At 64.6% G+C, this 54843-nt stretch carries 60 protein-coding genes (1 of these 60 cut by a window edge); 22 read left to right on the forward strand and 38 right to left on the reverse strand.

Annotated features, from left to right (window positions below; all coding sequences use genetic code 11):
* Nucleotides 1-187: pyridoxine 5'-phosphate oxidase C-terminal domain-containing protein (locus Q0L57_RS03160; RefSeq protein ID WP_296737788.1), on the forward strand; the 187-nt coding region annotated here is incomplete at its 5' end.
* Between the two features lie 21 nt (nucleotides 188-208).
* Here the strand turns inward: Q0L57_RS03160 and Q0L57_RS03165 are convergent.
* The 5 genes from Q0L57_RS03165 to Q0L57_RS03185 all read right to left on the reverse strand — a co-directional run bounded on the left by Q0L57_RS03165 (nucleotide 209) and on the right by Q0L57_RS03185 (nucleotide 4486).
* Nucleotides 209-778 (reverse strand): hypothetical protein, encoded by a 570-nt coding sequence (locus Q0L57_RS03165; protein ID WP_296737790.1) that lies wholly within the window; start codon nucleotides 776-778, stop codon nucleotides 209-211.
* A 10-nt stretch (nucleotides 779-788) separates the two neighbouring features.
* Nucleotides 789-1367, reverse strand: a complete 579-nt coding sequence (locus Q0L57_RS03170; RefSeq protein WP_296737791.1) for a hypothetical protein — start codon at nucleotides 1365-1367, stop codon at nucleotides 789-791.
* Nucleotides 1364-1957 carry a hypothetical protein gene (locus Q0L57_RS03175; protein ID WP_296737793.1) on the reverse strand — a complete coding sequence of 198 codons (594 nt, stop codon included), beginning with the start codon at nucleotides 1955-1957 and terminating at the stop codon, nucleotides 1364-1366. Before Q0L57_RS03175 ends, Q0L57_RS03170 begins: the two co-directional genes overlap by 4 nt.
* Nucleotides 1950-3272: a hypothetical protein gene (locus Q0L57_RS03180; protein ID WP_296737794.1), complete on the reverse strand. Its 1323-nt coding sequence runs from the start codon at nucleotides 3270-3272 to the stop codon at nucleotides 1950-1952. The genes Q0L57_RS03175 and Q0L57_RS03180 overlap by 8 nt, the downstream gene beginning before the upstream one ends.
* A gap of 182 nt (nucleotides 3273-3454) precedes the next feature.
* On the reverse strand, nucleotides 3455-4486 hold the full coding sequence (locus tag Q0L57_RS03185; protein ID WP_296737796.1) for a LacI family DNA-binding transcriptional regulator: 1032 nt from the start codon (nucleotides 4484-4486) through the stop codon (nucleotides 3455-3457).
* A gap of 95 nt (nucleotides 4487-4581) precedes the next feature.
* On the opposite strand from Q0L57_RS03185, the gene Q0L57_RS03190 reads away from it, so the two are divergent.
* On the forward strand, nucleotides 4582-5775 hold the full coding sequence (locus Q0L57_RS03190) for a phytanoyl-CoA dioxygenase family protein (protein ID WP_296737797.1): 1194 nt from the start codon (nucleotides 4582-4584) through the stop codon (nucleotides 5773-5775).
* A 58-nt stretch (nucleotides 5776-5833) separates the two neighbouring features.
* Here Q0L57_RS03190 and Q0L57_RS03195 read toward each other — a convergent pair whose 3' ends face one another.
* A complete protein-coding gene (locus tag Q0L57_RS03195; protein ID WP_296737799.1) occupies nucleotides 5834-6586 on the reverse strand; it encodes a crotonase/enoyl-CoA hydratase family protein in 753 nt (250 codons plus the stop codon).
* A gap of 26 nt (nucleotides 6587-6612) precedes the next feature.
* Nucleotides 6613-8382, reverse strand: a complete 1770-nt coding sequence (locus Q0L57_RS03200; protein ID WP_296737800.1) for an acyl-CoA dehydrogenase — start codon at nucleotides 8380-8382, stop codon at nucleotides 6613-6615.
* A 196-nt stretch (nucleotides 8383-8578) separates the two neighbouring features.
* Between Q0L57_RS03200 and Q0L57_RS03205 the strand changes: the two genes are divergently transcribed.
* Together Q0L57_RS03205 and Q0L57_RS03210 are read left to right on the forward strand one after the other, a co-directional pair.
* Entirely contained in the window at nucleotides 8579-8815 is a 237-nt protein-coding gene (locus tag Q0L57_RS03205; RefSeq protein WP_296737802.1) for a hypothetical protein, read from the forward strand.
* A gap of 78 nt (nucleotides 8816-8893) precedes the next feature.
* Nucleotides 8894-10051: a glycoside hydrolase family 25 protein gene (locus tag Q0L57_RS03210; protein ID WP_296737804.1), complete on the forward strand. Its 1158-nt coding sequence runs from the start codon at nucleotides 8894-8896 to the stop codon at nucleotides 10049-10051.
* Nucleotides 10052-10094: 43 nt separating this feature from the next.
* On the opposite strand, the gene purD is transcribed toward Q0L57_RS03210, so the two are convergent.
* The gene (gene purD, locus Q0L57_RS03215) at nucleotides 10095-11369 is read right to left on the reverse strand and encodes a phosphoribosylamine--glycine ligase (RefSeq protein ID WP_296737806.1); all 1275 of its coding nucleotides are present in this window, start codon (nucleotides 11367-11369) and stop codon (nucleotides 10095-10097) included.
* A 467-nt stretch (nucleotides 11370-11836) separates the two neighbouring features.
* Here purD and ubiA point away from each other — a divergent pair, with 467 nt between their 5' ends.
* On the forward strand, nucleotides 11837-12820 hold the full coding sequence (gene ubiA, locus Q0L57_RS03225; protein WP_296737807.1) for a 4-hydroxybenzoate octaprenyltransferase: 984 nt from the start codon (nucleotides 11837-11839) through the stop codon (nucleotides 12818-12820).
* A 36-nt stretch (nucleotides 12821-12856) separates the two neighbouring features.
* Here ubiA and Q0L57_RS03230 read toward each other — a convergent pair whose 3' ends face one another.
* From Q0L57_RS03230 to Q0L57_RS03240, 3 genes are all read right to left on the reverse strand, one after another.
* Nucleotides 12857-13423, reverse strand: coding sequence for a DUF6101 family protein (locus tag Q0L57_RS03230; protein WP_296737809.1), 567 nt, complete (start codon nucleotides 13421-13423; stop codon nucleotides 12857-12859).
* A 186-nt stretch (nucleotides 13424-13609) separates the two neighbouring features.
* On the reverse strand, nucleotides 13610-15043 hold the full coding sequence (locus Q0L57_RS03235) for an FAD-binding oxidoreductase (RefSeq protein ID WP_296737810.1): 1434 nt from the start codon (nucleotides 15041-15043) through the stop codon (nucleotides 13610-13612).
* Between the two features lie 80 nt (nucleotides 15044-15123).
* Nucleotides 15124-16086, reverse strand: coding sequence for an L-threonylcarbamoyladenylate synthase (locus Q0L57_RS03240; RefSeq protein WP_296737811.1), 963 nt, complete (start codon nucleotides 16084-16086; stop codon nucleotides 15124-15126).
* A gap of 169 nt (nucleotides 16087-16255) precedes the next feature.
* Between Q0L57_RS03240 and Q0L57_RS03245 the strand changes: the two genes are divergently transcribed.
* Complete coding sequence (locus Q0L57_RS03245; protein ID WP_296737813.1) at nucleotides 16256-16768, forward strand: hypothetical protein; 513 nt, start codon at nucleotides 16256-16258, stop codon at nucleotides 16766-16768.
* Nucleotides 16769-16943: 175 nt separating this feature from the next.
* On the opposite strand, the gene Q0L57_RS03250 is transcribed toward Q0L57_RS03245, so the two are convergent.
* Together Q0L57_RS03250 and glyS are read right to left on the reverse strand one after the other, a co-directional pair.
* Entirely contained in the window at nucleotides 16944-17255 is a 312-nt protein-coding gene (locus tag Q0L57_RS03250; RefSeq protein ID WP_296737814.1) for an ATPase, read from the reverse strand.
* 266 nt (nucleotides 17256-17521) lie between these two features.
* Nucleotides 17522-19675, reverse strand: coding sequence for a glycine--tRNA ligase subunit beta (gene glyS / locus Q0L57_RS03255; RefSeq protein WP_296737816.1), 2154 nt, complete (start codon nucleotides 19673-19675; stop codon nucleotides 17522-17524).
* A gap of 218 nt (nucleotides 19676-19893) precedes the next feature.
* On the opposite strand from glyS, the gene Q0L57_RS03260 reads away from it, so the two are divergent.
* The gene (locus Q0L57_RS03260) at nucleotides 19894-20073 is read left to right on the forward strand and encodes a hypothetical protein (RefSeq protein ID WP_296737817.1); all 180 of its coding nucleotides are present in this window, start codon (nucleotides 19894-19896) and stop codon (nucleotides 20071-20073) included.
* Here the strand turns inward: Q0L57_RS03260 and Q0L57_RS03265 are convergent.
* Nucleotides 20070-21014, reverse strand: a complete 945-nt coding sequence (locus tag Q0L57_RS03265) for a glycine--tRNA ligase subunit alpha (RefSeq protein WP_296737819.1) — start codon at nucleotides 21012-21014, stop codon at nucleotides 20070-20072. The genes Q0L57_RS03260 and Q0L57_RS03265 overlap by 4 nt on opposite strands.
* A gap of 170 nt (nucleotides 21015-21184) precedes the next feature.
* Here Q0L57_RS03265 and Q0L57_RS03270 point away from each other — a divergent pair, with 170 nt between their 5' ends.
* Nucleotides 21185-21646, forward strand: coding sequence for a GNAT family N-acetyltransferase (locus Q0L57_RS03270; RefSeq protein WP_296737820.1), 462 nt, complete (start codon nucleotides 21185-21187; stop codon nucleotides 21644-21646).
* A 58-nt stretch (nucleotides 21647-21704) separates the two neighbouring features.
* Here the strand turns inward: Q0L57_RS03270 and Q0L57_RS03275 are convergent, their stop codons facing one another.
* The 5 genes from Q0L57_RS03275 to Q0L57_RS03295 all read right to left on the reverse strand — a co-directional run bounded on the left by Q0L57_RS03275 (nucleotide 21705) and on the right by Q0L57_RS03295 (nucleotide 26626).
* Complete coding sequence (locus Q0L57_RS03275; RefSeq protein WP_296737822.1) at nucleotides 21705-23480, reverse strand: tetratricopeptide repeat protein; 1776 nt, start codon at nucleotides 23478-23480, stop codon at nucleotides 21705-21707.
* Between the two features lie 192 nt (nucleotides 23481-23672).
* The gene (locus tag Q0L57_RS03280) at nucleotides 23673-24089 is read right to left on the reverse strand and encodes a DUF1284 domain-containing protein (RefSeq protein WP_296737823.1); all 417 of its coding nucleotides are present in this window, start codon (nucleotides 24087-24089) and stop codon (nucleotides 23673-23675) included.
* Nucleotides 24086-24670 (reverse strand): biotin transporter BioY, encoded by a 585-nt coding sequence (locus tag Q0L57_RS03285; protein ID WP_296737826.1) that lies wholly within the window; start codon nucleotides 24668-24670, stop codon nucleotides 24086-24088. Before Q0L57_RS03285 ends, Q0L57_RS03280 begins: the two co-directional genes overlap by 4 nt.
* A 181-nt stretch (nucleotides 24671-24851) precedes the next feature.
* Nucleotides 24852-25517 (reverse strand): GntR family transcriptional regulator, encoded by a 666-nt coding sequence (locus tag Q0L57_RS03290; protein ID WP_296737828.1) that lies wholly within the window; start codon nucleotides 25515-25517, stop codon nucleotides 24852-24854.
* A 95-nt stretch (nucleotides 25518-25612) separates the two neighbouring features.
* Nucleotides 25613-26626 (reverse strand): polyprenyl synthetase family protein, encoded by a 1014-nt coding sequence (locus Q0L57_RS03295; protein WP_296737830.1) that lies wholly within the window; start codon nucleotides 26624-26626, stop codon nucleotides 25613-25615.
* 162 nt (nucleotides 26627-26788) lie between these two features.
* Between Q0L57_RS03295 and Q0L57_RS03300 the strand changes: the two genes are divergently transcribed.
* The 7 genes from Q0L57_RS03300 to Q0L57_RS03330 all read left to right on the forward strand — a co-directional run bounded on the left by Q0L57_RS03300 (nucleotide 26789) and on the right by Q0L57_RS03330 (nucleotide 31080).
* Nucleotides 26789-27013, forward strand: coding sequence for a DUF2007 domain-containing protein (locus tag Q0L57_RS03300; protein WP_296737832.1), 225 nt, complete (start codon nucleotides 26789-26791; stop codon nucleotides 27011-27013).
* Nucleotides 27013-27807: a methyltransferase gene (locus Q0L57_RS03305; protein WP_296737834.1), complete on the forward strand. Its 795-nt coding sequence runs from the start codon at nucleotides 27013-27015 to the stop codon at nucleotides 27805-27807. Before Q0L57_RS03300 ends, Q0L57_RS03305 begins: the two co-directional genes overlap by 1 nt.
* A gap of 111 nt (nucleotides 27808-27918) precedes the next feature.
* Entirely contained in the window at nucleotides 27919-28776 is an 858-nt protein-coding gene (locus Q0L57_RS03310) for a S49 family peptidase (RefSeq protein ID WP_296737835.1), read from the forward strand.
* Nucleotides 28777-28859: 83 nt separating this feature from the next.
* Nucleotides 28860-29045: a membrane protein gene (locus Q0L57_RS03315; RefSeq protein ID WP_042641435.1), complete on the forward strand. Its 186-nt coding sequence runs from the start codon at nucleotides 28860-28862 to the stop codon at nucleotides 29043-29045.
* A gap of 26 nt (nucleotides 29046-29071) precedes the next feature.
* Nucleotides 29072-29953 carry a 4-(cytidine 5'-diphospho)-2-C-methyl-D-erythritol kinase gene (locus Q0L57_RS03320; RefSeq protein WP_296737948.1) on the forward strand — a complete coding sequence of 294 codons (882 nt, stop codon included), beginning with the start codon at nucleotides 29072-29074 and terminating at the stop codon, nucleotides 29951-29953.
* Nucleotide 29954: 1 nt separating this feature from the next.
* On the forward strand, nucleotides 29955-30512 hold the full coding sequence (moaB, locus tag Q0L57_RS03325; RefSeq protein WP_296737837.1) for a molybdenum cofactor biosynthesis protein B: 558 nt from the start codon (nucleotides 29955-29957) through the stop codon (nucleotides 30510-30512).
* 142 nt (nucleotides 30513-30654) lie between these two features.
* Complete coding sequence (locus tag Q0L57_RS03330; RefSeq protein ID WP_296737839.1) at nucleotides 30655-31080, forward strand: hypothetical protein; 426 nt, start codon at nucleotides 30655-30657, stop codon at nucleotides 31078-31080.
* Between the two features lie 11 nt (nucleotides 31081-31091).
* On the opposite strand, the gene Q0L57_RS03335 is transcribed toward Q0L57_RS03330, so the two are convergent.
* Both Q0L57_RS03335 and Q0L57_RS03340 read right to left on the reverse strand, forming a co-directional pair.
* Entirely contained in the window at nucleotides 31092-32066 is a 975-nt protein-coding gene (locus tag Q0L57_RS03335; RefSeq protein WP_296737841.1) for a hypothetical protein, read from the reverse strand.
* A 170-nt stretch (nucleotides 32067-32236) separates the two neighbouring features.
* A complete protein-coding gene (locus Q0L57_RS03340; protein WP_296737843.1) occupies nucleotides 32237-32740 on the reverse strand; it encodes a glycosyltransferase in 504 nt (167 codons plus the stop codon).
* 149 nt (nucleotides 32741-32889) lie between these two features.
* Between Q0L57_RS03340 and Q0L57_RS03345 the strand changes: the two genes are divergently transcribed.
* A complete protein-coding gene (locus tag Q0L57_RS03345) occupies nucleotides 32890-34044 on the forward strand; it encodes a PA0069 family radical SAM protein (protein ID WP_296737845.1) in 1155 nt (384 codons plus the stop codon).
* Between the two features lie 156 nt (nucleotides 34045-34200).
* Nucleotides 34201-34896: a ribonuclease HII gene (locus Q0L57_RS03350; RefSeq protein ID WP_296737847.1), complete on the forward strand. Its 696-nt coding sequence runs from the start codon at nucleotides 34201-34203 to the stop codon at nucleotides 34894-34896.
* Between the two features lie 127 nt (nucleotides 34897-35023).
* Here the strand turns inward: Q0L57_RS03350 and Q0L57_RS03355 are convergent, their stop codons facing one another.
* The 7 genes from Q0L57_RS03355 to Q0L57_RS03385 form a co-directional block, all read right to left on the reverse strand.
* Nucleotides 35024-35515 (reverse strand): F0F1 ATP synthase subunit B, encoded by a 492-nt coding sequence (locus tag Q0L57_RS03355; RefSeq protein WP_296737849.1) that lies wholly within the window; start codon nucleotides 35513-35515, stop codon nucleotides 35024-35026.
* Nucleotides 35516-35526: 11 nt separating this feature from the next.
* A complete protein-coding gene (locus Q0L57_RS03360; protein ID WP_296737851.1) occupies nucleotides 35527-36105 on the reverse strand; it encodes a F0F1 ATP synthase subunit B in 579 nt (192 codons plus the stop codon).
* Between the two features lie 61 nt (nucleotides 36106-36166).
* Nucleotides 36167-36391: a F0F1 ATP synthase subunit C gene (locus tag Q0L57_RS03365; RefSeq protein WP_027164582.1), complete on the reverse strand. Its 225-nt coding sequence runs from the start codon at nucleotides 36389-36391 to the stop codon at nucleotides 36167-36169.
* Nucleotides 36392-36469: 78 nt separating this feature from the next.
* A complete protein-coding gene (locus Q0L57_RS03370) occupies nucleotides 36470-37231 on the reverse strand; it encodes a F0F1 ATP synthase subunit A (protein ID WP_296737907.1) in 762 nt (253 codons plus the stop codon).
* A gap of 68 nt (nucleotides 37232-37299) precedes the next feature.
* The gene (locus tag Q0L57_RS03375; RefSeq protein WP_296737910.1) at nucleotides 37300-37692 is read right to left on the reverse strand and encodes an AtpZ/AtpI family protein; all 393 of its coding nucleotides are present in this window, start codon (nucleotides 37690-37692) and stop codon (nucleotides 37300-37302) included.
* 265 nt (nucleotides 37693-37957) lie between these two features.
* Entirely contained in the window at nucleotides 37958-39139 is a 1182-nt protein-coding gene (locus Q0L57_RS03380; protein WP_296737912.1) for a cell wall hydrolase, read from the reverse strand.
* 138 nt (nucleotides 39140-39277) lie between these two features.
* On the reverse strand, nucleotides 39278-40552 hold the full coding sequence (locus Q0L57_RS03385; RefSeq protein ID WP_366940861.1) for an MFS transporter: 1275 nt from the start codon (nucleotides 40550-40552) through the stop codon (nucleotides 39278-39280).
* Between the two features lie 116 nt (nucleotides 40553-40668).
* Here Q0L57_RS03385 and Q0L57_RS03390 point away from each other — a divergent pair, with 116 nt between their 5' ends.
* Nucleotides 40669-41589: a LysR substrate-binding domain-containing protein gene (locus tag Q0L57_RS03390; protein ID WP_296737916.1), complete on the forward strand. Its 921-nt coding sequence runs from the start codon at nucleotides 40669-40671 to the stop codon at nucleotides 41587-41589.
* A 55-nt stretch (nucleotides 41590-41644) separates the two neighbouring features.
* Here Q0L57_RS03390 and der read toward each other — a convergent pair whose 3' ends face one another.
* Together der and Q0L57_RS03400 are read right to left on the reverse strand one after the other, a co-directional pair.
* Nucleotides 41645-43075, reverse strand: a complete 1431-nt coding sequence (gene der, locus Q0L57_RS03395) for a ribosome biogenesis GTPase Der (protein WP_296737918.1) — start codon at nucleotides 43073-43075, stop codon at nucleotides 41645-41647.
* Between the two features lie 6 nt (nucleotides 43076-43081).
* Nucleotides 43082-43747 carry a tetratricopeptide repeat protein gene (locus Q0L57_RS03400; RefSeq protein WP_296737920.1) on the reverse strand — a complete coding sequence of 222 codons (666 nt, stop codon included), beginning with the start codon at nucleotides 43745-43747 and terminating at the stop codon, nucleotides 43082-43084.
* A gap of 200 nt (nucleotides 43748-43947) precedes the next feature.
* On the opposite strand from Q0L57_RS03400, the gene Q0L57_RS03405 reads away from it, so the two are divergent.
* The gene (locus Q0L57_RS03405; RefSeq protein WP_296737921.1) at nucleotides 43948-44961 is read left to right on the forward strand and encodes a polysaccharide deacetylase; all 1014 of its coding nucleotides are present in this window, start codon (nucleotides 43948-43950) and stop codon (nucleotides 44959-44961) included.
* 9 nt (nucleotides 44962-44970) lie between these two features.
* Here the strand turns inward: Q0L57_RS03405 and sbmA are convergent, their stop codons facing one another.
* The 3 genes from sbmA to Q0L57_RS03420 form a co-directional block, all read right to left on the reverse strand.
* Nucleotides 44971-46230: a peptide antibiotic transporter SbmA gene (sbmA, locus tag Q0L57_RS03410; RefSeq protein ID WP_296737923.1), complete on the reverse strand. Its 1260-nt coding sequence runs from the start codon at nucleotides 46228-46230 to the stop codon at nucleotides 44971-44973.
* A gap of 122 nt (nucleotides 46231-46352) precedes the next feature.
* Nucleotides 46353-47513, reverse strand: coding sequence for a YbfB/YjiJ family MFS transporter (locus Q0L57_RS03415; protein ID WP_296737924.1), 1161 nt, complete (start codon nucleotides 47511-47513; stop codon nucleotides 46353-46355).
* A 91-nt stretch (nucleotides 47514-47604) separates the two neighbouring features.
* Complete coding sequence (locus Q0L57_RS03420; RefSeq protein WP_296737926.1) at nucleotides 47605-47802, reverse strand: hypothetical protein; 198 nt, start codon at nucleotides 47800-47802, stop codon at nucleotides 47605-47607.
* Nucleotides 47803-47899: 97 nt separating this feature from the next.
* Between Q0L57_RS03420 and Q0L57_RS03425 the strand changes: the two genes are divergently transcribed.
* From Q0L57_RS03425 to Q0L57_RS03435, 3 genes are all read left to right on the forward strand, one after another.
* Complete coding sequence (locus Q0L57_RS03425; RefSeq protein ID WP_296737928.1) at nucleotides 47900-48814, forward strand: LysR substrate-binding domain-containing protein; 915 nt, start codon at nucleotides 47900-47902, stop codon at nucleotides 48812-48814.
* Between the two features lie 79 nt (nucleotides 48815-48893).
* Nucleotides 48894-50150 carry an aminopeptidase gene (locus Q0L57_RS03430; protein WP_296737930.1) on the forward strand — a complete coding sequence of 419 codons (1257 nt, stop codon included), beginning with the start codon at nucleotides 48894-48896 and terminating at the stop codon, nucleotides 50148-50150.
* A 23-nt stretch (nucleotides 50151-50173) separates the two neighbouring features.
* Entirely contained in the window at nucleotides 50174-50530 is a 357-nt protein-coding gene (locus Q0L57_RS03435; RefSeq protein ID WP_296737931.1) for a DUF488 domain-containing protein, read from the forward strand.
* A gap of 217 nt (nucleotides 50531-50747) precedes the next feature.
* On the opposite strand, the gene Q0L57_RS03440 is transcribed toward Q0L57_RS03435, so the two are convergent.
* From Q0L57_RS03440 to Q0L57_RS03460, 5 genes are all read right to left on the reverse strand, one after another.
* Nucleotides 50748-51095: an ArsC family reductase gene (locus tag Q0L57_RS03440; protein WP_296737933.1), complete on the reverse strand. Its 348-nt coding sequence runs from the start codon at nucleotides 51093-51095 to the stop codon at nucleotides 50748-50750.
* A 179-nt stretch (nucleotides 51096-51274) separates the two neighbouring features.
* Complete coding sequence (locus Q0L57_RS03445; RefSeq protein WP_296737934.1) at nucleotides 51275-51628, reverse strand: nuclear transport factor 2 family protein; 354 nt, start codon at nucleotides 51626-51628, stop codon at nucleotides 51275-51277.
* Nucleotides 51629-51759: 131 nt separating this feature from the next.
* A complete protein-coding gene (locus Q0L57_RS03450) occupies nucleotides 51760-52395 on the reverse strand; it encodes a 2'-5' RNA ligase family protein (protein WP_296737935.1) in 636 nt (211 codons plus the stop codon).
* 56 nt (nucleotides 52396-52451) lie between these two features.
* Nucleotides 52452-53438, reverse strand: a complete 987-nt coding sequence (locus Q0L57_RS03455) for a 2-dehydropantoate 2-reductase (RefSeq protein ID WP_296737936.1) — start codon at nucleotides 53436-53438, stop codon at nucleotides 52452-52454.
* A protein-coding gene (locus Q0L57_RS03460; RefSeq protein ID WP_296737937.1) for an acyl--CoA ligase crosses the window boundary here: on the reverse strand, nucleotides 53438-54843 show its 3' portion. The gene runs 124 nt beyond the window's last position; the window shows 1406 of its 1530 coding nt (coding positions 125-1530); the start codon falls outside the window, past its right edge; its stop codon occupies nucleotides 53438-53440. The genes Q0L57_RS03455 and Q0L57_RS03460 overlap by 1 nt, the downstream gene beginning before the upstream one ends.

Here is a 54843-nt window from a genome sequence, read left to right on the forward strand (position 1 = left end):
AGCGGTTGCCGAGTATACCGCCCGCTACGCCATCGGCGAGATCCCGCGGCCGAAGCACTGGTCGGGTTTCCGCATCCTGCCGCAGACGATCGAGTTCTGGCACGACAGGCCGTTCCGCCTGCATGACCGCGTCGTCTTTTCGCGCAACGCGACCGGCGGCTGGGACAAGACCAGGCTTTATCCCTGATCCCGGGGCGCAAACAGGAGATCAATCCTTCTCGAGCTGGAACAGCAGGAAATGCGGCCGTTCGCTGGCGACGCCGACGGCCGGGCGGATGGACTTGGTCGCTTCCTTCGGCACCAGGAACGTCTCGCGCAGGTTGAGCGTGTCGCCGCTTTTGGCACCCGAGAAGATCGCCGAGATGCAGGTCTGGACATTGTCGGTGGTTTTCAGCGACACGATCGAGGTCGGCGACCAGCGCCGGCCGTCCCTGTCGATCAGCATGATCTTGCAGCCGAGCCAGAGATTTTGCAGGTCCGGATTGCCGATCTTCACCTGGAAGTCGGCCAATACGGGCACAGAATCCGGCGGCAGGTTCGACATGCCGAAGGCGCCGCGCAAATCGGTCAGCTTCCAGTCGCTGCCGCCGAAATGCTCGCTCTTCCCCCATGCCACGCGACGCGGGAACAGATCGTTATTTCCAAGCAGGGTCTTGACGCTGTCATAGGCTTCGACAGCCAGCGCGAGCGGGACCAGGAGCATGAGCGACCAAAGGCTGCGACGGCGCCATTTCCGTTCGCCCGCCCGATTGTCCTGATCCAGAGCCTCTGCCGTCATTCGCCTTCCTTCACATCGGCCGCGCCATATCCAGCATCTCGATCGTGCCGACAGGCAGGCCGTCCGCGGCGATCGGCACTGGCCCAAGCGAGATCTCGGCCTGGGAATCCAGCGCCGCCATCAGTTTCTCCGAGACGAGCAAGGTCGCGTTGTTCGCCTCGTCCGGCCGCAACTCGAAAATCAGCCGCGCCTTCCGCGGCAGGCCGGGATCGATCGCGGCGGGCAAAAGTCCGTTCATGAAGGACAGCCGCTCGGTCTGGTCATAGGTGAGGCCTGTCGGTCCCTGCCAGGACGCGACGGAGATCACCGTCGACTGCGCCCGCGCCGCGAACTCGACCGTGACCACCGCCCAGACGCCGCCGGTGGTCAGCACCTTGCCTTGACCGAACTGGTCGACTTTCAGGTTACGGGCGAACTCGACCTTCTCGGCATGGACCTCGAAGGCGCGCCCGACGACGGTATCGCCCAATTTGCCGCGCGCGGGGATCGGGCCGATCAGGTCGCCGTAATGCGGCTTCGATACCTGCAAGCCGTAGCAGAACGCCACCGCGACAAGCAGCAGGATGATGTTGGCCGACCTGCGTATCATGGCTGGATGTCCGCGCTGTCAGGCCCGGCGCCGACGGGAATCGTCATGGTGCCGATCGGCGTTGGATTGAACCAGCCCGGCAGGCCGTAGAGATTGTCGCGCGCTTTGTAGGTCTTGCGGATGACCGTCAGGTCGAAACTGGCCGGTGCGGTCGCTCCATCCGGCAACTGCCAGATATAGGCCATGCGCTCCGGCATGCCGGGATGCAGCTCGGGCGACATCGTCGAATCGCGCGTCAGCACGATGAAGGGTTTGGTGGCCGGATCGACAATCGTCCGGCTTGCCTGCAGCACGTCGAAATAGTCCTTGGTGGATTTTGCCGTGCGGTTGGTCATTTCGAGTTCGAGCACCAGCGCCTTGCCGCCCGGCTTGAGCAACGTCCCGTATGCGTATTTTTCCGCGGTGACATAGGCCTTCAATGGCCTCAGCAGCCACTCGCCGGTTTCGATCCGGCTCGCCGGCGCCAGGGCCGGCAATGACTCGTGCCTTGCCTCGAAAGCCCCCAGGACGCCGGCGACCGCGACTGCGGCCGCAGTGCCGACGCCGGCGACGGTCCATGCCTTCAGCCGTGAGCCTGCGTTCTCAAGCATTCTGCCCTCCGACCTGCGCCGCGCGATCCGGTGAGGTCGGCACGGTGCCCTCGCCGGTCTGCCGCTTGGGCAGCGCGAAGGCGGTTTCGAGGATCGCGGCGAGGAATGAGACGCGCAGCGGCTCGACGAGGATGCCGGTCGATGAATCCTGGAACGCGCTGCCAAACAGCAGCGACACCCCTTCGGAGAGCACCTGCCAGGTGTCGAGCTCATGCGGACCGATGAGCCGCGTCATGCCGAGCCATGCCCAGGCAGCCAGCCAGTCGATCAGGCGGTAGCCGACGATCAGCGTGACGATCAGCACCAAGCCCGAGCTCAGCGTGATGCGCACCCCATTGGCCAAAGGCAAATAGCGCGAGCGGTAGCCGGAGATGAAATGCTCGGCGAAATCGCGCAGGAATTTCGGGATGGCGCGATAGCGCTCGCCCAGGCGTTCGAGCCGGTGCATGCGCATCAGTTCCTTGTCGTCGCGCACGTCATAGCCATAGATCAGCGCCGCCAGCACCAGCCAGATCACCGGCAAGAGCATGTAGAAGAACAGGTTCACCAGCCTGGTCGTGCTGTCGATGGAAGTCACCTCGACCGGCACCATGGGGGCGGCCAAGGCACTGGCGACCGGATTCGCGATGCCGTCGGCGGCCGCCTGCAGGGCGGAAAAGATGTTGCGGCTCATGATCCAGCCGATGACCTCGTCCTTCCAGCGCGAGATCACGTAGAGACCGATGAAGATCCAGTTGGTCTCGCAGATCACCACGACGATCTGCCAGAAGGAGCGCGAACCGCCGCGCTTCTGCATCGCGATGGCGAAGCGCCTTGTCAGCCAGGAGATTACGACCGAGACGATCAGCCAGCGCGAATCGAGCACATCGAGCACATTGCCGGCGCCGCCGCCGAATGGCGCCATGTCGAGCGTGACGCGCGAATATTGCCGCACCGTGTCGCCCAGAAAACCCCAGGCGGCGTAATAGGCGAAGAAGGGCAGCAGCGCGACGCTGACCATGCGCGCCAGCCGCGCGCCGCTGCTGCGCAGCGCGGTTTCAGTTTCGCTTTGAGCCGCCTGTTGCGCGGCCCGCACGGCAGGTAAACCGGGCAGCATCGTCTGGAACATGGCGACGGTGACGATGAGCTGAGTCAACGCGACGAGCGTCAGCAAGGCAAGGCCCGCCATGTGATTGAGCAAGGCGACGCGCGCGGCGACCTGCATGAACAGATCGCCGAGCACGACGCCCAAAAGCACGATGGCGACCAGTTGCGGCCAGAAGCGCCACCAGAGTTTCAGGGTCAGTGCCAGCGGTCTTACGGCAATGGAAAGCATTGTGAGGTGTTCAGCCGATCAGCGAACGCCCTTCAATCGCCTCGGCGGATTCAGCGGCAGCGTGCTGGATCATGTCCTCTCCATTTCACGAGCCCCCGCCACGCGCCCCCAGACATAACGCGTTATGCTTGCTTTGACACCCCTGCACCAACCTTTCAGCGAGGCTGGCGCCAGGCGGGGCGTCAGAGCCCTGCCGCCTGCGGCACGTTGAAGGGCGTGATGATCTGGATGTTGGCCATGCCCGAGACCGGTGATTTCGGCAGCAATCCATGCGCTCGCATGACGTGCAGGCAAGCGTTCCGCATATCCTGGCCAAGATCGTGATGCAGCACGGCGCCGATGCGCCCGGCGCGCAGCAGCGCGAGATTGTCGGCGTCGAGGTCATGACCGACAAAGGCGCGGCAGGCGCGGCCCAGCGAGGCAAAGGCTTCGACGATGGCGCGGTTGCCGCCGCCGATCGAGTAAACACCGGCAATGTCGTCATGCTGCCGCAGAGCCGCCAGCGCGAGCATACCGGTATCGCGGTCGAGGCCATGGCCTTCGCTTGCTTCGACGATGCCGAGCGCCGGATAGCGCTCGCGCAGCGCCTGCCTGAAACCTATCTCGCGTTCCTCCTCGCCGCGAAACCGGTTGCTGCTGATGGTCACCAGAATGCGCGCCGGCCCGCCGCCCAGCCATTCGCCGAGAAGATAGGCCGCGGTCGCGCCAGCCGCCCGGTTGTCCATACCGACATAGGCCTGCCGGCCGGTATCGGGAATATCCGTCACCAGTGTGACGACGGGGATCCCGGCGGCGACGAGCCGAGCTGTCGCGACCCTCACGTCCGCAACATCGGGAGCCTTGAGGAGGACGCCATTGCTGCCGCGGCGCTGCAGGGCTTCGAGGAGAGCGACCGTATCGCCGACGCTGCGCGTCTCGGCAAAATGGTAGCGGGCGCGAAAGATCACCGGCTGCAGCGACGGTATCGCCTGCTCCAGCCCCTGGCGCACCGCCTCGCTGAAGCGCGACGGGGTTTCCATGACGACGTCGAGGACAAGCTTGCGGCCGGAAAGGCCGATCAGGTCGCGCTGCTTTTCAAGCTCACCTATGGCCTGCCTGACCCGCCGTACGGTGTGCTCACGGACGCCCGGCCTTTCGTTGAGGACGCGGTCGACGGTGGCGAGGCTGAGCCCCGCCTGAAGGGCGATATCCTTGACGAGAAACGGACGCGACATCTTCTGAGGTGTTTTTGAGGTGTTCCGGAGGCAACATGAACCGCAGATTGCGGTATACGGCAAGGAGGATCAGGACAGCAACAGGAGGATGCGTCATGAAGGCCGACAACCTAGCCAAGGTCAGGTCCGAGCGGGTCTGGCTGACCAAGGACCAGTGCGACATCGAGGGGTTCCGGGCGATCGTCGAGCAGACGACCAATCCCGCCGACTATCCTTTCGCCTCAGGTGTCGAAAAGAACGTGCTCGTCTATGACGGCGACGCCGTCCGCAAGGCGGCGGCCGAGCCGGAGACGCGCAAGGCGCTGCTGGCGGAATGGGTCGAGGCGATGACCAGCGGGCCGGGCGTCGTGGCCTTCAAGAGGGCTTTCGCCGACACGGCGCCCATCGACACCGCGACCAAGCTGTTCAACGAGATGATCGCCGAGCAGCATGCCAGCGGGACCGGCGGCGGCGACCATTTCGCCAAGCCGGGCGCCAATGACCGCATCTGGAATGCGCTGGAGAAATTCTGCCTGCGCGATCCGCAAGCCTTCGCCGCCTATTACGGCAACGACATCATCGCGCTGATCTCGGAAGCCTGGCTCGGGCCGGCCTATCAGATGACCTCGCAGGTCAACTGCGTGAACCCCGGCGGCGCGGCGCAGTCGGCGCATCGCGACTATCATCTGGGCTTCCAGACGCCCGAGGTGATCGAACGCTATCCGGTGCATGTGCACGGCATCTCGCCGGTGCTGACGCTGCAAGGCGCCGTCGCCCATTGCGACATGCCGCTGGAGAGCGGCCCGACGCTCTATCTCCCCTACTCGCAAGCTTATCTGCCGGGGTATCTCGCCACGGGCCTGCCCGAGTTCAAGGCGTATTTCGCCGAACACCATGTGCAGCTTGCGCTGGAAAAAGGCGACGCCGCCTTCTTCAACCCGGCCCTGTTCCATGCCGCCGGCAACAACCGCTCCGCCGACATCCGCCGCATGGCGAACCTGCTGCAGGTGTCGTCGGCCTATGGCCGCGCGATGGAAAGCGTCGACCGCACGAGGATGAGCCGCGCGCTCTATCCGGCGCTCCGGAAGATGCTGGCGGAAGGCGCGATCTCGAAAGGGGCGGCCGCCAACGCGATCGCCTCGACAGCGGAAGGCTATTCCTTCCCGACCAATCTCGACCGCGACCCGCCGATCGGCGGGCTGGCGCCGGAAACGCAGCAGGCGCTGTTCCACCGCGCGCTCGAGGCCAACTGGACACCGGAAGCCTTCGGCAAGGCGCTGGACGAGCAGGCCGCCAAGAAGCTGACCTGAAGCGGGCAGCGCCCCGCCGCGGCGGGGCGCTGCCCAGGCTGGGCGTTTGGCTTCGAACCTACGCCTTCTTCCGGTTCATGAAAGCGGTGAGCACCGCCAGCGCCTCCTCGGACCTCAGCCGCTCCTTGAAGTGCTCCTTTTCGAGCTCGATGCGCGCAACCAGTTCCTCGCGCGGCTCATGCAGCAGGTCGCGCGCGATCTTCAGCGCCTGCGGCGGCCTGGCGGCGATCGCGTTGGCGGCGTTCAGCACCGTGCTTTCAAGCGCCTCTTCCGCGACCACTTCATGGATCAGGCCCGCGGCCTTGGCGCGCTCGGCTGAAAAACCTTCACCGAGGGCGAGCAATGCGAAGGCGTTCTGCCGGCCGAGGACGCGCGGCGCAAGCAGGCTGGAGCCGGCCTCTGGGACAAGGCCGAGATCGACGAAGGGCGTGCGAAAAACGGTGCGCGGCGTGGCGAAGGTCAAGTCGCAATGCAGGTTGAGGGTGGTGCCGATGCCGACGGCTATACCGTCGACTCCCGACACCATCGGCTTCTCAGCCCTGGCCAGCGCAAAGAGGAAATCCCATCCCTCGCTCCCAAATTTGCCGCTGGTGGCGAAGGCAAGGAAGTCCGCGAGGTCGTTTCCGGAAGAAAAGGCGCCGGGCACACCCAGGAAAACATGGACGCGCACCGACGGATCGGCGTCGCCCTCGGCAAGGGCCGCCGTCATCGCGGCATACATGGCGCGCGTCAATGCGTTCTTCTTGTCCGGGCGGTTCATGCGGATGATTTGAACAGCGCCCTGGCGCTCGATGAGGATGTGCTCGGTCAAAGTCGGTTCCTTGAGCGTCTGGAGTTTCAGGCGGAAATCAATGCCTTGCCTGCGGCGGCGAGGCTCTCGGCGCCATCGACGACGCGCTCCTTGAGCGCACGCGTCTCGCCGAGAAGATTTTCGGCAAAGAAGCGGCAGAGCGCTATGCGGCCACGGTCGGCGAGCCCGCCCTGCGCGAGATAGGCGCCGCCCGCGGTGAGCGAGATCAGGCGCAAATAGGGGGTCGCACCTGCCATTGCGGCATCCGCCTTGCCGTCGGCCGTCAGCTTCTGCAGGAAGCGCGTCGCCTCGTCCAGGTCAGCGAGCGCCCGGTCGAGATTGTCAGCGGTGCGGCCGAAGCCCTCGATGTTGGAGGTGCGTACAGCATCGGCCACCGCTTTGAGCTCGCCGATATAGCGATGCACATGTTCGCCGCCGCCAAGCGGCAATTTGCGTGAGACGAGGTCGATCGCCTGGATGCCGTTGGTGCCTTCATAGATCGGCGCGATGCGGGCGTCACGATAAAGCGCCGCCGCACCTGTCTCCTCGATGAAGCCCATGCCGCCATGCACCTGGACGCCCAGCGAAGCGACCTCGACGCCGACATCGGTCGAGAAGGCTTTGGCCAAAGGCGTCAGCAGATTGGCGCGGTCGCGCCAGCTGGCGGCGGCCTCGCCCTCGGCGACGCGCGCGCGGTCGATGGCATGCGCGCAGGAATAGCTGATGGCGCGGGCGATCTGGGTCAACGCCCGCATGGTCAGAAGATTGCGCTGCACGTCCGGATGATGGACGATCGGCGCCATGCCTGACCCCGAATAGTCCGACGCCTTGCCTTGCCGGCGTTCGTTGGCATAGGCGATCGCCTTCTGCGTCGCGGTCTCCGCCACCGCCACGCCCTGCATGCCGACGGCAAGGCGAGCGTTGTTCATCATCGTGAACATGCAGGCGAGGCCTTTGTTCTCCTCGCCGATCAGCCAGCCGATGGCGCCTGGCGTCGCGCCTTCAAAACCGTCGCCATAGATCATGGTGCAGGTCGGCGAGGCATGGATGCCGAGCTTGTGCTCGATGCCGGAACAGAAGACGTCGTTGCGGTCGCCGAGCGAGCGGTCGTCATTCACCAGGAATTTCGGCACCAGGAACAGCGAGATGCCGCGCGTGCCGGCAGGTGCGTCGGGCAGCCGCGCCAGCACAAGGTGGATGATGTTGTCGGTGAGATCGTGCTCGCCATAGGTGATGAATATCTTCTGGCCGAAGATGCGGTAGGTGCCGTCGCCGGCCCGCTCGGCTCGGGTGCGGAGCGCCGCGAGATCTGAGCCGGCCTGCGGCTCGGTCAGGTTCATCGTGCCCATCCATTCGCCGGACACGAGCTTCGCCAGATACTTCGCCTTGAGCGCCTCGGTGGCGTGCTTGTCGAGCGCCTCGACCGCGCCCATGGTGAGCGTCGGGCCGATGCCGAAAGCCATCGCGGAAGAGTTCCACATTTCCAGCGCGGCGACGCCGAGCATGGTGGGCAGGCCCTGGCCGCCGAACTCCTCAGGCCCGGAGAGCGCGTTCCAGCCGCCTTCGATCCAGCGCTTATAAAGCTCCTTCCAGCCGGGCGGCGTGGTGACGGCGGCTCCCTTCAGCACGGCGCCGTGTTCGTCGCCGATCTTGTAGAGCGGCGCCACCTCCTCGCTGGCGAAGCGGCCGGCCTCGGCCAGGATCGCGTCGACAAGGTCCTCGCCAAGATCGCCGAAGGTGCCCGCATCCAGTGCCGGCTTCAGGCCGGCCACATGCTTGAGCGTGAAGGCGATGTCCTCGACCGGTGCGCGATACATGTTGCGTGCTCCTCCTCCGTTCCGACCGTTCAATCGTAGGATCCGCGGCGCGGCAAGACCATCCACATTTGGGTCGATCCGTGCCTTCTTTTTACGTAAACGTCAAATTTTGTCACGCGGATTTTTGCAATCTTTCCGGTGGGCGTTTAGACACGAGAATGCTCGGCATGAAGCCGGCGAAACTGGATCGAGAGCCATGCTTGCCAGACCCGACGCCTATCGTTGCATCGAATGCGGCCTGCCTTATCGCGCGATGGGCTTCTCGCACTATCACGGCATGATCGAGGAAGGCCCGGCCTACTGGTCGGACCGCGGCATCCTGTGCTCGCCGCAATGCTCGCTGGCGCATCACAAGAAGCGGGCGGCGGAAGGCACGCTGCAGCAGGAGCCGGCGCCGGATCCGTTCGAGGTGCCATCACTCTTTCGGCGGTAGCGCAGCCAACCCGGCCTGAAGCACTTCCTTAACCATAGCGGTTCAGGATCGTTCCCTGGTCAGTGGGGACAACCCTGATTGAAAAAGCCGGCGCGCCCTCTTCGCCGCCTGGCACTTCTCGCGGCAGCGATTGTGCTCGGCACGGCGGCACAGGCTTCGGATTTCTCCGAGCCATGGAAGAACGCTGACCGCGCGCTGGTGATCGACGCCTACGAATACAATTCGATCGACTGGGCGCAGCTCACCACGGACAAGCGCGTCGTCGGCGTCATCAACAAGGCTTCCGACGGGCTCCCGCCGCCCTATTTCTGCTTCGGCAGCGACATGGACGTGAAGCTCTGCAAGGCGCTGTGGAAGCGCTATGCGGTGACGCGGGAGCTGTTCCAGACGCGCAAGGTGGTGGCGAAGGCGCTCGGTCTGAAATGGGGCGCCTATCACCTCGCCCGTCCTGGCAATCCGGTGGAGCAGGCCAACAACTTCATCGAATTCGCCGAGCCCGCGCCGGACGATCTGGTTGCCCTCGACCTCGAAGGCAACGACCCGTCGCAATGGATGTCGCTGGAAGATGCGGAAGAGTTCGTGCGCCAGGTGCATCGGCGCCTTGGCCGCTTCCCCGTGCTCTACACCAACGGCAGGACCGCCCAATACATCGCCGACAACCGCTATACCTACAGGCTGCTGTCGCGGCTGCCGCTTTGGTACGCGCGCTACAAGCCGAACATCGACGTGCACTTCCCGATGGGCAACTGGCGGGGCTACGCGCTCTGGCAGTTCTCGGCGCAGGCCAATTGCGGCCGTGTCAGCTGCCCCTACCGCGTGCCGGGCACGCCCAACGACATCGATGTCAGCGTCGCGCCGATGAACGCCGCGGAGCTACGTCAGCAGTGGACCTTCGGCGGGCTGATCGACGTCCCGTCGGATTATCTCGCCTCGATACCGATTCCCGTCCCACGAGCGCTCGCCGGCAAGGTGGCCATCACCTATGCCGATGTGTCGACGCCGCCGACCGTCGAGGAAATGGTCGCCGTGCTCGGCGCGCGCTGGGAAAAATTCCGCGACGGCTTCCGCATGCCTGTCGTCAAGACGGTGCCACAGCGGCCGGGCTTCGGCATTGTGCAGTATGTCGCCTGGAAGCGTTCCGGGCAGCGCACGCCCGATCAGATCGACGCCGCCCTCGCAGGGGCTGCCGATCCGGTCAACACCGCATCGACGGCGCTCGACCGCGGCCAGCGCTGAGCTTCACGCCGAAAAGCCGCTGCGCACTTTTCCTGGAATTGCTCTAGGCCTTCTCGCGCTCGACGGCGCGCCAGCCGATATCGTGGCGGAAGAACCCTTCCGGCCAGTCGATGTGGTCGACCGCCTCATATGCCTTCTTTTGCGCTTCGCCCACGGTGCCCCCGGTGGCGGTCACGTTGAGCACGCGGCCGCCATTGGCGACGAGCGCGCCGCTGTTCATGGCGGTGCCGGCATGGAATATCTGGGCTCCATCCTGCTCGGCGTCGTCCAGGCCGCGGATGACCGAGCCCTTTTCCGGCGTGCCGGGATAGCCCCTGGCCGCCATCACCACGGTCAGCGCCGCCTCGTCGCTCCAGCGCACCGACATGTGGGCGAGCTGGCCGTCGACCGCCGCGTTGAGGAGGACCAGCAGGTCATCCTTCAGCCGCATCATCAGCACCTGGCACTCGGGGTCGCCGAAACGGGCGTTATACTCGATCAGTTTCGGCCCGCTGTCGGTGATCATCAGCCCGGCGAAAAGGATGCCGGAGAAAGGCGCGCCGATTTCAGCCATGCCTCGCATGGTCGGCTCGATGATCTCGCGCATGGTGCGCTCGGTCATCTGCTGCGTCATCACCGGCGCCGGCGAATAGGCGCCCATGCCACCGGTGTTCAGGCCGACATCTCCGTCACCGACGCGCTTGTGGTCCTGCGCGGTGCCGAAAGGCAGCGCGGTCGTGCCGTCACACAGGCAGAAGAAACTCGCTTCCTCGCCGGTCATGTATTCCTCGACCACGACTTCGGCGCCGGCCGCGCCGAACGAGCCGTCGAAACAGGCTTCCAGCGCGGCAACCGCCTCGGGAAGCGTCATCGCCACGGTGACGCCTTTGCCAGCGGCAAGCCCGTCGGCCTTGATGACGATCGGCGCGCCCGTCTTCTCGACATAGGCCCTGGCCGAGGCAAGATCGCTGAAGCGGCCGTAGGCCGCGGTGGGAATGTTGAATCTGGCGCAAAGATCCTTGGTGAAACCCTTCGAGCCTTCGAGCCTGGCCGCCGCCTTGGACGGACCGAAGACGCGGATGCCCCAGGCGCGGAGATCGTCGGCGATGCCGGCCACCAGCGGAGCCTCCGGACCGACGACGACCAGATCGATCTTCTTCTCCTGGCAGAAGGCGGCCACCACGGAATGGTCGGAAATGTCGAGCTTCACCAGTTCCGCGAAGCGGCCGATGCCGGGATTGCCGGGCGAGGCGTAGAACCTGGTCAGCAAAGGCGAGGCGGCGATCTTCCAGGCAAGCGCATGTTCGCGGCCGCCCGAGCCGAGAAGAAGAACGTTCATGGCCACCTCTTGCTGATGATCGTCTCTGTCCGCACCCGCTATTGATCAATGGGCGGCGGGTCAAGGCGCGTCGCCATTTTGACAGCAATTGCGCACCGGAACATAGCCTTCATCGAGAAGTGATAAAGGCTGGAGGTTGCGCGAGGGAGACGGCCCGGCTGATCGGCTCGGGAAAACGAATCAGCTCTGGAAGGCGACGGTGACCGATCCTCGCGCAATTTCTGGCCGGGCTTCCGGCTGGGTCGCTCGACATAACGCGCGTCATCACCGACCCGGCGCAGCAACTCTCCGATCCGCTGCCGATGCAGCGCATCATCCTGACCTTCGACACGCGCCAGAGCCTGTCGAAGGCGGCGCTGGCCTTCATCGAGGTCGCCAAGGCATGGTTCGCCGGTCACGATGTTTTCACCGGCTGATCGGCTCGCCCGCCGCTTGACGGCGCGCGGCGCGACTGCCACTTCAACACGATGGAAACCATCCAGTCGAAAGCTACCCAGGGCCGTGTCGCCGACGCGCCGAGCGGCCATTGGGCCTACCGGGTGCTGCCGCGCTGGCTCTGGCCCTATGCGCAGCTTGCGCGCTGGGACCGGCCGATCGGCTGGCAGCTGTTGCTTTGGCCATGCTGGTGGTCGGCGGCACTTGCGGCGAGCGCCTATCCGCGCCCGACCGATCCGCTGCTGACGCTGCTGCCGGCGCCCTGGTATCTGTTCCTGTTCTTTGTCGGCGCGGTCGCCATGCGCGGCGCCGGCTGCACCTACAACGACATCGTCGACGAAGACATCGACAACCAGGTCGAACGCACGCGCTCGCGGCCGCTGCCGGCGGGCAAGGTGACGCGCCTGCAGGCCTGGGTGTTCCTGTTCATCCAGGCGCTGATCGGGCTTGCCGTGCTGTTGCAGTTCAACAGCTTCGCCGTTCCGCTCGGCATCGCTTCGCTGGCGATCGTCGCGATCTATCCGTTCATGAAGCGCTTCACCAGCTGGCCGCAATTCGTGCTCGGCCTTGCCTTCTCCTGGGGCGCGCTGATGGGTTGGGCGGTCGAGTTCGGCGACCTCGATGGCCCCGCCATCATGCTCTATATCGGCTCGATCCTGTGGGTGATCGGCTACGACACCATCTACGCGCATCAGGACAAGGAAGACGACGCCATCGTCGGCGTGCATTCGACCGCGCGCCTGTTCGGCGACAACACCAAGACCTGGCTTGTCGGGCTCTATGGCGGCACGCTCATCTGCTTCGCCATTGCCTTCGCCTCAGCACAGGTGCCGATGCCGGCGCTGGCCGGTTTGATCGCGGCCGGCGCGCATATGGTGCGCCAGATCATCCGGCTCGACATCAACGACCCGGATCAGTGCCTGAAGCTGTTCAAGTCGAACAACCAGGTCGGCTGGCTGATTTTTCTGGGGCTGCTCGGAGGAGCGGTCTGGATGTGGCTGAAGCCGCAGCTTTAGCACCCTTCTCCCCCGTGTAGGTGAAGGGGAATTGCGCTACTCGCGCGCGATGATCTCCTGACCGCCGATGACCAGCCTGAGGCCGAGATTGCCGGCCTTGCGACGGGCAAGGAAGCGCGGGCGTCGCATGTTCGACGCACGTCCCTGACGACGCTCCTGCGGCGGCAGCGTCTTGACGGCGGCGCCAAGGGATTCCTCGAGCGTCCGGGCAATGCCATCGGACTCTATCAAAAGCATCGGCAGGCGATAAGCATCGGCCCAGGCGCGCCAGTCGGCAGCGACGTCTTCGAGATCGTCGGCGACGAGCAGCGGCACCGACAGCATCGGATCATTGTGGAGAAGTTCCAACGTCACCGTGACGTTGCCCTCCGGGTCTTCCATGGCGCGGGCGGCGACGCCGCGAAATGCGTTGGCGGGCAGCGCGATGATCGCCGGCACGCCGCTCATCTCCAGCGTGCGGCGGATGACTGCGCCGCGCTGATCGATGGTGAAGGATACATCGCCATAGTCGTCGCGCGTGGCGTAGCTCACCATCTGCGGCAGGCGAAACGGGTCGAGACGCATGTTGCGCCCGGCCCAGACTGGCTTCAATCCAGTGTTCATCGAATGCCTTCCCTGTTTCTCCTGAGGGCCGGTTTTCCGGTTCTCTCAGGGCCGGTTTTTCCGGCCTCGTTATGGGAAGAAACATTAGCGCTGGCTTCTTACCGTCGCGCTTAAGAAAGTCGGTTAAATTTTGCTGATCTCAGGGATGGTTATCGGAATACGACCAACTACTAGATGTTGGAAGGATCAGATAACCTTACCGGGATTCATGATGCCGGCTGGATCGAAGGCCGTCTTCACCCGGCGCATCAGATCGATCGCCATAGGCGGCGCGGTGGCGATCAATTCGCCGCGCTTCAACTGACCGATGCCATGCTCTGCGGAGATCGAGCCATGGAAGGCGCGCACGACATCGTGCACTGCGTGGTTCATGGGATGGTAGAGATCGAGGAACGCCTGGTCCTGCCAGTCCACAGGACGCGAGATGTTGTAATGCAGGTTGCCGTCGCCCATGTGGCCGAAACAGACCACGCGCGCGCCGGGGCAAACCCCTTCCACCACGCCGGCCGCCTTTTCTATGAACTCCGGAATCGATGCGATCGGCACCGAGATGTCGTGTTTGATCGAGGCGCCTTCGGCCTTCTGGCACTCGGGCAGCGTCTCGCGAAAATTCCAGAAAGCATCGCCCTGGGCAAGGCTGGCCGCGACCGCCGCGTCGCCGACGATGCCCTGCTCGAGAGCCTCGGCCAGTATCTCCTCGATGAGCGCCCTGCCATCCTCTTCGGAACGGCCCGAGGAAACCTGCATCAGCACATACCATGGCCAGTCGTCCGCCAGCGGTCGCACGATGCCCTGGCCATGCAGCAGCGTGAAGTCGTAGGGCCTTTTACCGATCAGCTCGAAAGCGGTGAGCGAGGCGCCGGCCCGGTCCATGGCCAGGGTGAACAACGAAAGGGCGTCTTTCGGAGACGATGGCAGACCGACAAACGCCACTTCCCTGCCCTTCGGCTTGGGGAAGAGCTTCAGCACCGCGGCGGTGATGATGCCAAGCGTGCCTTCGGCGCCGACGAACAGGTTCTTCAGGTCGTAGCCGGTGTTGTCCTTCTTCAGCTTGCGAAGGTCGTCGAATACCTCGCCCGTCGGCAGCACGACCTCGACGCCGAGGCAGAGCTCGCGGGCATTGCCATAGGCAAGCACGCCAGTGCCCCCGGCATTCGAGGAGAGGTTGCCGCCGATCTGGCAGGAGCCCTGCGCGGCGAGCGACAGCGGAAACAGCCGGCCGGCGGCGTCGGCCGCCTCCTGCAGCGTTTGCAATATGACGCCGGCCTCCGCCGTCACCGTGTTGGAAAGCACGTCGATCTCGCGGATGCGGTTCAACCGCGACAACGACAGCACGATTTCGCGCCCGGACTTGTCCGGCACTTGGGCGCCGACCAGCCCGGTGTTGCCGCTCTGCGGCACGACCGGCGTTCCGGTTTCGGTCGCCAGCCGCATGATGCGGCTCACTTCCTCGACGCTGCCGGGGCGCAGCACCAGTGATGTCCGGCCGTGCCAGAGGCCACGGCGTTCGGTCAGATAGGGTGTGATGTCGGCCTGGTCGCGCAGCGCGTATTTGTCGCCGACGATTGCCGCAAAGCGATCAATGAGGGCGGGGTCGAGGTCGAAGGGTTGGTCGTTCATGGGCGGCGAGACTAGAGCAATTCCACGAAAAGTGTGAAGCGCTTTTCCGTCCGGAACTGCGTCAAAACAAAGAGATAGGCTCAGGCGATCTTGTCACGCGGTGCAGCCGCGCGCGCCAGCCGGTCGTTGATCGCCTCGCCCAGCCCGTCGAATGGAACCGGCTCGACGGCGATGCTTGCGGCGCCGCTGCGATCGAGCGCCTGCATATAGGAGAAGAGGTTGGCGGCCGCCTCGCGCAGATCGCCCACCTCGGAGAGATTCTTCAGCGCGACGGCCTGCCGCCAGCCTTCGGCGCGACTGGGGCCAAAGGCGAGAAGCGCCTCGTCAACGCCAACCCGTTCGGCATTGAGCCGCATCGATGCTCCTGGAGCATAGTGGGAGGCGAGCATGCCGGGCGCCTCGATGCCGGTGGCGCCGCGCAGCATTTTCGCACCTGCCACGGCTTCGATCTCCCCGGCGGCGATGCCGCCGGGCCGCAGAAGCCGCAGCTTGCCGTCCTCGACCTTGACGATGGTCGATTCCACGCCGACGGGCGTCGCGCCGCCATCGACCACCAGCCTGATCCTGCCGCCAAGATCGGCGGCAACGGCTTGCGCCGTGGTGGCGCTGATCCTACCGGAGGAGTTGGCGCTGGGGGCCGCGAGCGGGCGGCCGAGCCGTGCGATCAATTCGCCACCGAATCCCCTCGGCATGCGCAGCGCGATCGTGCCAAGGCCAGCAGTGACCAGCGGGTGGATGCCGTTTTCGGCGCGCTGTGGCAGCACCAGCGTCAGCGGGCCCGGCCAGAAAGCCGCCGCCAGCCTGCTCGACAGCGGATCGAAGAGCGCGATGCGATCGGCCATGGCGAGGTCGGCGACATGGGCAATCAACGGGTTGAAGCGCGGGCGGCCCTTGGCCTCGAAGATGCGCGCCACGGCGACGCCGTTGGTGGCATCGCCAGCCAAGCCATAGACGGTCTCGGTCGGAATGGCGACGACATCGCCGCCTTCGAGCAGCGCCAGCGCCCGTTGCATGGCCTCGCCGACGGCAATTATCTCAGCCAATTGGTCACCAATCCTGAACACGCTGGTCCCGTAATACGGCTGCCGAAATGGGGCAAGTGCGGGCATTGGCGATTTATCAATGCCTAAAATGTTAAGTTTCCGAGCAAGCCGGCATCAATTCGCCGGCACTAGGGTTTGGGTTTCTGCGTTCGCGGATGGGGTTTCGACCATGGTGTCAGTGCGTATCCCTGGGATTTTCGGCGTCGGCTTGCTGGTGATGACGAGCGTGGCGCAGGCCTCGTCCATCGTCGCGCCCGGCATCCCGGTCACGACACCCTCGGTCATCCACCTGCCGGCGATCGAGCCTGTCAGGTTGTCGGCCGCGGCAACACCGTCCTTCGTGGCGCTCGGCGAGCCCGCATCGGACGAGAAGGTCGCGGCGATCCCTGAAGACCCGGAGTATGAGCGCGCGCGGACGCCGATGATCATTCGCGGCGGCGTCGTCGGCGGTGCTTTCGCGACACCGGCTGCACCGGCCAAGCCCGCAACGGCGAAGGCCACCGCTCCAGCCAACGGCAACACGCCCGCCAACGGCAATACGCCCGCCGCCACGCCGCCCAACGGTACAGCATCGATGCCGCCCAATGGCAACAGCAAGACGGCCAGCGCTTCGAGCGGGACGCAACAGCAACCGGCTTCCCAGACGCCGGCGAAACTGCCCGCGGCCACCAAGCCGATGTAGGCGGATGCGGAGCCTAGATCAGGCGGACCGAGGGCAAAGCCAGCTAGGCCGTTGATCAAGGCCACCGTTCAGGCGGACGGGAGACGGCCTGTCGTCAAAAGCCGGAACCCATGGACCCATGAAAAAGGCGACGCGTGCCGCGTCGCCCTTCGTTCTCAAGCGGCGAGAAAACGGCTCAGGCCGCTTCTTCCTTGTCCTCGTCGTCGGACTCGTCTTCGTCGTCCTCGCCGTCTTCATCCTCGTCGTCGCCCGAAGCCTTGGCTTCCTCGTCGGCATCTTCTTCGTCTTCGTCGTCGTGGTCTTCGTCTTCGTCGTGCTCGCCGTCTTCGTGGTCCTCGTCGCCTTCTTCCTCGTCGTGGTCAGACGGCTCGGCGGCTTCGGCAACCGCGGCGGCGGCATGGTCAAGGACGTTTTCAGAAGCGGATTCGGCACCCTCGACGGCGGCCGGGGTTTCTTCGGTCAGTTCGATTTCGTGAACGGAATTCATGGCATGCCTCCGTGGTTAGGGAACGTCTTGGGCCTCGTCGCGCTGAAGTGATTCAGGGCGCCGTGCCTTAAGTCTTTGGTTGATGCGTGTCGTTGCCCCGGAGGCGCTGGCGCTTCCGGGCGACACGCATCAGTTCTCCCATGCGGAGGTCATCGCCGTATGACTGTAAGCCGGCTCCGGTGCATTAATTTTCGAACGCAAAATTGTCGAGGAATGCCCACATCCTAGCCGATGCGGGCATTCCAGAAAGCGCAGTTTTCGAACCGTCAGCCGACGATTTTTGAAAAATCCGCGACCTGATCGGTGGCGGCGCGGATGCGGGCGAGCAAAGCAAGGCGGTTTGCGCGCACGGCAAGGTCCTCATCATTGACGAGAACGCCTTCAAAGAATGAATCAACCGGCTCACGCAGCACGCTAAGCGCCAGCATGGCGGCGGAAAAATCTTCGTTTTGAATCGCTTCGCCGGCTTCCTTCTCAGCCTGATTCACCGCCGCAAACAGCTTCCTTTCGGCCTCTTCGCGGAACAACGCCGGCTCAACAGTCCCGGCGACAAGCGTTTTCTTCTTCTCCTCGGCGGCCAGGATGTTGGCCGCGCGCTTGGTGCCGGCAAGCAGGTTCTTGCCTTCGTCGGTGTCGAGCAGAGAACCGAGCGCCTCGACACGGCGCACGATCTGCAGCAGGTCGTCGGCCTGCGGCGTGATCACGGCATCGATCAGGTCGTGTCGCGCGCCCTGGTCGCGGAGGTAGACTTTCAGACGATCGTGGAAGAAGGCGAGAAGGTCGGACGACTGACCCGCACCGCCAGGAAAGTTCGCAAAGGCCTTGGCAAAGACCGACGTCAACTCCAGACGAATGCGGTTCTCGATCAGGATCCTGACAACGCCAAGCGCCGCACGCCGCAGCGCAAACGGATCCTTCGAGCCGGTTGGCTTCTCATCGATGGCCCAGAACCCTGTAAGCGTGTCCAGCTTATCGGACAGCGCGACGGCAACCGATACGGGGTCGGTGGGCACGCGATCCGAGGGGCCCTGCGGCTTGTAGTGCTCTTCCGCGGCTGCCGCCACGGACGGATGCTCGCCTTGCAGCAACGCATATTTGCGGCCCATGGCGCCTTGAAGCTCCGGAAATTCGCCGACCACTTCGGTCTGCAGGTCGGCCTTGGCCAGCACCGCGGCGCGGGCGACAAAGCTGGAATCGGCGCCGACCGTCGGAGCCAGCTCTTCAGCGAGCCGCTTGATGCGCTCCACGCGCGCTCCTTGGGTGCCCAGCTTGGCGTGGAAGGTCACGTTGAGATGGTCGAGGCGCGCCATGCGCTGGTCGAGCGGCTTCTTCAGGTCCAGATCGAACTTTGCCGCCGAGGCCTGGAGCTGATCGAGGTCGGGCAGGTCGCCCTGGTCGGTCTTCCAGAAATACAGCGCGTCGGACAGGCGCGCCCGCACCACCTTGCCGTTGCCGTAGGCGATCTCCTTGCCGCCATCCTTGGCCTCGATGTTGGCGACCAGGATGAAGCGGTTGGAGAGATCCTCGGCCGCGCCCTGCGGCCGGGTGACGAAACACTTCTGGTTGGCGCGGATGGTGAGGCGGATGACCTCGCCCGGAATGGTGAGGAAATCCTGCTCGAATTCGCCCATCAGCACGACCGGCCATTCGACCAGGCCGGACACCTCCTCCAGCAGGCCTTCATCCTCGACGAGGTCGAGGCCGTTGGCGAAGGCGATGTTTCGGGCGTCGGCCAGGATGATCTCCTTGCGCCGGTCAGCATCGAGGACAACCTTGGCCGCCTCCAGCTTGGTGACGTAGTCGTCGAAGCGGCGCACGGTGATCGCACCCGGCGCATGGAAGCGGTGGCCATAGGTGATGTTGCCTGAACGGATGCCGTCGATCTCGAAATCGACCACCACCGGCTCCTCCGTCTCCGGGCCGAAGGTGCAGACGATCGATTGCAGCGGCCGCACCCAGCGCAGCGAGCCGGGCTTGGCCGAAGCCGGCCCCCAGCGCATCGATTTCGGCCAGGGGAAGCTACGGATGATGCCGGGCACCAGCTCGGCGATGATTTCCTCGGCCGCCCTGCCCGGCTTCGAGATATGGGCGACGTAGAAGTCGCCCTTCTTCGGATCGGAATGGACATGCGCCTCGGCGATCGAGGCGAGCCCAGCCTTGCGCAGGAAACCCTGCACCGCCTGCTCGGGGGCGGTGGTCGAAGGGCCCTTGATCTCCTCGCGGATGTCCTTCGAGCGCGGCGTCAAGCCCCGGATGTCGAGCGCCAGGCGCCGCGGCGTCCAATACTCCCGCGCCGCCTCATAGGTGAGACCCGCCTCGACCAGACCGTCGGTCAGCATCTTCCTCAGGTCGCCCGCGGCCTTGCGCTGCATGCGCGCGGGGATTTCCTCGGAGCGAAGTTCGAGCAGTAGGTCAGGCATTGGTTCAGCTCATGCTGGGCGAATGGTCCGGGCGGCATAGCAACTCGGGTGGCCGATGTCACCCGCAAGCTGAGCCTCGGCCATCGGTGATTCCGTAAATTTGCAGCCTGTTGTCGGGACAGGGCGGAGCTACCCGTCCTTTGAGCGGAAATTCCCATGAACCGAACGCAGCGCTGAAGCGACCAACGCTCAGGTGGAGAACTTTTGGCTGAACGACCATGAAAACGGCATCGAGAACCCTGCAGATCCTGGCACTGAGCGCCTGCTTCGCCGCCCAGGCGCATGGCGCGATCGCGATGCCGGGCGTCAGGCAGGCGCTGCGCACGATCGACAGCGCAACCACGCAAAGCGCTTTGCAGATCTCCGTCTCCGACGTCGCGAAGGCGGTGTCGCGTTAAGCCGCCAGACCGCCGGCCTTCGTCTTCAGGAACGCCTCGCCGCAGGCCTTGGCCAGGTTGCGTACGCGCAGGATGTAGCTCTGGCGCTCGGTGACGGAGATCACGCCGCGCGCATCGAGCAGGTTGAAGACATGGCTTGCCTTGATGCACTGGTCGTAGGCGGGAAACACCATGCGGTGCATCGCCAGATTGTCGTTCGACGCCGGCGCGCCGGCGCTGAGCAGCGCCTTGCACTCGGCCTCGGCATCCTCGAAATGCCGAAGCAGCATCGCCGTGTTGGCGAATTCGAAGTTGTGGCGCGAATATTCCTGCTCGGCCTGCAGGAAGACATCGCCATAGGTGACCTTCTCGGCGCCCTCGCGGCCGTTGAAGTTCAGGTCGTAGACATTGTCGACGCCCTGCACATACATGGCGAGGCGCTCCAGACCATAGGTGAGCTCGCCCGCCACCGGCGCGCATTCGATGCCGCAGACCTGCTGGAAATAGGTGAACTGCGAAACCTCCATGCCGTCGCACCAGCACTCCCAGCCAAGCCCCCAGGCGCCCAGTGTCGGGCTTTCCCAGTCGTCCTCGACGAAGCGGATATCATGCAGCAGCGGATCGACGCCGATCGCCTCGAGCGAGCCGAGATAGAGCTCCTGCAGGTTCGGCGGGTTCGGCTTCAGGATCACCTGGTACTGGTAGTAATGCTGCAGCCGGTTCGGGTTCTCGCCATAGCGGCCGTCCTTTGGCCGGCGCGAGGGCTGCACGTAAGCCGCGTTCCAGCGCAGCGGACCGAGCGCGCGCAAGGTGGTCGCCGGATGGAAAGTACCGGCGCCGACTTCCATGTCGTAGGGCTGCAGGATGACGCAGCCATAGGCGGCCCAGTAGTTGTGCAGGGTCAGGATCAGCCCCTGGAAGGAGCGGCTGGGATGCATGTGGGCGGGAATGTCGATGGTCACGGCGGCCTCGAAAGCGCGGGATGGAGCATTCCCTAGTTGCCGGGCCGGCGAGCGTCAAGGCAGCGCGCGGCGTCATGAGAGGTTGAACGCTTTGCAAGGCGCTGGCCCATTGCCGACAGCGGCCGCCCGCCATTTTGCTGACGCCGGCCTCAACAAACACAGGTTCAGCCATGTCCGGTCAACTCACCGTCCGTCCCGTCGCCCGGCAGGATTATGAGCAATGGCTGCCGCTCTGGGACGGCTACAACGCGTTCTACGGCCGCTCGGGCGCAACCGCGCTCGCCCGCGAGATCACGCAAATGACCTGGTCGCGCTTTTTCGATGCCTATGAGCCGATGCATGCGCTGGTGGCCGAACGCGACGGGCATCTGCTTGGCCTCGTGCACTATCTCTACCACCGCTCGACGACGGCTATCGCGCCGAGCTGCTACCTGCAGGATCTCTTCACCACCGAGGCCGCGCGCGGACACGGCGTCGGCCGGGCTCTGATCGAAGGCGTCTACGAGCGCGCGGGGGCTGCCGGCGCGAACCGCGTCTACTGGCAGACGCATGAAACCAACCACACCGCCATGCAGCTCTATGACCGGGTTGCCGAGCGCTCGGGCTTCGTCGTCTACCGGAAGCTGTTCTGAAAAAGCAGCGGGGCCCCGAAAGGCCCCGCCGGATCGCTTGAAAACAGCAGCGTGGCCGTCAGCCCTTCGGCGCCGGCGTCGGAGCCGGCTTTGCCTTCGGAGTTTCCTGCGCCGTGTTGGATTCGATCGGCGGCAGGCCCTTGAGCAGTTTCTGCTGCAGGGTGGCGAGCACGTCGGGATCGGGCTTCAGGTCGCGTGCCTGGGCCCACTGATAAGTGGCTTCCAGCTTGCGGCCGACGCGCCAGTAGGCATCGCCCAGATGGTCGTTGAGGACCGGATCTTCCGGCTTCAGCGAAACGGCGCGCTCCATCTCGCGTACGGCGTCGTCGAAGCGGCCCATGCGGAAATAGGCCCAACCCAGCGAATCGACGATGTAACCGTCGCTCGGCCGCAGATCCACGGCCTTCTGGATCATCGCCAGGCCTTCCTTGAGGTTGGTGTTCATGTCGACCCAGGAATAGCCGAGATAGTTCAGCACCTGCGGCTGGTCCGGCTGCAGTTCGAGCGCCTTGCGGAAATTCGGCTCCGCCTTCGGCCATTCCTTCAGCCGCTCATAGGCGATGCCGCGTTGGTAGAAGACATTCCAGTTGGCGGCGGTCGGCGTCTTCAGCACATCGACGGCCTTGTCGTAAAGATTGGCGGCCGAACGGAAATCCTCCTTGGAGGAATAGACGCCGCCGAGCGCCAGATAGGCGCGCATATCGTCCGGGTGTTTGTCGAGGAACGCCTTGAGATGGGCGATCGCCTCGTCGTTCTTGTCGAGATCGGCAAGGTTGAGGCCGAGTTGTAGGTCCGACAGCTCCTTCAACGGCGAGGAATCGGGAATGCGGCGGTAGAGCGCAATCGCCGTCTCGCCGTCCTTCAGCTGCTCCGCGACACCGGCAAGCTGCACGAGCGCCGCGTCGTTGTCCGGCTTCAGCGCCAGCGCGAATTGCAGATAGAGCCGCACGAAAGGCTCGCCGCCGCCGCGGTTGAGCGCGGTGGCAAGGTCGAGCAGGATTTCCGAGGCGCCTTCGGCGGGTTTGGCGACGAAAGGCGGTATCTTGTCGCCCTTGCTGATCCTATCGCGCAGCGTGGTGATTTCCAGCTTGCCCGGCGCGAATGCCTCGGCCTGGTCGAGAACCGAAATCGCCTTTGCCTTGTCACCCTTGCGAGCGAGGAAGGAGGCGTACGCCTGCGCGTTGCGCATCCAGGTCTCCGGCGCGGAGCCGCCGGCGGCGGTATCGGCCAGGGTCGCGGCGTAGATTTCGTCAGCCTTGTCGGAGAGGCCGGAAGCATCGGCGATCAGCGCGCGGTGGAACGATTTGAACAGGCCGAACCAGTCGGGCCCCTTGAGCTTGTCGATCGAGGCCATCGCCTCCGAAGCATCGCCAGCGCCCTGCTTGGCCCAGCCGTCCATGACGCCGGACAGTAGCCGGTCGAGATCGGATTCCTGCGAGAGCTTCAGCCAGTACTGGGCCTTGGCGAAATCCTTCTTGTGGAAAGAATCGACCGCCAGCGCCAGGCGCGAGAAACGCTCGACATCCGGCGTTTGCTTGAGCTTGTCGGCGTAGACCAGCGACTCCTCGAAACGGCCTTGCGCGACAAGGGCCAGCATCAGGCTCTGCTGCAGATCCTTGTCGTCGGGAGCGAAGGCCAGCGCCTGCTTGTAGTAGGTAATGGCGTCGTCGAGATCGTTGTCCGCCTCGGCGATGTGGGCGGCGAGATAGGCGCCCGAAAAGGTCGTGATCTGGAGCGGCTGGGCATTTTCCTTGGCCTGGGCCGGCAGCACCGAAAGTGCCACACCGGTCAAAAATGCCAGCCTCATCAGCCAGCGGGAACGTCCTTGCCGCATCTTATCCCTTTCAGCCAGACACGGTCATGCCCCTCGGCGGACCGCCCATAGACTCGAAGTTTTCCGGGTAAAGCATGGCCTTTTTGCGGTCAGCCTACAATCCGGTGCGAATCACAATCCGATCATCCCGCTTAACAAACGATAGCGGACAAGGGAAATATGCCGCGCCCGTCGCGCTCTTTCTGGACCGCCTTAGAGGCGCGCGCCGCGAAACCTGCCCGCCGCCACTGTGCCGCACAGGTCGAACCACTCGCATCCGGGACAGGCCGCGCGCGTCTTCCCGGAGGAAAACGCCTTACGCATTTGCGCCAACGTCGAAGCGTCCAACGCGACCCTCGCGCCGACCAGGATCGGGTGGCCGAGAAGATCGCCGACGTCGCGCGCGGCGAGTCTATCGCGCTCGCTGGCGCTTTCTCCCAAGCAATGCGGATCGAGGTCGTCGAGCAGCGGGGCGCAGATATCGTCCGGACCCGAGACGATCAGGACCCCCTCACCCGCAGCCAGGCGCTCCACCACCTTGTCATAGTTGGCGGTGAAGGCCGGAGTGTAGCCTCTGCCGACATAGGTCAGCAGGCAAAACAGATGATGGGCGCGAAGCCTGACAGTCATCCGATTATCGTGCGACCCGAAAACAGCTTCAGCGTCGCGGCGCCCAGCGCCGACTTGAGCAAACCGCCGACTATGAACGGCAGGAAGCCGAAGGCGATGGCCTTTTCGGCGCCGATCATGACGGCGAGCCAGGCAGTGCCCAGCACCAGGCAGAGCAGGTTGCCGATGAGCATGGCCGCGAAGGCAAGGATCACCCGATCGCCATTCCAGCCGCGCGCGACAAGCCAGCCGACGACGGCGCCCACGACCGGAAACGAGAAGAGATAGCCGCCGGTCGGGCCGACGAAATGCTGAATGCCGGCGGCGCCGCCTGCCAACACCGGAAAGCCCACAGCGCCCTCGACCAGCCAGGCCGCAATGGTGAGCGCGCCGAACCGCCAGCCATAGAGAGCCCCGACCAGCGTCACGGCGAAGGTCTGCATGGTCACCGGCACCGGGATCATCGGCACCTCGATGTAGGAAGACAGCGCCAGGAAGACCGACCCGAGGACGACCGCGCCTGCCTTCCAGGCAAGCGAGCGGCTCTGGAGCCCAAACGGATCGAAGGAAGGCTTGCGGGTCGAAACGGTGGCGTTGGTCATAAGGGTTTCCCTAAATTATAGATAATTTCTCTATTCGATCTATTATCGAATCCATATTTTCGCGGGAATAGCAAGCGCTGAGCTAAAACGGGCAACGGACTTCGTCATTCTAGGGCGGAGCAAGGAGCGCAGCGACGCGCGCAGATCCTGGAATGACGACCACGTGGAGGTCGAACCAAGATCACCCGACGATGGCGAAGGCGTCGCGAGTCTTGCCGGAAGCCGTCCGGACCGGCTTCTGGCCGATCCATTGCACATGGCGGCCGAGCGTGGCGGCGGCCGATTCGGTGTTGCCCTGGCGCAGCGCGCTCAATATCGCCCTGTGATCCTGGTCGGTCCGGGTTTCCCATTCCGATCGCCAGGCCGCGAACAGGAAGCGGGCGCTGGCCGCATGCAGGTCGTCGATGGTGGAGAGCAGGCGCGGCATGCGGCAAGGCATGAGGATCAGCCGGTGGAACGCGCGGTTGGCCTCTTCCCACGAGCGGACGTCGCGCGACTTGTCGCCGGCCTTGGTCGCCTCCTCCGCCTGATCGAGGATGGCCGCCGTCAGGTGCGGCGCGGCATGGCGCAGCGCCAGAACCTCGAGCGCGGCCCGCATCTCGGCCACTTCCCGGACCTCGCCAAGGTCGAACGCCGCGACACGCACGCCGCGGCGCGGCTCGCTGATCGCCAGTCCCTGCGCCTCAAGACGGCGAAATGCCTCGCGCACCGGGACGTGGCTGGTGTTGAACTCCTCGGCGACATGGTCCTGGCGCAGCCGGGATCCGGGCTCGATGGCGCCTGAAATGATACGGTCCGCCAGCTCCTTGCTGATGCGGACGGCAATGGTGTCCTCAGTGTTGCCCATATTTTATAGATAATTTGAGCCGCAGCCGTTTGTCGAGACGGCTGGAACGGGATTCACACCCGATCGGATCGGACAGGGCCGGATCCCCGAATGGCTCAATTCACGCGGCTGATGCAGAAATCGATGACGTCGATGAGCGCGGATTTCTGTCGGGTGGCTTCAAGCGGCGCCAGCGCGTCGCGGGCAATCTCGCCGAAATGGCGGGCGCGGCCGATCGTGTCGGCGATGGCGCCATGGCGGATCATCAGGCCGATGGCCTTTTCGAGCCCGGCATCGTCGGTGACGTTGTCCTCGATGGCGCGTTTCCAGAAGGTGCGCTCGGCCTTGGTGCCACGCCGGTAGGCGAGGATCACGGGCAGCGTCACCTTGCCCTCGCGGAAATCGTCGCCGACATTCTTGCCGAGGTCCTTGCTGGTGCCGCCATAGTCCAGCGCGTCGTCGATGAGCTGGAAGGCAAGACCGAGATTCATGCCATAGGAGCGCAATGCCGCGCGATCGGTGCGCGAGGCCTGCGCAATCACGGGACCGACCTCGGCGGCAGCAGAGAACAGCGCCGCGGTCTTGGCCTTGATAACGGCGAAATGCTCGTCCTCGGTGGTTTCGAGGTTCTTGGCGGCGGCAAGCTGCATCACCTCGCCCTCGGCGATGATGGAGGCCGCCGCCGACAGGATGTCGAGAGCCTCCAGCGAGCCGACCTCGACCATCATGCGAAAAGCCTGGCCGAGCAGGAAATCGCCGACCAGCACGCTCGCCTGGTTGCCCCAGATCATGCGCGCCGTCTTCTTGCCCCGGCGCAGCGCGCTCTCGTCGACGACGTCGTCGTGGAGCAGCGTCGCGGTGTGCATGAACTCGACGGCCGTGGCGAGCTTGACATGGCCCTCGCCCGCATAGCCGAACATCTGCGCGGCGGCGAGCGTGAGCATCGGGCGCAGGCGCTTGCCTCCGGACGAGATCAGGTGGTTGGCGATCTCGGGGATCATCTCGACATCCGAGCCGGCCTTCGAGAGGATCAACTCGTTCACGCGCCCCATATCGGCAGCGGTCAGATCGATGAGATCCTTGATGGAAGCGGATTCCCGCTTGCCCTCGATGTTCAGAACGACACCCACCACGATCACTCCCGTCTATTCCATGCGCACGACGGCACCCTAGTCCCGGCCGGACTCTATGGCGGCATCCACGGATACGGCAAGAGGCGAATTGGCGCGGCTGGCCTGGCGCGAGCTTGCCTGCACGTTTACATCAACGCGGCAACCTGCGATTTTCATTCCATGATCGAGCTTGTGCGCACCAACGACCCCGTCGTCATCTCCTTCGTCGAATCGCTGATGCGAGACGCCGGCATCGTCTTTTTCGTGGCCGACCAGAACATGAGCGTGCTCGAAGGGTCGATCGGCCTTTTGCAGAAGCGCGTGATGGTCGAGGCCGACAGGGCCGATGCAGCGCGCCGCATCCTGAAGGATGCCGGCATCGAGAACGAGATCCGCCGGAAGTAATGTTAGCACCGACCGCCCTCGCCCCTGACACGCCGGCTCATACGGTCGATGCCTTCCATCGCGGGCGCTTCTGGCTGGTCCAGCCGAGGCATGGCCATCGCGCCGGCATGGACGCCATGATGCTGGCGGCGGCGGTGCCCTCCGGCTTTGCCGGACGGTTCGCCGACTTCGGCGCGGGCGCAGGCGCCGCAGCGCTTGCCGTGCTGTCGCGTTGTCCGGATGCGCGCGCGGTTCTGGTCGAACGCTCTTCCGAAATGGCAGACTTCGCCGCCGCCACGATCGCCCATCCGGGAAATGCGCATCTCGCCGCCCGCGCCTCGGTGCTGACGGCCGACGTCACGCTGTCCGGGCGGGCGCGCGGCGAGGCCGGGCTAGCCGATAACGGCTTCGACTTCGTCATCATGAACCCGCCCTTCAACGCGGCGGAGGACCGCGCCACGCCGGATATTCTGCGCAAGCAGGCCCATGTCACCGAGGACGGGCTCTTCGAACACTGGATCAGAAGTGCGGCCGCCGTCGTCAGGCCGCGCGGCGGACTTGCCGTGATTGCCCGCCCCGAACAGCTCGTCGCCATTCTCGATGCCATCGAGGGCCGGTTCGGCGACACGGAAATGCTTTGCGTCCACCCGCGCCCCGACGCGGCGGCGATCCGGATCGTCGTCAGGGCGGTGCTGGGCGCGCGCGGCAAGCTCTCGATCCGGCCTCCGCTCACCTTGCATGGTCCGACGGGCAACGAGCCGACGGACCGGACCGAGATGATCAGCAACGGGCTGGCATCGCTGTTTGGCGATTGACCGCAGCACCGGCCGGCGGCTCGGCATTGCCGTTGGCCGGTGAATTCCTACATGCCGGGAGCAAGACGACGTGTCATCTTGTTGTCGCAGACCGACCGGAGACAATCTTTCGTGAAACGCCTCTTCAACCGCCTGCTGCCGAAATCCTGGCGCTCGAGCGTCGTCACCATTCCGGTCATCCGGCTGCACGGCACCATCATGGCCGGCGGCGGCCAGTTCCGGCCGAGCCTGTCGCTTGCCTCCACCGCCGGCCTCATCGAAAAGGCGTTCCTGTTCGACGCGCCCGCCGTTGCCATCTCGATCAACTCGCCGGGCGGCTCGCCCGTGCAATCGCGGCTGATCTTCAAGCGCATCCGCGATCTCGCCGCCGAAAAGAACAAGAAGGTCCTGGTCTTCGTCGAGGACGTCGCGGCCTCAGGCGGCTACATGATCGCGGTCGCCGGCGACGAGATCTTCGCCGACCCCTCCTCGATCGTCGGCTCGATCGGCGTGGTTTCGGCCTCGTTCGGCTTTCCGGAGCTGATGAAGAAAATCGGCGTCGAACGCCGCGTCCATACCGCCGGCCAGAACAAGGCCGTGCTCGACCCGTTCAAGCCGGAGAAGAAGGAAGATGTCGAGCGGCTGAAGGCTTTGCAGCTCGAAGTGCACGAGACCTTCATCGATCTCGTCAAGGAGCGGCGCGGCGCGCGGCTGAAGGACGACCCCGACCTGTTCACGGGTCTGTTCTGGACCGCCAAGAAAGGCCTGGAGCTCGGCCTGGTCGACGCGCTTGGCGACATGCGCGGCGTGCTGAAGACGCGCTTCGGCGCCAAGACCCAGCTCAGGCTGATCACCGCGCCGCGCGGGTTTTTCGGCCGCTTCGGCCTGTTCGGCTCGCGCCTTTCAGCGCCCGATATCGCCGCGGCCGCCGCCAGCGGCGTCATCGATGCGGCGGAAGAGCGCGCATTGTGGGCTCGGTTCGGGCTTTGAAAAAGCGCTGAAAGCGTCTACCATGACAGCCTGACCGACCCGTACGGCCGGCCTTGCCGCGCAAAAGCGGGAGGAGTTTCGAGATGCCGCAGATCATTTTCTTCGCAGTCGTCGGCGCCGCCGCCTATTTCGGATATCGCGCTTTCGTGCGCGAGGCAGAACGCGTGACCGCCAAGATCCGGCGCACCGAGAAACAGACGGCTAACGGCACGATGGGAACGCTGGTCAAGGATCCCAAGACCGGCGAATACCGTCTGGCCAAGGACTGAACACCATTTCGCCAACAGCCGACATTCTGGAGCCCGAGGCTGCCGCCCGGACGTGGCTCGCGCCTGCCAAGATCAACCTGGCGCTGCATGTCACCGGCCGGCGCGACGACGGTTATCACCTGCTGGACAGCCTTGCCGTGTTCACCCGCTTCGGCGACCGGCTTGAGATCGAGCCCGCCGAACGCGACGAGTTCCACATCGCCGGCCGCTATGCAGCCGGGTTGCCTACCGATGGCGACAATCTGGTGGTGAAGGCGCGTGACGCCTTGCGCAGGCAAGCCGGCGCGAGGCAGACGCCGCCCGTCGCCATCCGGCTGGAGAAGAACCTGCCGATCGCCTCGGGCGTAGGCGGCGGCTCGAGCGACGCGGCGGCGGCGCTCAATGGTCTTGCGCGTCTCTGGAACCTCGATGTCGATCAAGCCGGGCTGGCGCGGATCGGCCTTTCGCTCGGCGCCGACTTGCCGATGTGCCTTAAGGCGAAGCCGCTGATTGCGCGCGGCATCGGCGATGAATTGTCACCGCTGGCCGATTTCCCGGCGCTGGCGCTGGTGCTGGTCAATCCGGGTGTCACGGTTTCCACGCCGGACGTGTTCAAGGCGCTTACCAGGCGCGACAGCGAGGCGCTGCCGGCGCTGCCGAAGCGGCTCGACTTCCACGGCGTCCGCAACTGGCTGGAGACGACACGCAACGATCTCGATGAAGCCAGCCGTTCGATCCAGCCCGCCGTCGGCGAGGCGATCAAGGCGCTGAACAAGGCGGGCGCCGGTTTCGCCCGCATGTCGGGCTCCGGCGCCACCTGTTTCGGCCTGTTCGAGACCGGCAACGTCGCCAAGCGCGCGGCGATCGAGATTCGTGGCCGCCATCCGGACTGGTTCGTCGCCGCGACACGCAGCATGGAGGCAGGTTGAGATGGCGAGGATCGACGAAAGCCGCTCCTTCATCCCGGTGCGCGTCGCGGTGTTGACCGTTTCCGACACGCGCAGCCTCGCCGAAGACAAATCGGGCCAGACGCTGGCTGACCGCATCGTCGAGGCGGGTCACATATTGGCCGCACGCGACATCGTCACCGACGACAAGGACAAGATCCGCGAAAAAGTGCTCGGCTGGTCAAGGGATGAAGCCGTCGATGTCGTCATCACCACGGGCGGCACCGGTTTTACCGGTCGCGACGTGACGCCGGAGGCGCTGGAGCCGATCTTCGAAAAGCGCATGGACGGTTTTTCCGAAGTGTTCCACCGCATTTCCTACGACAAGATCGGCACCTCGACGATCCAGAGCCGGGCTACCGGCGGCGTCGTCAATGCCACCTTCGTCTTTGTGCTGCCCGGCTCGCCCGGCGCCTGCAAGGATGCCTGGGACGGCATCATCAAGGCACAACTCGATTACCGGCACATGCCGTGCAACTTCGTCGAGATCATGCCGCGCCTGGACGAGCATTTGCGGCGCGGCGGGGCAGCGGGCGCATAAACCGAGGCGAAGCCGCGAAACAGCATCGCATTCGCAAGTCAGAGCGACCCGCTCGCCTTCGAAGCGCCATTCCGAAGCTGGCGGCGGCAAACTATCCTGCGTGCGCATGGCGGATCCGCCCTCTCGCGACAAAGGACATGCGATGACCGTCCACAGCGGCGGATGCCATTGCGGCAATATCCGCCTGAGCTTCTCTACCGCTCTCGATCCTGCCGAGATCGAAATCCGAGCCTGCCAGTGCTCGTTCTGCACCCGGCATGGCTCGCGGGCCGCCGCCGATCCGAACGGGAGGCTGGTCGTCTCGGTCGAAGACAGGGAGCGTGTGCAGACCTACCGCTTCGGTCTTCGCACCGCGGGCTACCTGATATGCCGGGAATGCGGCGTCTACGTCGCCGCGATCGCCGGAGATGGCGCCGAGGCCAGGGCGATCGTCATCGTCAACGCGCTCCACGATCGCGAGCGGTTCTCCCACGAGCCGATCGTCGTGAGCTATGACGCCGAAAGCCGCGAGCAGCGTCTGGCCAGGCGACGGAGCGCCTGGATGCCGGTCGAAGTCCGTGGTGCCTGAACGCCCGAGCCTCAGCGGATGACCGGTTCGCCGTGGAAGCGACGGCGCGACGGCTTCGAAACGCCGAAGCCGACCTCCATCATCAGGCGCGGCGTGTGCGCCGGCACGGTGCCCATGTGGAAGCCGAACGGATCCTCGACGAAGCCGAGGCCCGCCTCGCCGGTCAGCGTCACCGGGCTCTGCGGGCCGTAGACGCCAAGCACCTCCTCGGCCGAATGGCCGACCAGCAGCGTCAACTGATGCTTGAGCGCGCGGCGCCTGTGGCTGCCCCGGACATAGACATGCGGTCCGGTGCCGGCATCGACCGGGACCAGGTAGAAGAAGAACTTCAGCATGCGCCAGTCGTCGAGGTCGAAATGGTATTTGCCGAGCGAGGCGAGGTTCTTATCGGCGTCGGAGGCCTTGCCGGTGGGGAAGCTCCACCAGACGCGCGTGGTGATCAGCTTGGCCTGGCCGCCGAGATAGTGTTGGGCGATGTCGAGAAGCAGCGGGTCCTTCTGGATGGCAAGGGCCGCGGGGCAATCGAGGATGCGTTCGAAGTAATGCCCGCTGAGCAGCGAGCGGCCGAAGCGCCTTTCGGCCTCGGCATGCTCCTGCGGCATGAATTCGAGGCGGCGATCGAAATTGCCGAAACACGGCGTGCGATTGGCGAATGCTGCGATCTCCTCATGGATCGCCCGCGGCAGCATGAGGCCGGAGAACAGGCCTTCCGAGCGGAGCGCCTGGACGGCCCTGCCCCGGTCGGCGCTGGCGAACATCGTTTCCTCCGCGTTCTCGAGCGGACGGGCGCGCCTAGCGCCCAGCCAGTGCATGCGGCGCCCCGGCATGGTGCGGGCCAGCATGAACATCGGCAGCCATGCCGGGTTCTCGCGCAGGTCCGTCATATAGGTTGGAATGCGCACGGCTATGCGCCTGAGCAGGCTCCCGTTGCGGGCAATGGCCTCCAGGCTGGCAGCGCCGGAATTATCTGGAGCAGCAAGATTCATTGGGTCCTCGTGCGTACAGCTCGCAACGAAGCGTCAGCCGCCTGACGCTCCGGCATCACCCAATCCCGATTGTCCCGCCTTAGGGAAAGCTAATCCAACGCCAGATTTTGTGCAACGCACAATGGAGCGATGCCGGGAAATTTACCGGGTCCTGGGAGCGGCGTGACGCTTCATTTCCGCGGCGCCACCCAGATTTCAGCGTCCAGCTTTCTGGTCGCCAAGCCACGCGCCAGGGCTTCGGCGCTGCTTGCGCCCTTGGCGAGCGCCGCGGCCTGTCGCTTGTTGACGACAAGGCCCTCGGCCAGCGCTCGGCTACTCGAAAAAACCCTGGACAGGAACGGAGCACGATTGCCACGCGCGGGGGAAAAACGCGCCGGCATGGTCTGTCTCGCCGTGTGGGCCACGACCTCGTCGGTCCATCCCTCTGCCAGCCGCGCGCCAGGCTCGAGAAACAGCAACCAATCGCCCTTGGCCTGGGCGATGCAGGCAGCGATGCCGCTGGTGACATAGTGGCAGCCGGCATGCTCGGCGACGCGATGCGTCTGGTCGGTGGAACCCGCGTCGCAGACGATGACGTCGCGCACGACGCCCTCGACCGCGCCGCCGACCAGCGAGGCGAGCGTGCGCGCAAGGCCTTCTTCGTCGTTCCTGGTTTCGATCAGAACGCTGAGCATCCTTAGCCGAATAGCGGAAAGCCCGGCACTACGCCAGTTGTGCATTGCGGTCGAGAAAGTTCTTGATTTGTTCTCATCGGCAAAATAGGAATAGTTTCATGAACAGAGCGATTCGACAGCCTGCCGACAGTCCCTGGGAGAGGGCGAAAATGGAACAGATCGTGCGCGCCGACATTGCAGCCTTCGGAGCAGGAAGGGCCGAGATGGCGAATGCGATGATGGAACAGAGCGGCATGCGCGTGCGGCCGGACCGCAATCGCGGCCGCTCGGCCGGCATCAACCCGTCCGGCCGGTTCGAGCCGGTCAGCCGGCATGTGTTCGACGACGGCTGGAACTCGCTCGAGGAGCTGCCGCCTTTCAAGACCGAGGTGCAGGTCGAGAAGCCTCGCACCATCATCACCCGCAACGAGTCGCCCGACATTTCCTTCGACCGCTCGATCAATCCCTATCGCGGTTGCGAACATGGCTGCGTCTACTGCTTCGCCAGGCCGACGCATGCCTTCATGGGCCTGTCGCCGGGGCTCGATTTCGAATCGAAGCTGTTCGCCAAGCCGGATGCGGCGAGGATGCTGGACAAGGAATTGTCAAAGCCCGGCTACCAGCCGCGCACCATCGCCATCGGCACCAACACCGATCCCTACCAGCCGATCGAGAAGCAGTACCGGATCATGCGCGAAATACTGGAGGTGCTGGAGGCGCGTGGGCATCCGGTCGGCATCGTCACCAAATCGGCGCTGGTGACGCGCGACATCGACATCCTGTCGCGCATGGCCGAACGCGGCCTTGCCAAGGTCGCGCTTTCAGTGACGACGATGGACCGCATGCTGGCGCGCACGATGGAGCCGCGCGCATCGACGCCAACAAAGCGTCTGGAGGCGATCAGGCAGCTTTCCGACGCCGGTATCCCGGCTTCGGTCATGGTAGCGCCGGTCATTCCCGGCCTCAACGATCCGGAGTTGGAGCGCATCCTGGATTCGGCGCGCGCCGCTGGCGCCCGGGAAGCCGGCTATGTCATCCTGCGGCTGCCGCTCGAGGTGGCGCCGATCTTCAAGGACTGGCTCCTGCGCCACTATCCGGACCGCTACCGGCACGTGATGTCGCTGATACGCTCGATGCGCGACGGCAAGGATTACGATTCCGAATGGGGCAAGCGCATGAAAGGCGCCGGCCCCTATGCCTGGCAGATCGGTCGCCGCTTCGAGATCGCCGCCAAGCGGCTCGGCCTCAACGCCGAGCGGCGGCAGTTGCGGACAGACCAGTTCGTTGCTGGCGCCAATGCGAACGAACAGCTGATGCTGCTTTGACCACCAGAGCTGGCGCGGCTCGTGGCCGCGCTCCAGCTGGCAGATCCCGTCCGGCCCCTGTCCCCCGGCCGTGAGACGGTGCCCTCCGGGTCCGACGCCCCATCCGACCCGGAGGGACTTGCGGAGAATCGGAGCCGATGCGAACCTCGCCGCACCATGGCTCGCGCGCGTTCCGATTCTCCGCTTCTCTTTGAAATGGTCGAGAAGCCCGATTTCTCGATCGAGACGAGGGCGATGGCCGAGGGCCTCTGGCCGGTGGCGGGCATGGACGAAGCCGGCCGCGGGCCGCTTGCCGGGCCGGTGGTGGCGGCGGCAGTGGTGCTCGATCCGGCCAACATTCCCGAAGGCCTCGACGATTCCAAGCGGCTTACCCATCTTCAGCGCGAGGCGCTGTTCCTGAAAATCCTCGGCTCGGCGCTCAGCGTCTCGATGGCCTCGATCAGCGCCGAAGGCATCGACAACAGCAACATCCTGAAGGCGAGCCTGGAGGCGATGCGCCGCGCCGCCGCCGGCCTGTCCATGCAGCCGAAGCTCGCCTTGGCCGACGGCCGCGATGTGCCGCCGGGCCTTGCCTGCGAGGGCCGCGCGCTGGTCAAGGGCGATCAGCGCTCGCAGTCGATCGCAGCCGCGTCGATCGTCGCCAAGGTGATGCGCGACCGCATGATGTGCGGATGTGGCGGCCATCACGAGAGCTACGGCTTCGAAGTGCATATGGGCTACGCGACCGCCAGGCACCGCACCGCGATCGAAACGCACGGCCCGGTGGCGCGATTGCATCGCGCCTCATTCGCGCCGTTCCGGCTGGGCGGAGCGGAGCCGGTTGAGGAAGAAAGCTTCGCTGGACTGGAGTAGGCGAAAGTGTCCTCGACGGCCGATCCCCGTTGTGGGGGAGATTGGCAGCGTCGCCGCCCCGCCTCTTCCACAAACAAAAAAGCCGCCGGGTTGCCCAGGCGGCTTTTGATTTCACCTCGAAGCCAGCTTAGTTCAGCTTCGCCTTCACGTCATCCAGGGCGGACTTGAACAGATCAGCGCCGGCCTTGGCATCGACCTTGGCGCCAAGCAGCGCGCGGGCGGCCTCGACGGCGATGTCGACGGCCGAGGCGCGCACTTCGCTGACGGCCTCGCGCTCGGCCTGGCTGATCTTCTGCTCGGCAAGCGCGGTGCGGCGCGCGACGTAGTCTTCGGTCTTCTTGGCTGCTTCGGCGGCAAGCTGCTCGGCCTCGCGCTTGGCCGCGGCGACGATGTCGGCGGCCTCCTTCTCGGCTTCCTTGCGCTTCTGCTGGTACTGGCCAAGCAGCTGCTGGGCCTCTTCGCGAAGCTTGCGGGCTTCCTCGAGCTCACTGCTGATCTTGGCCGCGCGGGCGTCGAGCGACTTGGCGAGCATGCCCGGCACCTTCAGATAGATGATGGCGCCGAGAAAGATGAGCATCGCAATGGTAGCCCAAAGCGTAGCGAGTGATGTGGCGTCCATGATCCCGCTCCTCACCGGCTCGCGGATTTGACCGCGGCCGCGATCTCGGACTTGTCGGCCTTGCCGCCGACAAGTGCTTCGACGATGGCCGACGTGGTGTCCTCGGCGATGGTGCCGACTTCCTTCATCGCCTTGGCCTTGATCGAGGCGATGCTCGCCTCGGCTGCGTCCAGCTTCTTCTCGAGCTCGGCCTCGAGCTTCTTGCGCGTGCTCTCGGCGTCCGCCTTGGCGGTGTCGTTCGCCTGCTGACCGATCTTGTTGGCGTTTGCCCTGGCTTCCGCCAGTTCCTGCTCATAGGCAGCAACAGCAGCATCCGCCTCACCCTTCAGCCTTGCGGCATGGTCGAGATCCTGGGTGATGCGGTCGTTGCGGACATCGATGATGCCGCCGAGACGCGGCATCACGACACGCTTCAAGAACAGGTAAAACAGCCCGAAGGTGATCACCAGCCACAGGATCTGCGACGGGAAGGTCGCGGCGTTGAACGGCGGGAACGTTTCATGCTCCGCGGGCACCGCGGTGCCCGCATGGGTATCGCCCTCGGCCGCGGCCGGCGCTGTTTCTTGCGCATAGGCAGATGTCACGAACATCTCATTCCCCTGTCCATGGAACGGGGCCGCACCATGCAGCCCCTTTCGTCAGCTCTGGCTCTTACTTGAAGACCAGGAGCAGAGCGATCAGGAGCGAGAAGATGCCCAGAGCTTCGGTCACGGCGAAGCCGAAGATCAGGCGGCCGAACTGGCCGTCGGCGGCCGACGGGTTGCGGAGCGCGCCCGAGAGGTAGCTGCCGAAGATGTTGCCGAGGCCGATGCCCGCGCCGCCCATGCCGATGCAGGCGATACCAGCGCCGATAGCAGCTGCTGCAGTTGCGTCCATTTCAAAACTCCTGTGGTTTGCTTGTTCGTTGCAGTTGGTACGTTGGGTATGCTGGCGCCGGGGCGCCGGTAAAATCGATCAGTGGCTCGGGTGCAGCGCGTCGTTCAGATACATGCAGGTCAGCACCGCGAAGACGTAGGCCTGCAGGAAGGCAACCAGCAGTTCGAGCGCCGAGAGCGCAACCGCCATCGCAAGCGGCAGCACCGAACCGGCGATGCCGACGGCGCCCAGCGCGCTGAGGCTGACGACGAAGCCCGAGAAAACCTTCAGCGTGATGTGGCCGGCCAGCATGTTGGCGAAAAGACGAACCGAGAGGCTGACGGGACGCGAGACGAAGGAAATGATTTCGATCGCCACCACCAGCGGCAGGAGATAGCCCGGCACGCCATGCGGCACGAACAGCTTGAGGAAGCCCAAGCCATGCTTGGCAAAGCCGTAGACGACCACGGTGCCGATGACCAGGATCGCCAGCGTGAAGGTGACGATGATGTGGCTGGTGACGGTGAAGAAATAGGGGAACAGGCCGATCAGGTTGGCGACCAGCACGAACATGAACAGCGAGAACACCAGCGGGAAGAACTGCATGCCCTGCTTGCCGGCGGCGTCGCGCAGCATGTTGCCGACGAATTCATAGGCCATTTCGGAGATGGACTGCAGACGACCCGGAATGAGCGCGCGGCTGGCGGTGCTCATATAGAGGAAGCCGGACGCCAATACGATCGTCACGACCATGAACAGCGAGGAGTTGGTGAAAGAGACGTCGTAGCCGCCGATATGCAGCGGGATGATCGGATGGATCTGGAACTGGTGGATCGGATCGACCTTGTCAGCAGCAGCCACTTTAAATCCCCGTCAAAGCCACCATCGGCTTTTTGAAGTTCTCTTTTAGCGCCTCGCGGCGCCTGATGTCATTCCTTCGGCGCGGGCGGCTTGCCGTTCTGTCCGAACTGCGCCACCTGCCCCGATGAGCGCAGGACGTTGAGAACGCCCGCGCCAAAACCCAACAACAGACCGACGATCAGCCCAAATGGCGCTGTTCCCGCCAGCCGGTCGATAACCCAGCCCAAGCCGACACCGACCACCACCCCGGCGATGAACTCGCTGGACAGTTTCAGCGCCTGACCGTAACCGGTCTCGGCTTTCGCTTCGTCTTTCCCCTCGAGCCGATCCGTGCGCCTCGTCGCAAGCGATGCTTCGAGGTCGCGCCGGCGGCGCTCAAGTTCGTCGTCGCGGATGGTGGCGTCTGGCTGCCTGCCGCGGCCGGTTTCTCCGGTTCCGTCTGGCCTGATTTTGTCGGCCATCGCAACCCCCCTGCCCGGGCAGACGATAGCCGTCCGTCCGCTTCTAAAGTTGCCGGCAACATAGTTAGAGGGTCCGCGCCCGTCAAGCCACGGACCGAACTTCAAGACGCTGTATTTTTCATAAATAAATCAATTACTTAGTAAGGTGCGACATCGTGCCCTTCACGCCCGCGTGAGGACTCGGCGCGAATCCGCCCGAGACTGCGTGCCCGCGAGCGCGCCGCAAGCGCCCCAAAAGAGTTACCTCGGCGACCGCTCAAGCGGCTCAACTCCACCCGCCGCCATAGGTGCGATAGAAGATGTGCAAGCCGATCCTGGTCATGCGCTGCATGGCGCGCGCCCAGCCGGGATGGACATAATTGGCGTAGTAGTGCGTGGAGGACCCGACCTCGGGAATGAATATCTTGCCGGCCGTCACCGCCATGGCGACCTCCTGCGCGGTCTTGTAGGAAGCCTGGTCGGTGATGACCTTCTTCCTGCCGTCGCAGGCGAAGGAGAACTGGCAGCGGTTGAACCAGTCGTCGTTCTGGTAGACGACGCCGCAGATCGTCTTCGGATAGGCCGGGTTGCGGACCCGATTGAGGATCACCTGCGCGACCGCGGCCTGGCCGCGCACCGGCTCGCTGCGCGCCTCGAAATAGATGCCCTTGGCAAGGCAGGCCTGCTCCGGCTTGGAGAAGACGCTCGCCGGCAGCGGGGTCTGCATCCACGCATGGTCGCCCTTGCCCATGGGCGGGATGAAGCGGCCATCGTTCGGATTGTCCTGCAGCAGCGCCTCGAAGGGCGATGCCTTGGCATAGTCGGGCGCCGACTGGGCGTAGGCGGTAGCCAGGATATCGGGCTTGTTGTTATTGAGAAGGGCGACGAGCGCGGGTGGCACCTCGGGGTCCGGCTTCTTGTCGAGGCGAAGATGGAAGGCCTGGGCGATCTGGACCTCCTTGCCCCTGATGCCAGGCTTGGCGAAGGTGAGCTTCAAGCCGCTATCCATGCTCGGGCGGATCAACGAGGATGTCCGCTCGAAGATCGAGCCGGCGCTGAAATTCTTCGGCGGCGCCACCGGCGAGACCTGAAGCAGGCGGCCCTTCTTGTCGGAGCGCACGACGCGGTCCTCGTCCGGCGTGGTCCCCGCGACATTGCCCTTGCCACGGAACGCAACGGTGCCGACGCCCGGCAGTTCGACGCCCGAGCCGGAGATCGAGCCGGTGGTGGCGGTATCGACGAACGGCATCTCGGCGGCGTGCACCGAGCCGGCGACGGACCTCTCCACATAGGCATTCCAGCGGTGGTTCGGTGATTCCAGCCCTGAAATGAGGCTCGCCATGTCCTGATAGGCGATAACGGACGGAAAGCCGATCCAGATGCCGAGCCCGAGAACCAAGGGAGGAAGGAAGGAACGTTTATTCGCAACGGCGGCGGCGACAAGCCGCTTTACAACGCGTCGATGCACGGAACTCTCCAGAAACGCTACTGACCCCGGAGAGCCAAAATGAAGCATTAACCTTGATGCGGGGTTAACGACATCGATCGTGTTCTTTCATGTTGGAGGCAATGCGGTTTTCAGGCCCGCATCAAGGCTGGCGAAAAATCAGGCCTGACGCAGGAAGATCGGCCAGGCAATCGCGGCGCAGATGGCGCCCGCAAGCCAGACGCCAGGCCAGGAAAAGAAAATCAGAAGCCAGGGGATGGCGATCGGGACCAGGCAGAAGCCGACAAAGACGAAGCTGTTGGCGAGGCTGAGCGCAGTGCCGACATGGCCGATGCCGGCGAGTGTCGCAAGCTCGGTGTAGGCGACACCGTGCCAGGCCGAGACAAGGATGCCGGCGACCACCACCATCACCGGGAGCAGGAACATCAGGGCCGGCTGCCCGGCGGCTGCGGTGACGAGCAGCCACAGCGCCAGGAAGGCGAGCGCGCTGAGCAGGCTGCAGAGCCTCAGGAATTGCCGGCGGTTGCCGTGGCGGTCGGTGAAGCGGCCGCTCCAGACACGCATCGCCATGGCCCCGGTCTGCACCGCGGCGAGGCTGGCGCTGGTCACGGCCGTCCCCATGCCGGCGAAATCGTGCAGGAAGACAGACGCGAAGGTAAGCACCGCCACCTGCGGGAAGCAAAGCAGGCCGATGGCGCTCGAGATGCGCCAGACCTCGATATTGCGAAGCGGGGCGCGACCAGCCGTGCCCTCCATCGACGCATCACTGCCTCCGTCTGTCGGCGGCTCGTGCAGCCAGCGCCAGGCAAAGAAGGCCGAGAGGGCGGACACTGCCGCCAGGAGGCCGAAGACCGCGCCAAAGCCCAATGCCAAGGCAAGCGACGGCAGTATGAGCGCGCCGAGGCCGCCGCCGAGCGGGACCGCCGTCTGCCTGATGCTCATGGCAAAGCCGCGCTCACCTTCACGAAACCAGGCCATGATGGCGCGGCCGCTGGAGCCGTTGACGCTGCCTCCCAGCAGGCCGGCGACGAGCAAGCTTGCAGACAGCAGCGCGACACCGGGAATGGCGGCCTTGGTTGGCACAACCAGGATCGCCATGATGAAAAGCCACGCCGCCGTCGCGCCGAGCCCGGTCAGAAGCACGCGGCGATCGCCCCAGCGATCGGTCAGCACACCCCAGGGCAGTTCGCTCAGCGCCACGCCAAGACCGAGCAGCCCCAGCGCCAGACCGAGTTGCGCATTGCCGAGATGATAACCCTGGCGCATGACCACCGCGGTCGCCGGGATGCCGGCGAACGTGGCCGAGAAACCGGCATTGGCGGCGACTCCCAGTCCCAGCACTTTCCAGCGGTGGTTGGACCCGAAGGTCCGGCCGGCCCCGGCAGTGGTCGGCGCGGACGGCTGGCAATCGGTGCAACTGACGATCGCTGACATCATTCCATCTCCATTGCGGCCGGCTGACTGGCTTGACGGCCAGGATGTAGCGCTCTAGTTTAATCCATAAAATCAGGAAGTATTTGATCGACAATCCTGAAAATCGAGACGATCCCATGCAGCGGATTACCTTCGACCTCGACGTGCTCCGGACCTTCGTCACCGGTACGGAACTGGGCAGCTTCGCCAAGGCGGCCGAGCGGCTTGGACGCTCGACCTCGGCCGTCAGCGCGCAGCTGAAGAAACTGGAGGAGCAGGCTGCGACACCGATCTTCCGCAAGGCCGGGCGCGGCCTGGCGCTGACCGAGGCCGGCGAGACCATGCTCGGCTATGCACGCCGGCTTATCGAGCTCAACGATGAGGCTGCCGCCGCTATACGCGATGTCGAGCTGGAAGGTTGGGTGCGGCTCGGGCTGCAGGAGGATTTCGGCGAGGCCGTGCTGCCCGACGTGCTCGGCCGCTTCGCGCGCGCCCATCCCAAGGTCCGGATCGAGGCGCGGATCGGTCGCAGCCAGGAACTCGCCGATCGCATCCTATCCGGCAATCTCGACATCGCGCTCGCCTGGCACAATGGCGCTACGCTTCCGTTCAGCCGGCACGTCGCCGACGTGCAGCTGCGCTGGATCGGCCCGGCAAAACCGATCGACGCCGGGCCGGGCAACGGCGAACCGTTGCCACTGGTGGCCTTCGAGGCGCCGTGCCTGCTGCGCACAGTGGCGACCGACACCCTGGACCGCGCCGGCCTTGCCTGGCGGCTGACCTTTTCCAGCCCGAGCCTCGCCGGCATCTGGGCGGCGGTCGCAGCGGGTCTCGGGCTGACGATCCGCACCGATATCGGCCTGCCGCCCAGTGTCAGGGTAATCGCGCCCGGCGCTCTCGGGCTGCCGGCACTGCCCAGGATGGCGCTTCAGCTCTATCAGAAGGACGCCGCGCTCGACCCGGTCGCGGCGCGACTGGCCGATATATTGGAGCAGGCGGCGATTGAGGCGCTGCCGGAGGGGACGGTGATGAAGGAGAGGCTGCGGGAAGTGGCTTAGTTTCCCGCCCGACGCACCGCGACTTCGCATCAGCGTCGGAGCTTATCCTCAGAAGTCACCGCTTCTTTGCGCGGCCTGCAAAAGGATTGTCGGAGGTGCGCAACGCCATGCGGATCGGCACGCCGGGCATGTCGAAAGCCTCGCGCAGGCTGTTCGTCAGATAGCGCACATAGGATTGCGGCATGGCGTCCGGGCGCGAACAGGAAACGACGAAGCCCGGCGGGCGGGTCTTGGCCTGGGTGACATATTTGATCTTCAGCCGGCGGCCGGCGACCGCGGGCGGCGGATGATGCGCCAGAATGCCTTCCAGCCAGCGGTTGAGCTTGCCGGTCGAGACACGGCTGTTCCACACCTTGTGCGTCTTGATGACGGATTCCATCAGCCGGTCGAGGCCGCGCCCGGTTTCAGCCGACACCGTCACCGCCTGGATGCCGCGCACCTGCGGCAGCAACCGCTCGGTCTTCTCGCGGAGTTCCGCGAGCAGTTCCTGCGGATTGTCGATCAGGTCCCATTTGTTGAAGGCGATCACCGGCGCCCTGCCCTCGCGGATGATGAGGTCGGCGATCTGCAGATCCTGCTTCTCGAACGGGATGGTGGCGTCGAGGACGATGATGACGATCTCGGCGAAGCGGATCGCGCGCAGGCCATCCTGCACCGAGAGCTTCTCCAGCTTTTCCTGCACCTTCGACTTGCGCCGCATGCCGGCGGTATCGAAGAGCTTTATCCGGCGGCCGCGCCAGTCCCAGTCGACCGAGATGGAATCGCGCGTGATGCCGGCCTCCGGACCGGTGAGCAGCCGCTCCTCACCGATCAGCGCGTTGATGAGCGTCGACTTGCCGGCGTTGGGACGGCCGACAACGGCGATGCGCAGCGGCTTGGTGTCGTCATAGGCGGGCTCGGCGTCGGGATCGGCGATGTCCTCGCCGATCAGCACCTCGCTGGCGGCGATCTCGCCGCTTTCGTCTTCCTCGTCCTCGCCGAAGGCGCGTTCTTCGCCCAGCGCCTCGACAACGGCATCGCGCAGGTCGGGCATGCCCTGGCCATGCTCGGCAGAGACGGGTATCGGCTCGCCGAGGCCGAGTTCCCAGGCCTCCAGCATGCCGCCCTGAGCGCCCCGCGCCTCGGCCTTGTTGGCGACCAGCACGACCGGCTTGCCGGACTTGCGCACCACTTCGGCGAAGGTCCGGTCGTCCGGCATCAGGCCGGACTTGGCGTCGACGGTGAAGAAGATCAGGTCCGCCTCACGGATGGCGATCTCGGTCTGCTGGCGCATACGGCCCGGCAGCGTCGAGGCCCCGGCATCCTCGAAGCCGGCAGTGTCGATAACGTCGAAATGGAGATCGTAGAGCTTGGCTGCGTGGACGCGACGGTCGCGCGTCACGCCCGGCGTGTCGTCGACAAGCGCCAGCTTCTTTCCGACCAGCCGATTGAAAAGAGTCGATTTGCCGACGTTAGGCCGGCCGATGATGGCTACTTTGAAGCCCATCGGAGGTCACGAAGCATTGCCCGACCCGCGGATCAGTTCGGACATCAGTTCCGCCCGCTGGCGCAGATTGCGCGGGGCGGCGTCATCCGAAGAGATCTGGTCGAACAGCTTGAGCGCGTCGGCCGACTTGCCTTCCTTCCAGGCGGCAAGGCCAAGCGCTTCACGCGCCGAGTGGCGCAGCGGGTTGGTGTCGGCAGTCAGCGCCTCGACCCGGCTTGAGACATCGGCGAAAGAGCCATGATCGACGAGAAGCAGCGCAGCCCTCAGCCGCGCCATGTCGCGGATGCCGGCCGGAATGGCGTTGTCGGCGGCGACCTCGTCGAAATCCTTGACCGCTCCGTTGACGTCGCCCTTGTCGGCCTTGACGGTGGCGGCGCGCATGCGAGCAAGCAGCGGATAGGCGCCGTAGCCGTCCTTCTCGAGCTGGTCGAGCGCGGCGATCGCCTCGTCATTCTTGCCGTCATTGGCGAGCTTGAGGGCGGCCGAGAAAGCGTCGCCAGAGCGGTTGGCGCGCGTCTCGTCCCAATAGCGGTAGCCGACGACGGCGGCGGTGCCGATCACAATCAGGATCGCAAGGCCAAGCACGATCGGCCCAAAACGGTCCCACAGCGCCTGCGCCTGCTCGCGACGAATCTCTTCGTTGACTTCGCGGATAAAAGTGTCGTCCGACATCAATCAATACCATTGCAACCCCGGACGGGGTGCTTCTTGAGCCCGCGTTTTAGCGGAATTTTGTCGGCATGGAAGGGGTCCGGCCGGAAAATCGGCTGGACAATCCGAGACGCCACCAGGACTGGCCGGAACGCATCGACGCCATATTTGAGCGATAGCCGGCTTCCCAACAGTTTGAAAGATTTGCCCAAAAGATGCCAATGCCTCGTCCGTTCCGCGTCCTTGCGTTCAGTCTCGCCTCGCTTGCTTCAACTTCCACGGTGTTCGCCGATCCGCCCCGGCCGACAACGGCCTCGACGGCCAAGCCCAAGCAGATCGTGCTGATCTCCTTCGACAGCGCGAGGGAGATTTCGCAGTGGGAGCGCAGCCGCGCGCTGGCGAAGCGCACCGGCGCGCATTTCACCTATTTCCTCTCCTGCGTATTCCTGCTTTCGCCGGAAACGCGCACGCAATACACCGCGCCCGGCAAAGGCGCCGGCAAATCCAACATCGGCTTTGCCGCGTCGAAACAGGAGGTGGCCGACCGGCTGGAACAGATCCGGCTCGCGGCGACCGAAGGCCACGATATCGCCAGCCATGCCTGCGGCCATTTCGACGGCAAGGGCTGGAGCAAGGCCGACTGGCTGGCCGAGTTCGGCGCGTTCCGGCGCATTCTCGAAAATGCCTATGCGATCAACGGCATCTCGCCCGAGCCCTCCGGCTGGCACGATGTGGCGCGGCATGCGGTGACAGGTTTTCGCGCGCCGTATCTGTCGACCAACGCGGCGCTTTATCAGGCGCTGCCCGAGGCCGGCTTCCAGTACGACGCCAGCGGCGTGTCGAAGGGCCCTGCCCTGCCGGCGGTCAAGAACGGCACCACGCGGTTTTCCTTGCCGCTGATCCCGGAAGGACCGAAGGCCAAGCCCGTGGTCGCGATGGATTACAACCTCTATGTCCGCCATTCGAACGGCTATGAGAAGCCGGCCATGGCGGGCGAGTTCGCCGACCGCGCCTACCAGGCGTTCCGCGCGGCCTTCGATGCCGAATACAGCGGCAAGCGCATTCCGCTGGAGCTCGGCTTCCACTTCACCCAGATGAACCAGGGCGCCTATTGGAACGCGCTGGAGCGCTTCGCCGACGAGGTCTGCGTGAAGGCCGATGTGGAATGCATCAGTTTTCACGACTACGTCGCCCGGCAGCATGCCGGACAGGCACAGGTGACCGCAGGCGGCTGACTACGGCTTTTAAGCCGGATCCTCGGCGCCCTGCCGGGCGAGATAGCGCTGGTCGATGTCGGGCAGCGGCGCACCTTCCAGCGTCGCCTCGAATGCGCGCAAGCGCTTATGGACTGACTGCAGTTCGACGATCGTCGACCAGGACGTGAGGAGGAACTGCAAGGAGCCCGTCACCTTGCCGAAGGCGTTCGATATCTGGTTCAGGGCGCCGAAGGTGATCTTATGCGCAACCAGCGACGGCCCGAGGATCAGCAGCGAGAAGATGTTGTCGGCCTGCAGGTAGGTGTAACGCACGACGTTGAAATAGATGTAGTGGAAGTAGAGCCTGAAGTAGTTGTGCCGGACATTGGCAAACAGTTCCGCCGTGGTCGCCGGCTGCGCCCGGTCGGCGTGATCTTCGCCGTAGACGAGTTCCTTGCGATAGGCGGCTTCGACACGCTGGTTGCGGAACTGCAGTCCGGGCAGTTTCAAACCGGCGATCATCACCGAGATCGTTCCGAAGAGGCACCACGCAAGTGCTGCGACGACAAGCGGCTGCGGGATGGCGCCGACAATCGGCAATTCGCTGATATGCGCCTGCAACTGGATCATGACCGGCAGGAACGCGATCAAAGTCATAATCGACTGGACAAAGCTCGAGCCCAGATCCTCCATGATCTGCGAGAAGCGCATGGTGTCTTCCTGGATACGCTGCGACGCACCCTCAATGTGGCGCAGGCGGCCCCAGTTTTCGATGAAGTAGTTGTTCATCGCCGTGCGCCAGCGGAATATCCAGTGGCTGACGATGAAGGCATTGACGACCTGCACGTTCATTCCAACCAGCGCCAGCCATGAAAAGTCGGCCAATCCGAGATAGAATTCGCCATTGGTCGACTTTCCCGTGCCCGACATCAAGCCCTGGACATAGTCGAAGAATGGCCCATACCAGGCGTTGACCGCGACCGAGACCTGCACGTTGAAATAGATGAAGAACAGGATGACGGCGGTCATCAGGATGGACCAGTTCTGCCAAGGGTGCGGGGCATACCAGCTCCAGAACGCGTAGAAGATCGCCACGCACACCGCGAAGTAGATGTAGAACCACAAGAACGGCTTCGACCACAGCACCGCGATGCCGATGATGGGCGGAGCGCCGGCAGCCGCCGGGGGCAGCCCGAAGACGGCGCCCAACTGCTCGCCGCCGAAGAACCAGAACAGGATCGCGGCGAGGCTCCAGACGGCGGCCGAAGTGAAGAAGAGCTTCGGCTGCGGGAAGAAGGATACGAACACTGGGGCGGGTTCCTCGGTCTGAGCGCGAATCAGCGGCGTTGCTGTGCAGCGGGCATAGGCTCACACATTAGGGGGAAAGAAAATGCCTGCGCCCGATGCCCGGAACCGAGCAAGACGGCAAATCATGGCGATTTTGGCGCAGCCGACCACGCGATGATGCCGGAGACCAGCAAGGCGGCGGCCGCCATGACCGAGGCAAGCACATAATTGCCCGACGCCTGGGCGAGCAGGCCGGCGGCGATCGGGCCGACGATCTGGCCGAGGCCGAAGGCTGCCGTCATCACCGCGAAGATGCGGCGCGGCGCCCGTGGCGCCAGCTGCCTCGCCGCCTGCAGGCCGAGCGCGGTGATGGCGATGAAGGTGCCGCCGAGCAGGATCCCGGCGAGTAGCGGTCCGGCGGCGCCGTTGACGACGACACTGGCGGTGACGCCAACCACCTCGATCAGGCAGGCCAGAGCGTAGGCGCCATAGAGTCCGATCCTGCCGGCGAGCTTCTGCCACAGCCACGTCGAGGGGAAACCCGCGAGGCCGGTGACCATCCAGACAGTCGCCTCGAAGACGCGCCCCCCGCCGCCCTGGCGCACGATGGCGACGAGGAAGGTTGCCGTCACGACGTAGCCGAATCCGAATAGCCCGTAGGCGACGATCATCTTTGTCAGCGATCTGTCGCGGGGCAATGCCGGCTCTCGGCCGTCGACGCCGTTGGCTGGCCCTGCAGAGCCGGTGAGCAGTGCGACGAGAAACAGGCCTGCCACCGAGATCGCGCCGGACCAAAGCCATCCCGCCTGCCAGCCGGCATGTTCGGTGACGAGGATTGCCAACAGAGCGGCGGACCCCGCGATCCCAAGCCCGACGCCGCCGAAATGCAACGCCTGCAGGTCACCACGGCCCGCCGCGGCGAGGTGGCTGAAGACGATTGACGACATGAAGACCATGACGAAGGCGCTGGCGAGTCCTGCCAGGAAGCGGATGACGATGAAGACGGCCATCGTCTCGTTCAGGCCCATCAGGCCGGCCAGCGCGGCGCTGGCGGCGAGACTGCCGAACATCAGCAACCGCTCACGGCCATGCGCCCAGCCACCGCCGGCGGCAAGTGCGCCGATCAGATAGCCGAGATAATTGGCGGAGGCGATCCAGCCGGCATCGGCCGGCGATAGATGCAGTTCCTCCATCATGCCGGGCAGGATCGGCGTATAGACGAAGCGGCCGATGCCCATGGCGACGGCAAGCGCCGCCATGCCGGCGAAGGCAAGGCGCAAAGGGGATGGAGAAGCGGCGTTCATTGCAGTGCACAATAGATGTGCGCGCACGCGAAACAATGTGCTTGCGTTGGGCCAGCAATATCGGCGCCAACCGCCGCTTTCAGGCGGCTTATTAGTGGCAGGCTGTTTCGTAAGCCGTGCGGCGGGCGGTAAGCCGGAACGGCATGTCGCCGAGCTCGCGTTCCGACATCATCTCGAGGGCCGGATGCGACAAAGGATCGACGACCCAGCGGGCAACCTCGCCCTCGTCGGAGCGACCCTGTTTCATGTCCAGGCCCGATAGCCCCTTCAGCAAGGATAAAATCTTCATTGGATTTGCCTCCAAGGTCTGGCGTCCCTCGCTAAATTCCGCCCTTTCCAGACAGGTTTCAATTGAGATTTCAGGTCATTCAGTTTAGAAAAACTGAATGGCAATGCTGAACCGCGTCCATCTCAACGGCTTGCGCGCCGTGGAAACTGTCGCCCGGCTGGGCTCGCTCGCGGCCGCGGCGGCGGAGTTGAACGTGTCGGTCAGCGCCGTCAGCCAACAGGTCAAGCGCACGGAAAGCCAGCTTGGCCAGGCGCTGTTCGAACGCACGCCGGGCGGGCTGGTGCCGACGGAATTCGGGACCGCCTTCACCGCACGGCTGAGCACGGGCTTCCGCGAGCTCGCGCAGGCGGTAGCGCTGGCCGACGAGGCGAGCGAATGCACGCTGGTGGTGTCGGTGGCCCCGGCCTTCGCTTCGAAATGGCTGCTGCCCAGGCTGTCGCGACATTTTTCCCGCCATCCGAAGGTGCTGCTACGCATCGACGCCTCGGCTCGCATAGCCGATCTCGACCATTCCGACATCGACATCGCCATAAGGCTCGGCGACGGCAAGTGGGCGGGCGGGCGGGCGGAACTGCTACTTGCGCAAGAGGTCTTTCCGGTCTGCGCGCCATCGATCGCCGCCAGGCTGAGGTCGATCGAGGATCTTTCGCAGACCTGCGCAATCACCGACGAGCGGGCGATGTTCAGTTGGGATGGCTGGTTCGAGGCGGCTGGTGTCGAACCGGTGACCTTCCAGAAAGGGGCGCGCTTCACCGACCCGATGCTTTGCCTGGAATCGGCGATCGCCGGCCACGGGGTGATGCTCGCCTGGCAATTGCTCACCGCCGACGCGCTGGCCGACGGCCGGCTGGTCGCGCCCTTCGGCGTGCGGGCGCAGAGCGGGCTCGGTTACTGGCTGGTTACATCACCGACCAAAAGCGAGAGCCGCAAGGTGCGCGACTTCAAAGCCTGGGTCCGCGAGGAGATCGAGGCGACCATGGCTCAGTTCCGGGCGCTCGACAGCGCCGCCTAAACCAGTCGATCGCGGTGGAAAGGCGGGGCTCGTCGGTCTATGTAAGAACCAGACCCCAAACCACACGGCAGGCAGGATCATGACCACACATTCGCGCGGCGTCTCGGCAACCATCGACCCGGTGAAGCTCGACAGGCTGGCGGAAGTCGCCGTCAAGGTCGGCCTGCAGCTGCAGCCCGGGCAGGATCTGGTGCTGACCTCGTCGATCGCTGCGCTGCCGCTGACCAGGCGCATCGTCGAGCATGCCTACAAGGCCGGCGCCGGGCTGGTGACGCCGATCTTCAACGATGACGAAATCACGCTGGCGCGCTTCCGCTATGGCGCGGACGCCGGCTTCGACCGCGCCGCCGGCTGGCTCTATGAAGGCATGGCGAACGCCTTTTCCAACAACGCGGCTCGGCTTGCGGTGCGCGGCGAGGACCCCTCGCTGTTGTCTGCGCAGGACCCTGCCAAGGTGGCGCGCGCCAACAAGGCGAACTCGATGGCCTACCAGCCGGCGCTGGAGAAGATCACGGGCTTCGACATCAACTGGAACATCGTCGCCTATCCCGACCTCGCCTGGGCAAGGCAGGTTTTTCCGGGCGAGCCCGACGACGTCGCGGTGGTCAAGCTTGCCGACGCGATCTTCTCGGCCTCGCGCGTCGATGTCGAGGATCCGATCGGCAACTGGAAAGCGCACAACGCCGCGCTCGCCGAGCGCACGAAATGGCTGAACGGGCACAATTTCCACGCGCTGCATTTCACCGGGCCGGGCACCGACCTGACCGTTGGCCTTGCCGAAGGCCACGAATGGATGGGTGGCGCCTCGACGGCCAAGAACGGCATCACCTGCAACCCGAACATCCCGACCGAGGAAGTCTTCACCACGCCGCATGCAAGGCGCGTCGAAGGCCATGTCTCCTCCACCAAGCCGCTCTCCTACCAGGGCACGCTGATCGACGAGATTTCCGTGCGCTTCGAGGGCGGTCGGATCGTCGAAGCCAAGGCCTCGAAGGGCGAGGATGTGCTGAAGAAAGTGCTGGACACCGACGAAGGCGCGCGCCGCCTTGGCGAAGTGGCGCTGGTGCCGCATTCCTCACCGATCTCGAAGAGCGGGCTGTTGTTCTTCAACACGCTGTTCGACGAGAACGCGGCCTGCCACATCGCGCTGGGACAGTGCTATTCGAAGTGCTTCGTCGATGGCGCCTCGCTCAGCCAGGACGAGATCGCTGAGCGCGGCGGCAACAAGAGCTTCATCCATATCGACTGGATGATCGGCTCGGACAAGATCGACATCGACGGCGTGGCCAAGGACGGCAGCCGCGTGCCGGTGATGCGCAAGGGCGAGTGGGCGTAAAGACCTCCGCGAAGGAAACGCAAATGGCCTTCGACATAGCTGTTAGGCGCGTCTACGAGCCGCCGGAGAAATCCGACGGCCAGCGGGTGCTGGTCGACCGCCTCTGGCCGCGCGGCGTCGCCAAGAAGGACGCCGCTCTGGCTTTATGGCTGAAAGAGATCGCGCCGAGCGACGATCTGCGCAAATGGTTCGGGCACGATCCGGAGCGCTGGGCCGAGTTCCAGAAACGGTACCGGGCTGAGCTCGACGCCAACAAGGAGGCGGTGGCGCAACTGCGCGGCGTGCTGCGCGAAGGCAAGGTGACGCTGCTCTACGGCGCGCATGACGAGGCGCACAACAATGCGGTGGCGCTGAAGGAGTACCTGCAAGCCCGCTCGTAGGATCAATTCATTGGGACGCTGCGGGACAGCGCCCCCCTCTGTCCTGCCGGACATCTCCCCCACAAGGGGGGAGATCAGCTGTCGCATCGGCTTTCGCCAATCATAAACGTTGCAAGAAATGAACGAGACGCCCCGGCTGCCAATCTCCCCCCTCGTGGGGGAGATGTCCGGCAGGACAGAGGGGGGCGCGAAGGAACGCGATCTACAAGGTTGAGTTCTACTTCACCTTCGCCTCGTAGATCTCCGGCTTGAAGCCGACGAGAACGTCATTCCCCACCTCCAGAACCGGGCGTTTGATCATCGTTGGCTTGGCGAGCATCAGTTTCTTGGCCTTCTTCTCGTCGAGCGCTTCCTTGTCCGCATCCGGCAGTTCGCGAAAGGTCATGCTGCCCTTGTTGAGCAGCTTTTCCCAGCCGACCTTGCCGACCCAGCCGTTCAGCCGATCCGCCTCGATGCCTTCGGCGCGGTAGTCATGGAAGCGATAAGGGACGTCATGGCTCTCCAGCCAGACGCGCGCCTTCTTGATCGTATCGCAGTTGGTGATGCCGTACATGGTTATGGTCAAGGCAGACCTCGGTTGGATGGGGGTTACGAATCGAACCGAACCCTAGGCCTGCCCTGCCCCCTTTTCCAGCAGGACGGTCTGATGTGCCTCGCGGAGCCGGAGCCTCGTCCTGGCCCCGGCCTCACTCTGTTGAAGCGCAGCGATGTGCACTGGCTGCTGGAGGCTGGCTGTTTCCGGCCTCAGTAATAGAAGCGCTCTTCGCTGATCTTGCCGTTCTTGACCGTATAGAGGCCAACCTCGTCCATTTTGACGCGTTCGCCGGTCGACTTGGGCGTGATGTCGAAGGTGAAGCGCAAGGCGAACTGGTCACCATTGACATATGGCCCCTCGATCGAGCCGCCATGAACCTCGTGGTTTGCTTCCCACCATTCGCCCTTCTGCTTGACGGCCTGCTTGCCGTTGCAGACGGCCATCGGCCCCTCCATCGCCTCGTAGCTGACGATGTCTTCGGCATTGTACTTTGCAGCGGCGCCGTGGCTGTCGCCCTTCTTGAGGAGTTCGGTGAAGTCCTTGGCAATGTCGGCAGTGGTCATGGGATCCTCCCGGTTTGAACCAGACATCAAGTAGGAACCGATCGCGCGCCTGCCACTGGGGCGCTGCTCCGCAGGTGACAATTCGTGTCAGCATGGCGGCATGCGGTGACGATAACGACGATATGAGGTGCTCACATGACAGCATGTGCGTCGTCCTGACCACTCAATTGCCAGCGTCTGATGACCTGGTACCGATCCTGACGCAGGAAGCTGTGTACCAATACGAACTCGCGCACGGTCCAACCGATCGGTTCGACTGGCCGCTGCTCAACTCTCGGAACACGCGCCTTGTCGCGCAGCAAAGTAACATGCGGCTCTATTGAATTCGGGACAAAGGGCCGTAGCGGGCTATCGAGAAGCGCTGCCGTGAACGCCCGCCAGAAGGCTTCAAATTGTGGAATGCCATCACTTGCCCGCAAGACCAGCGCACCACCGCCAAAGGCCGACAGACGGTTGAAAGAAACATCGAAGACCTGGGCTCGTACCAGTGAGCCTGCGTAACAGGCATCCTCAACCAAAAGCTTCGGCAAACCGTCGTAATTGCCCAGCATAGCAAGCGAGATATGGCGATGATTAGGACGAACCAGCTTGCCTCCAAGCCCCAACTCTCTTTGCCAGGCTAGAGCACGCGACTCCAAAACAGAGGCGATCATCTGTTCGGCAGGAATGGCGAAGAACAACCGGTCAGTCGGATCGCGACTGGCCCGATCCCACCGAAAAAAAGCTTGGCCGTTCCTGCCGACCCCGTACCACGGCTCTCCATTCATGGCTGATCCTTTCGGATATCGTCCAAAGGATCAGACTAGAACAAATCAAGAACAAACTACAAGAGCGAATAACAACCGCGCTCGATGGCCAACCGCCGGACCAGCGCCAGCACGCTGTCGATGGTCGGCGTCGGCTGGCTCGTCAGCCGGCCGAGTTCCTGCACGGCCGTGACCAGCGCGTCGATCTCCATGGGACGGCCGCGTTCCAGATCCTGCAGCATCGAGGTCTTGTGCTCGCCGACATCGCCGGCGCCCTTGATGCGCCGGTCGACGGCAATGGGGAAGCGCACGCCAAGGCTCTCGCCGATCGCCTGGGCCTCCAGCATCATGGCGCGGGCCACGGCGCGCGTGCCTTCGTCGGCGACGATCGCCGCAAGCGTGCTGCCGGTCAGCGCAGAGATCGGATTGAAGGACAGGTTACCCCAGAGCTTCACCCAGATCTCCGAGCGTATGTCCTCGCGGACGGGCGACTGAAGTCCGGCCGCGACGAACTCCCTGGCGAGCCATGTGACGCGATCGCTCTTTTCGCCCGAAGGCTCGCCGAGCGAAAAGCGCGTACCCTCGACATGACGGATCAGGCCGGGGGCGTCGACCTCGACAGCCGGATAGACGACCGAGCCAATGACGCGCTCAGGACCGATACCTTCCCAGATAGCCCCACCGGGATCGACGGAAGCAAGTCGCGTGCCTTCGAGCGCGCCGCCCGCCTTATAGAAATACCACCAGGGCACGCCGTTCTGCATGGTGACGACGGCGGTCCCCTTGCCCAGCAGCGGTCTGATTTCGCCTAGGGCCGGCGCCAGCGAATGCGCCTTCAGCGCCAGCACGACATAGTCCTGTTCGCGAAGCTCATCGGCGCGTGCGGCGGCCTTGACCGAAGCGATGGTTTCCTTGTCGCCCTCGACCAGCCGCAGACCGCTGGTCTTGATCGCCTCGAGATGCGCGCCGCGCGCGACGATCGACAGATCGACATTGCCGGCGATCGCCAGCTTTGCCGCTAGGTAACCGCCGATCGCGCCGGCGCCGAAAATGGCAACGCGCATCAGCCGAGACCCAGCTTCGCCGCGAGGCCGATGCGCTGCAACTTGCCCGTCGCGCCCTTCGGAATCTCGTCCAGGATCAGCACCTTGCGCGGCACCTTGAAGTCGGCGAGCCGGGTTGCGGCAAACCCCCGGATATCGGCCTCGCTGGCGCTCTTGCCTTCGCGCAGCACGACGGCGGCGGCGACCTCCTCGCCGAGCTTGTCATGCGGCATGGCGAATGTGACGACCTGCGCCACCGCCGGATGGTCCATCAGCACGCCGTCGACCTCGAGCGGCGAGATCTTCTCGCCGCCGCGATTGATGATCTCCTTCAGGCGGCCGGTGACGCGCAAATAGCCGTCCTCATCCAGCACGCCCTGGTCGCCGGTGTGGAACCAGCCATGGGCGAAGGCGCTGACATTGGCGTCGGGGTTCTTCTCGTAGCCTGTGGTGACGTTCGGCCCGCGAATGACGATCTCGCCGGTCTCGCCGGGTTTGAGGAGTTGTCCGTCCAGCGCCATGACGGCCACATCCGGTCCGGCGGCCGCGCCGACACTGCCGGGCTTGCGCCGGCCCGGCGGCAGGCGGTTGGAGGCCATCTGATGCGCGGCCTCCGTCATGCCATAGGCTTCGATAACCGGACAGCCGAAGGTTGTTTCGAGCTCAGCCATCACCTGCGCCGGCAGCGAGGCGGACGACGAACGGATGAAGCGCAGCTTCGCCCCGGCGAGCTGTTCGAGATTGCGTGCAGCGCGCGGCAGGATCGCCTGGTGCATGGTGGGGACTGCCGTGTACCAGCTTGGCTTTGCGTCGGTCAGCCACTGGAAGAAGCGCAGCGCGTTGAAACCCGGCGTGCAGAATACGGAGCCGCCGGCGGCGAGCGAGGAAAGCACGGCCGCGATCAGCCCGTGGATGTGGAACAGCGGCATGATGTTGAGGCAGCGATCAGAAGCTGTCAGGCCGAGCGTCGCGCCGATATGCCTGGCCGAGGCGGCAAGGTTGGCGTGGCTGAGCGGGACCAGCTTCGGTCGCGAGGTGGTACCCGAGGTATGGAGCAGCAGCGCAATGTCGCCGTCCTCAGCCAATCCGGAGGCAACTGCCGGGCCGACCGGCTCGCCCTCGATCGCGAAGACGCCGGCTGGCGCACCTTCAGGGACCACCAGGCGCAGCACGCGGATGCCGAGACGCTCCGCGACCTCGACCGCGGGCCCCTTCTCGTCCTTGCCGACAAGGATCGCCTTGACGCCGATGTCGCTCAGATAGAAGTCGAGCTCGTCGGCGCGATAGGCCGGATTGAGCGGGGCCGTGGAGGCAGCAGCGGCCACCGCGATGAAGGCCGTTGCCATTTCCGGGCCGTTCGGCAGCACGATGGCGACGCGGTCGCCTCGGCCGATGCCGAGCGTATTAAGCCGCGCCACGGTCTCCT

This window comes from Mesorhizobium sp. (genome assembly GCF_024509055.1).
Taxonomy (GTDB): Bacteria; Pseudomonadota; Alphaproteobacteria; order Rhizobiales; family Rhizobiaceae; genus Mesorhizobium.

Coding starts and splice junctions, on each gene's coding strand:
- Q0L57_RS03165 (WP_296737790.1), bottom strand. CDS start 778: ATGACGGCAGAGGCTCTGGATCAGGACAATCGGGCGGGCGAACGGAAA.
- Q0L57_RS03170 (WP_296737791.1), bottom strand. CDS start 1,367: ATGATACGCAGGTCGGCCAACATCATCCTGCTGCTTGTCGCGGTGGCG.
- Q0L57_RS03175 (WP_296737793.1), bottom strand. CDS start 1,957: ATGCTTGAGAACGCAGGCTCACGGCTGAAGGCATGGACCGTCGCCGGC.
- Q0L57_RS03180 (WP_296737794.1), bottom strand. CDS start 3,272: ATGCTTTCCATTGCCGTAAGACCGCTGGCACTGACCCTGAAACTCTGG.
- Q0L57_RS03185 (WP_296737796.1), bottom strand. CDS start 4,486: ATGTCGCGTCCGTTTCTCGTCAAGGATATCGCCCTTCAGGCGGGGCTC.
- Q0L57_RS03190 (WP_296737797.1), top strand. CDS start 4,582: ATGAAGGCCGACAACCTAGCCAAGGTCAGGTCCGAGCGGGTCTGGCTG.
- Q0L57_RS03200 (WP_296737800.1), bottom strand. CDS start 8,382: ATGTATCGCGCACCGGTCGAGGACATCGCCTTCACGCTCAAGCATGTG.
- Q0L57_RS03205 (WP_296737802.1), top strand. CDS start 8,579: ATGCTTGCCAGACCCGACGCCTATCGTTGCATCGAATGCGGCCTGCCT.
- purD (WP_296737806.1), bottom strand. CDS start 11,369: ATGAACGTTCTTCTTCTCGGCTCGGGCGGCCGCGAACATGCGCTTGCC.
- ubiA (WP_296737807.1), top strand. CDS start 11,837: ATGGAAACCATCCAGTCGAAAGCTACCCAGGGCCGTGTCGCCGACGCG.
- Q0L57_RS03230 (WP_296737809.1), bottom strand. CDS start 13,423: ATGAACACTGGATTGAAGCCAGTCTGGGCCGGGCGCAACATGCGTCTC.
- Q0L57_RS03235 (WP_296737810.1), bottom strand. CDS start 15,043: ATGAACGACCAACCCTTCGACCTCGACCCCGCCCTCATTGATCGCTTT.
- Q0L57_RS03245 (WP_296737813.1), top strand. CDS start 16,256: ATGGTGTCAGTGCGTATCCCTGGGATTTTCGGCGTCGGCTTGCTGGTG.
- Q0L57_RS03250 (WP_296737814.1), bottom strand. CDS start 17,255: ATGAATTCCGTTCACGAAATCGAACTGACCGAAGAAACCCCGGCCGCC.
- glyS (WP_296737816.1), bottom strand. CDS start 19,675: ATGCCTGACCTACTGCTCGAACTTCGCTCCGAGGAAATCCCCGCGCGC.
- Q0L57_RS03260 (WP_296737817.1), top strand. CDS start 19,894: ATGAAAACGGCATCGAGAACCCTGCAGATCCTGGCACTGAGCGCCTGC.
- Q0L57_RS03270 (WP_296737820.1), top strand. CDS start 21,185: ATGTCCGGTCAACTCACCGTCCGTCCCGTCGCCCGGCAGGATTATGAG.
- Q0L57_RS03275 (WP_296737822.1), bottom strand. CDS start 23,480: ATGCGGCAAGGACGTTCCCGCTGGCTGATGAGGCTGGCATTTTTGACC.
- Q0L57_RS03280 (WP_296737823.1), bottom strand. CDS start 24,089: ATGACTGTCAGGCTTCGCGCCCATCATCTGTTTTGCCTGCTGACCTAT.
- Q0L57_RS03285 (WP_296737826.1), bottom strand. CDS start 24,670: ATGACCAACGCCACCGTTTCGACCCGCAAGCCTTCCTTCGATCCGTTT.
- Q0L57_RS03290 (WP_296737828.1), bottom strand. CDS start 25,517: ATGGGCAACACTGAGGACACCATTGCCGTCCGCATCAGCAAGGAGCTG.
- Q0L57_RS03300 (WP_296737832.1), top strand. CDS start 26,789: ATGATCGAGCTTGTGCGCACCAACGACCCCGTCGTCATCTCCTTCGTC.
- Q0L57_RS03305 (WP_296737834.1), top strand. CDS start 27,013: ATGTTAGCACCGACCGCCCTCGCCCCTGACACGCCGGCTCATACGGTC.
- Q0L57_RS03315 (WP_042641435.1), top strand. CDS start 28,860: ATGCCGCAGATCATTTTCTTCGCAGTCGTCGGCGCCGCCGCCTATTTC.
- moaB (WP_296737837.1), top strand. CDS start 29,955: ATGGCGAGGATCGACGAAAGCCGCTCCTTCATCCCGGTGCGCGTCGCG.
- Q0L57_RS03330 (WP_296737839.1), top strand. CDS start 30,655: ATGACCGTCCACAGCGGCGGATGCCATTGCGGCAATATCCGCCTGAGC.
- Q0L57_RS03335 (WP_296737841.1), bottom strand. CDS start 32,066: ATGAATCTTGCTGCTCCAGATAATTCCGGCGCTGCCAGCCTGGAGGCC.
- Q0L57_RS03340 (WP_296737843.1), bottom strand. CDS start 32,740: ATGCTCAGCGTTCTGATCGAAACCAGGAACGACGAAGAAGGCCTTGCG.
- Q0L57_RS03345 (WP_296737845.1), top strand. CDS start 32,890: ATGGAACAGATCGTGCGCGCCGACATTGCAGCCTTCGGAGCAGGAAGG.
- Q0L57_RS03350 (WP_296737847.1), top strand. CDS start 34,201: ATGGCTCGCGCGCGTTCCGATTCTCCGCTTCTCTTTGAAATGGTCGAG.
- Q0L57_RS03355 (WP_296737849.1), bottom strand. CDS start 35,515: ATGGACGCCACATCACTCGCTACGCTTTGGGCTACCATTGCGATGCTC.
- Q0L57_RS03360 (WP_296737851.1), bottom strand. CDS start 36,105: ATGTTCGTGACATCTGCCTATGCGCAAGAAACAGCGCCGGCCGCGGCC.
- Q0L57_RS03365 (WP_027164582.1), bottom strand. CDS start 36,391: ATGGACGCAACTGCAGCAGCTGCTATCGGCGCTGGTATCGCCTGCATC.
- Q0L57_RS03375 (WP_296737910.1), bottom strand. CDS start 37,692: ATGGCCGACAAAATCAGGCCAGACGGAACCGGAGAAACCGGCCGCGGC.
- Q0L57_RS03385 (WP_366940861.1), bottom strand. CDS start 40,552: ATGTCAGCGATCGTCAGTTGCACCGATTGCCAGCCGTCCGCGCCGACC.
- Q0L57_RS03390 (WP_296737916.1), top strand. CDS start 40,669: ATGCAGCGGATTACCTTCGACCTCGACGTGCTCCGGACCTTCGTCACC.
- der (WP_296737918.1), bottom strand. CDS start 43,075: ATGGGCTTCAAAGTAGCCATCATCGGCCGGCCTAACGTCGGCAAATCG.
- Q0L57_RS03400 (WP_296737920.1), bottom strand. CDS start 43,747: ATGTCGGACGACACTTTTATCCGCGAAGTCAACGAAGAGATTCGTCGC.
- Q0L57_RS03405 (WP_296737921.1), top strand. CDS start 43,948: ATGCCTCGTCCGTTCCGCGTCCTTGCGTTCAGTCTCGCCTCGCTTGCT.
- Q0L57_RS03415 (WP_296737924.1), bottom strand. CDS start 47,513: ATGAACGCCGCTTCTCCATCCCCTTTGCGCCTTGCCTTCGCCGGCATG.
- Q0L57_RS03420 (WP_296737926.1), bottom strand. CDS start 47,802: ATGAAGATTTTATCCTTGCTGAAGGGGCTATCGGGCCTGGACATGAAA.
- Q0L57_RS03425 (WP_296737928.1), top strand. CDS start 47,900: ATGGCAATGCTGAACCGCGTCCATCTCAACGGCTTGCGCGCCGTGGAA.
- Q0L57_RS03430 (WP_296737930.1), top strand. CDS start 48,894: ATGACCACACATTCGCGCGGCGTCTCGGCAACCATCGACCCGGTGAAG.
- Q0L57_RS03435 (WP_296737931.1), top strand. CDS start 50,174: ATGGCCTTCGACATAGCTGTTAGGCGCGTCTACGAGCCGCCGGAGAAA.
- Q0L57_RS03445 (WP_296737934.1), bottom strand. CDS start 51,628: ATGACCACTGCCGACATTGCCAAGGACTTCACCGAACTCCTCAAGAAG.
- Q0L57_RS03450 (WP_296737935.1), bottom strand. CDS start 52,395: ATGAATGGAGAGCCGTGGTACGGGGTCGGCAGGAACGGCCAAGCTTTT.
- Q0L57_RS03455 (WP_296737936.1), bottom strand. CDS start 53,438: ATGCGCGTTGCCATTTTCGGCGCCGGCGCGATCGGCGGTTACCTAGCG.